Below are 56641 nucleotides of genomic sequence, written 5' to 3'. Positions count from 1 at the left end.
CGGGATATACACCGGCTGATGGCCATCAAGTTTAGCCTGCGCCTGCCCGGCATGGCGCGTAGGTTCAATGCCCAGCAGTTCAAAAATGGTTTCACTGATAACCCGGGTCGGGTCTTCGCTCACCCCGTGTACCACTACCGGAAAGCCAATTTTGTGCAGCAGTATCGCCAACAGCGGCGTCAGGTTGGCCTGTTTTCGCGCACCGTTATAGCTGGGGATAACAATCGGCATTGGTTTACCCACCGGCGGCTTAAGGCGCAGGGTGTGCTGCTGCATCGCCTCATAGAAGCCCAGCATCTCTGCCTCACCTTCCCCTTTAATGCGCAGCGCAATCAGGATGCCGCCCATTTCGAGATCGGGCACATCACCATTGAGCATATGGGTATAGAGACTGCGGGCGGTGTCCTGATCGAGGTCACGGGCATGGTTTTTACCCCGGCCAATCTCTTTAATCACATTGCGTAAATCCATCAGATGCTCCTTGTCCGGTATCGCGTGCCGATTAGCGTTTTTTGCGACGAGTCGTTTTAGCTTTGCTTTTTACTTTAACATCGGGCACCGGAGGTTGCTCAATAGGAAATACCGGTAGCGCATTTAACAGACGCTGGCCGTAGTTTTTGGTCAACAGGCGCTTGTCGTAAATCACCACTTCGCCCCAACAACCGTGGCTACGTATGAGACGCCCTACCTGTTGAATCAGGTTAAACGACGCGCTGGGCAGGCTTTGCACTTCAAACGGATAACGGTTCAGGCTTTTCAGCCATTCGCCTTCGGTAATCACCACCGGGCTATCGATGGGCGGGAAGGCGATTTTATGAATATGCACCTGGCTGAGCAGCTCACCTTTTAAATCGAGCCCTTCTGCAAATGATTGTAGCCCGACCAGCACGCTGCGCTCGCCATTTTCGACGCGTTTACGGTGCAGTTCCACCAGCCGATAACGCGGTTGGTCGCCCTGCACCAACAGCAAAAGACGCAAATCGGTCACATGCTCAAGAAAACGCTGCATCGCGCGGTTGCTGGCGAACAGCACCAGCATGCCTTTATGTTTTTTACTTTCCAGCGCCTCACGGAAATAGGCCGCCATTTCCGCAATGTGCAGCTCTTCGTTTTCCATCAACGGCTCGTAGCGCATTTGCGGAATCACGATTTTGCCCTGCTCAACGTGATTAAACGGCGAATCGAGCGCCACAAAGCGGTCGCCCGCTTTCTCTTTCAGCCCGCTCATCTCCTGCAAACGCGAGAAGCTATTGAGCGACCGCAGCGTCGCGGATGTCACCACAATGTGCGGCACGCTGCGCCAGAGCAGGCGTTCCAGCTGATCGCTGACGCGAATGCCCACGCAGTTAAACCACAGATGCATCTGACCATCACGCGTGTCGCGTGTCGCCCATTTAGAGACCGGCGCGCCGGATGCCTGCGCCAGCGACGCCAGACGCCAGAGCTTGCTTTGCGACTCAAACATGCCCAATGCACGGTTCATTTGCAGGATAACGCGATGCAAACGCACGATATCGTGCGAACCAGTTTTCTCGCTGAGATCGTTTAAAAACAGTTCCGCCAGCCCACGCAGCATCTCGGTAAGTTTTGCCAGCCGCTGGACAATTTCCATGATCTCCTCCGGTAGCTCGCCCATCGCAAAGCGGTGTTCCGCTTCCTGGGTCGCCGGAAGATATAAATTCAGAATGTTATTGAGTGAGGCAATCAACTCGTAAAGTTCTTCACAGTGAGCGGTCAAACGCTCCGGGATAGCCAGCGGCGGCGTGGTTTTCGGGCGAAACTGCTCCATGCAGGTCGCCACCAGCTTGACGAAAAGATCGAGTTGCAGGCGATACCAGGGCGCAGTGATTTCCGCGCTCATCTCCAGCGCATCGCGTGCGACATCCGGCAGATGATGGCCTTCATCCAGCACCAGCAGCAGGTTTTTTGGCTCCGGCAGCACCGCTTCGCTTTCCATCGCGGCCATGACCAGCGCATGGTTAGCGACCACTACTTCCGCTTCCTGGATCTCGCGCCGCGCGACGAAAAACGGGCACTCGCGATAGTAGAGGCAGTTGCGGTTCAGGCAGCTTGCTTTATCGGTGCTCAGACGTCGCCACAAATCATCGTTAATCGCGATATCCGTGTGATCGCGCAGGCCATCCCATTTATAGCTGTCGAGGTCGGCCTTCAGTTTCGCGCAACGCTTCTGCTCTTCCTGATTGTTCGGCGTAAGGTCGTCATCCAGAAACGCGAGCAGATCCTGCTGATTGGGCTCGGTACTCGCCAACCCGTTGAGGTTACGCGGGCAAACGTAGCGCCCGCGCCCAAAGGCGGCGGTAAACTTAAGATCGGGGATAATTTTGCGCAGCAGCGGGAGATCTTTACTGTAGATCTGATCCTGCAACGCGACGTTGGCAGTGCTGACCACCAGCGTTTTTTGCTCTTCCCGGGCAATCGCTATGCCGGGAATGAGATAAGAAAGGGTTTTCCCGACGCCGGTCGGCGCTTCGATAGCCAGATGCCGCCCCTCTTCCCCGGCGAGCGTTTTTGCCACATCAGCAATCATCTGCCGCTGCGGCGCGCGGGGAATAAAGTCCGGGATCTGTTCCTGAAGCGCCTTATACCAGGCGGCGATTTGCGCTTTCAGCGCAGCGGTCAATGCCATGAGAAAACCTGAAATACTGTATAAACAGCCACTATTGTGGCACTTTCTTACGCGGGCAGCAAAAAATAAAGCCTGGCTTGCGGCCAGGCTTCAGAAATTTGCTTCACGGCGGAGGTGCTTCGCTCATCCGCCCTGCAATGCGTAAACCGTTATTGTGCGGCAGACGGTTTACGCGGGCGACGGCGACGCTGCTGTTCGCCTGCCGGTTTGGCATCGCCAATGCGGCGGGATTGTTTCGGTTTGGCGTCAGTCTTCGGCGCGCCGCCTTCGCTGCGGCGTTGCTGCTGCTGCCCACGGCCCTGGCTCTGGCCCTGACCTTGCGGGCGACCGCCCTGTCCGCGACCACCGCCGTTGCCGCCACGCTGCTGACGACCATTCTGGATCGGTTCTGCTTTGATGGACGGATCTGGCTCATAACCCGGCAGAGCAATACGCGGGATCTCTTTTTTCAGCAGTTTTTCTATATCACGCAGCAGTTTGTGTTCATCAACACAAACCAGCGACAGCGCTTCACCGGTTGCCGCCGCACGGCCAGTACGGCCAATACGGTGCACGTAATCTTCCGGTACGTTTGGCAGCTCGTAGTTCACCACGTGCGGCAGTTCTTCGATATCCAGACCACGCGCGGCGATGTCGGTTGCCACCAGCACGCGGATATCGCCGGATTTAAAATCAGCCAGCGCACGCGTACGTGCACCCTGAGATTTGTTACCGTGAATAGCCGCACTGCGGATACCGTCTTTGTTCAGTTGTTCTGCCAGGTGGTTTGCGCCGTGTTTGGTACGGGTAAAGACCAGCACCTGACGCCAGTCGCCCTGGCCAATCATCTGTGACAGCAATTCCCGTTTACGTTTCTTATCAACGAAATGCACATGCTGCGTTACCTGCTCAGAGGCGGTGTTGCGGCGCGCGACTTCAATTTCCAACGGGTTATGCAGCAGTTTTTCCGCCAGCGCTTTAATGTCATCAGAGAATGTGGCGGAGAACAGCAGGTTTTGACGCTTGGCCGGCAGTTTTGCCAGTACGCGGCGAATATCGTGGATAAAGCCCATATCAAGCATACGATCCGCTTCGTCCAGCACCAGAATTTCAATACTGTCGAGTTTTACCGCATTTTGATGTTCCAGGTCTAACAGACGGCCCGGCGTCGCCACCAGCACATCAACGCCACCGCGCAGTTTCATCATCTGCGGGTTAATGCTCACACCGCCGAACACAACCAACGAACGAATGTTCAGATACTGGCTGTATTCACGCACGTTTTCGCCAATTTGCGCGGCGAGTTCACGGGTTGGCGTGAGGATCAGCGCGCGTACCGGGCGACGGCCCTTAGCATGCGGTTGAGTGGTAATCAGATGCTGCAACAGCGGCAGCGTAAAGCCTGCCGTTTTACCGGTGCCGGTTTGGGCGCTGGCCATCAGGTCACGGCCCTGTAATACCGCAGGAATTGCTTGCTGCTGAATGGGGGTGGGTTCGCGATAGCCAAGCTCAACAATGGCACGCAAAATTTCAGGGCTAAGCCCCAGTGAATCAAAAGACATAATTACTCCACACCCACCCCGACCGCAAGCGGTGTAGTTTTCGAGGGGATTACAAACCAGATAATGACAAAAACCACAATGTCATGAAGGGCCGGAGTGTAGCAGCTTTTGTGACCTGGCGCATAAAATATCTCTCCAGCCAGGCGGCCTGCGGGGCGGTGAATATTCTGTGTTTTCGCCGTTTTTTGCGTATGCAACTGGACAAGCTCAAAATTTGGACATAATGTTAATCAATCGATTGATTAATTTTCTGTGACGCGATGAATACGACTCCCATCACTACCAAAGGCGAACAGGCCAAAAGCCAGCTCATCGCCGCCGCACTCGCGCAGTTTGGCGAGTATGGGCTGCATGCCACCACCCGTGATATCGCGGCGCAGGCCGGGCAGAACATTGCGGCGATAACCTACTACTTCGGCTCAAAGGACGACTTATACCTCGCCTGCGCCCAGTGGATTGCTGATTTTATCGGTGAAAACTTCCGCCCGCACGTAGAGGCCGCCGAAGCGCTTTTCGCCCAGCCGGAGTCCGATAAAGCCGCCATTCATGAACTGATTTTGCGTGCCTGCAAGAACATGATTCTGCTGCTGACTCAGGACGATACGGTCAACCTCAGTAAGTTTATTTCACGTGAACAGTTCTCGCCCACCGCCGCCTATCAACATATCCACGAACGGGTAATTGCCCCGATGCATACGCACCTTACGCATCTGATTGCCGCGTACACCGGGCGCGATCCGCACGACACGCAAACCATACTACACACGCACGCCTTGCTCGGTGAAATCCTCGCGTTCCGCCTGGGGCGCGAGACCATTTTACTGCGTGCCGGATGGGCCCGTTTTGACGACGAGAAAGCGGAACAGATTTTCCAGGTGGTGAGCTGCCACATCGATTTCATTTTACAGGGACTAACGCAAAGGAGCCTGAAACAATGAAGAAACCGGTCATTATTGCACTGGTGCTGGTGCTGATTGTTGCCGCCATTGGCGGAACCTGGTGGTATCAGAGCCGCCAGGACAACGGACTGACGCTCTACGGCAACGTGGATATCCGCACCGTCAATATGAGTTTCCGCGTCGGTGGCCGTTTACAGTCATTAACCGTGGACGAAGGCGATGCCATTAAAGCCGGGCAAACGCTGGGCCAGCTCGATAAAGCGCCCTATGAAAATGCGCTAATGCAGGCGAAAGCGAATGTCTCAACCGCCCAGGCACAATATGACCTGATGATGGCGGGTTATCGGGCTGAAGAGATTGCCCAGGCCGCCGCCGCGGTTAAACAGGCGCAGGCCGCCTATGACTACGCGCAGAACTTTTACGGCCGTCAGCAAGGATTGTGGAAAAGCCGCACGATTTCCGCCAACGATCTGGAAAATGCGCGTTCCTCACGTGACCAGGCGCTGGCAACACTGAAATCGGCGCAGGATAAACTGAGCCAATACCGCGCCGGGAATCGGCCGCAGGAAATTGCCCAGGCGAAAGCCAATCTTGAACAGGCGCAGGCGCAGCTGGCGCAATCAACGCTCGACTTGCACGACACCACCCTGGTGGCACCGTCGGACGGCACGTTGCTTACCCGCGCGGTAGAACCCGGCAGCATGCTTAATGCAGGCAGCACCGCCCTCACCCTTTCGCTGACGCGTCCGGTATGGGTCCGCGCCTATGTGGATGAGAAAAACCTAAATCAGGCGCAGCCAGGCCGGGAAATTTTGCTCTATACCGACGGTCGCCCGGACAAGCCGTATCACGGCAAAATCGGCTTCGTATCACCCACCGCAGAATTTACGCCGAAAACCGTTGAGACGCCGGATCTGCGTACCGACCTGGTGTATCGCCTGCGTATTATCGTGACCGATGCCGACGATACCCTGCGTCAGGGGATGCCGGTGACGCTGAAGTTCAACGATGAGTCGCGCCATGAGTGAGGACATCATCCAGCTCGATGGGCTGGTGAAACGCTTCGCCGGTATGGATAAACCCGCCGTCGCGCCGCTGAACTGTACCATTCACTCTGGTTATGTGACCGGGCTGGTGGGGCCGGACGGCGCGGGGAAAACCACCCTGATGCGTATGCTGGCCGGCCTGCTGAAACCCGACGAAGGAACGGCTTCTGTTCTGGGGCTCGACCCTATCGAAAACGACAGCGAGCTGCACAGCATGCTGGGTTACATGCCGCAAAAATTTGGCCTGTATGAAGATTTAACGGTAATGGAGAACCTCAATCTTTATGCCGACCTGCGCAGCGTTACCGGCGACGCGCGAAAGAAAACCTTCGCGCGTCTGCTGGAGTTTACCGCGCTGGGGCCGTTTACCGGACGGCTGGCGGGGAAACTCTCCGGCGGGATGAAGCAAAAACTGGGGCTCGCCTGTACGCTGGTGGGCGAACCGAAAGTGTTGTTGCTCGATGAACCGGGCGTGGGCGTTGACCCCATCTCGCGCCGCGAACTGTGGCAAATGGTGCACGAACTGGCGGGCGACGGGATGCTAATTTTGTGGAGCACCTCCTACCTCGACGAAGCCGAGCAGTGCCGCGACGTGCTGCTGATGAACGAAGGTGAATTGCTTTATCAGGGCGAGCCGACGGCGCTGACGAAAACCATGGCCGGGCGCAGTTTCCTGATGAGCAGCCCGGCGGAAAACAACCGCCGTCTGTTACAGCGTGCACTGAAATTACCCCAGGTGAGCGATGGCATGATCCAGGGGCGCTCGGTGCGGGTGATCCTCAAAAAAGAGGCCACCGCCGACGATATTCGCCACGCACCGGAAATGCCAGAAATCGAGATTGACGAAACCACGCCGCGCTTTGAGGATGCCTTTATCGACCTGCTGGGCGGTGCGGGAACCTCGGAATCGCCGCTGGGCGCCATTCTACATACGGTTGAGGGTTCGCCGGAAGAGACGGTGATTGAGGCCAAACAGCTTACCAAAAAATTTGGCGACTTTGCCGCCACCGACCACGTGGATTTCGCCGTTAAACGCGGGGAAATTTTTGGCCTGCTCGGCCCTAACGGCGCGGGAAAATCGACCACCTTTAAAATGATGTGCGGCCTGCTGGTACCGACATCCGGAAAAGCATTGGTGCTGGATATGGACCTGAAAGTCAGCTCTGGCAAAGCGCGTCAGCATCTGGGGTATATGGCGCAAAAATTCTCGCTCTACGGCAACCTGACCGTGGAGCAGAACCTGCGTTTTTTCTCCGGCGTCTATGGCCTGCGAGGGCGAGCGCAGAATGACAAAATTGCCCGCATGAGCGAGGCCTTCGGCCTGAAAAGTATTGCCAGCCACGCGACCGACTCTCTGCCCCTTGGTTTTAAGCAGCGTCTGGCGCTCGCCTGCTCGCTCATGCACGAGCCGGATATTCTGTTCCTCGATGAACCCACCTCCGGCGTTGACCCCATTACCCGCCGTGAATTCTGGTTGCATATCAACAGCATGGTGGAGAAAGGTGTGACCGTGATGGTGACGACGCACTTTATGGATGAAGCCGAGTATTGCGATCGCATTGGTCTGGTGTATCGCGGCAAACTGATTGCCAGCGGCACACCGGATGACCTGAAAGCGCAGGCCGCCGACGATGAACAGATCGACCCAACCATGGAGCAGGCTTTCATCACCTTAATCCACAACTGGGATAAGGAGCACGCCGATGCGCAATAGCCCCCTTTCCTGGCGACGCGTACGCGCGCTGTGCGTTAAAGAGACGCGGCAGATTATCCGCGACCCCAGTAGCTGGCTGATTGCCGTCGTCATTCCATTGCTGCTGCTGTTTATCTTTGGCTACGGCATCAACCTCGACTCCAGCAAGCTGCGGGTGGGGATTTTGCTGGAGCAGCAGAGCGAAGAAGCGCTCGATTTTACCCACGCCATGACCGGCTCGCCCTATATTGACGCCACCATCAGCGATAACCGCCAGCAATTGGTTGAGATGATGCAGGCCGGGCGTATTCGCGGGCTGGTGGTGATCCCGGTGAATTTCGATAGCCAGATGGCGCGCGACAATGAAACCGCGCCAATTCAGGTTATTACCGATGGTAGCGAGCCGAACACCGCTAACTTTGTACAGGGCTATACGCAAGGGATTTGGCAGCTTTGGCAGGCTCAGCGTGCGGAAGACAAAGGGCAATCATTTACACCACTCATTGATGTCCAGACCCGTTACTGGTTTAACCCGGCCGCCATCAGCCAGCACTTTATCATTCCCGGCGCAGTGACCATCATCATGACGGTGATTGGTGCAATCCTAACCTCGCTGGTGGTGGCGCGCGAATGGGAGCGCGGCACGATGGAAGCCCTGCTTTCAACCGAAGTAACCCGCGTTGAGCTGCTGCTGTGTAAGCTGATCCCCTACTACTTCCTTGGCATGCTGGCGATGCTGCTCTGCATGCTGGTGTCTGTGTTTATTCTCGGTGTGCCCTATCGCGGTTCGCTGTTGGTGCTGTTTTTCATTACCAGTCTGTTTTTACTCAGCACCTTGGGGATGGGCTTGTTAATTTCGACCATCACCCGTAACCAGTTTAACGCCGCGCAGGTGGCGCTGAACGCCGCGTTTCTGCCATCAATTATGTTGTCCGGGTTTATTTTCCAGATTGACAGCATGCCTGCGGCGATTCGCATCGTGACCTATATCATCCCGGCCCGCTACTTCGTGAGCACGCTGCAAAGCCTGTTCCTGGCGGGCAATATCCCTGTGGTGCTGGTGATTAACACCCTGTTTCTGATTGCCTCGGCGGTGATGTTTATTGGCCTGACATGGCTGAAAACGAAACGTCGACTGGATTGATTTTGCCGGATGCGCTGACGCTTATCCGGCCTACATACGGCGCTTTTTGTAGGCCGGATAAGGCGAAGCCGCCATCCGGCATTGAGGAATAAACTATGTTTTATCGCTTATGGACATTAATTCGCAAAGAGCTGCAATCGCTGCTGCGCGAGCCGCAGACCCGCGCCATTTTGATTCTGCCGGTGCTGATTCAGGTGATTCTTTTCCCCTTTGCCGCGACGCTGGAAGTGACCAACGCCACCATCGCCATCTACAACGAGGATAACGGCAAACACGCGGTGGAGTTGACGCAACGTTTCGCCCGCGCCAAAGCGTTCACCCATATTCTGCTGCTGAAAAGCCCGCAGGAGATCCAACCGACCATCGACACCCAGAAAGCGCTGCTGCTGGTGCGCTTCCCGGCGGATTTCTCGCGTAATCTCGACACCTTCCAGCAGGCGCCAATGCAGTTGATTCTTGACGGGCGAAACTCTAACAGCGCGCAAATCGCGGCTAACTACCTGCAACAGATCGTCAAAGACTATCAGCAGGAGTTAACGGACGGCCAGGCAAAACCCAATAACAGCGAACTGGTGGTGCGCAACTGGTATAACCCGAATCTGGACTATAAATGGTTTGTGGTGCCGTCGCTGATCGCCATGATCACCACCATCGGCGTGATGATCGTAACGTCGCTTTCGGTAGCGCGTGAACGTGAACAAGGCACACTGGATCAGCTACTGGTCTCACCGCTGGCGACCTGGCAGATCTTTATCGGCAAAGCGGTTCCGGCGCTGATTGTGGCGACCTTCCAGGCCACTATCGTGCTGGGTATCGGCATTTGGGCGTATCAGATTCCCTTCGCCGGTTCGCTGGCGCTGTTCTACTTCACCATGATTATTTACGGGTTATCGCTGGTGGGCTTTGGGCTGCTGATCTCTTCCCTGTGCGAAACCCAACAACAGGCGTTTATCGGCGTGTTCGTCTTTATGATGCCGGCGATTCTGCTGTCGGGTTACGTCTCCCCCGTCGAGAACATGCCGGTGTGGTTACAGAATCTGACGTGGATAAACCCCATTCGTCACTTTACGGATATCACCAAGCAAATTTATCTGAAGGATGCGAGCTTAACGATTGTGTGGGGAAGTTTGTGGCCGCTACTGGTGATAGCGGCCACGACAGGCTCAGTGGCGTACGCGATGTTTCGCCGGAAGATCGCCTGAGTTGCGTTTTTTCTCTTTAACTAACAAAGAGACCAACGCTGGCCCGGCGAGGATCGCCAGCCCCGCAAGGGCCAGCAGAAAGTTATTGTGTAACACTCGCGACAGCAGCCATAAGGCGATAATTGCCGCGCCAAAATACCAGGTGGTGGTGAGTTCTTCGAGTACGTCGCCCACATCACGCCAGCGCTGTTCACGGTGGCGCTGTAATGCCAGCATCAGAATCACCGTTACGCTGTAGAGCACACACAGGCCCAGACCGACGCGGACTAATGCACCGCCCATCCAGCCCATAACCAGCACCGCCACAACCAGCAAATGCAACATAATCTGCCAGCAACTTAACCCTGTTGCGACACGAACGCGTTGTTGCCACTTCATGGCTTCTTCTCCTGAAGGATTTTATTTGCCTATTCAGAGTACGCCACTTTACGGAAAATTCCGTATCACCGCATCTTTTTGTGACGCCGACTACACTATTTAGTCAGGAGAATATAAATAACGGGAGCCAAATGTCCGCGAACAGCACGCCTTTTTCGGTAAAAATACTGACAATTAACACCCATAAGGGCTTTACGGCATTTAATCGACGTTTTATTTTGCCGGAGCTTCGTGACGCCGTTCGCACTGTCGGCGCGGACATTGTTTGCCTACAGGAAGTGCTGGGCGCACACGAGGCGCACTCAATGCGGGTCGAAAACTGGCCTGAAACCACGCACTATGAATTTCTCGCCGACACCATGTGGAGCGATTACGCTTATGGTCGCAATGCCGTCTATCCCGATGGGCATCACGGCAACGCGGTGCTCTCGCGTTACCCTATCGAACATTTTGAAAATCACGATGTTTCCGTCGGCAACAGCGAGAAACGCGGGCTACTCTATTGCCGCATCACGCCCCCGCAGCTTCGCACGCCGATTCATGTCATTTGCGTACACCTTGGCCTTGGGGAAAAACAGCGTCAGGCGCAGCTAATTATGCTCGCCGATTTCGTCAATACGCTGCCACAGGGCGATCCTGTACTGGTAGCCGGTGATTTCAACGACTGGCGGCAGAAAGCAAATCATCCATTAAAAGCAAAGGCCGGGCTGGAAGAGATTTTTACCCGCGCGAGGGGGCGGCCCGCACGCACCTTTCCGGCTAACCTGCCACTGCTGCGCCTTGACCGAATTTACGTAAAAAATGCCAATGCCAGTCAGCCCACTAAACTGGCCCTGCGCGGCTGGCGTCACCTTTCTGACCATGCGCCCCTTAGCGCGGAGATCCACCTATGAAATGCGCCTGGCGAGAAGGCAACCAGATTACGCTGCTGGAGAATGGCGATCAGTACTACCCTGCGGTCTTTAAAGCTATCGATCATGCGAAAAGTAAAGTGATCCTTGAAACCTTTATCTGGTTTGAAGACGACGTCGGTAAGCAGTTACATGCGGTACTACTGCGTGCCGCAAAACGAGGCGTGCAGATAGAAGCCCTGCTCGATGGCTACGGCTCACCCGATTTAAGCGATGAATTTGTCAATGAACTGACCGAAGCGGGGGTTATTTTTCGCTATTACGATCCCGGTCCGCGCGTTTTTGGCATGCGAACCAACCTCTTTCGCCGTATGCACCGCAAAATTGTGGTCGTGGATGCCCAGATCGCTTTTATTGGCGGCATCAACTATTCCGCTGAACATATGTCCGACTATGGCCCGGAAGCCAAACAGGATTACGCAGTGCAGGTTGAAGGTCCGGTCGTACAGGACATTGTGCAGTTTGAGCTGGAAAATCTGCCGGAAAATGCCCCGGTACGCTGCTGGTGGCGCAGGCACCATCGTGTGGAAGAAAACCGGATGCCTGGCGAGGCGCAGGCGCTGCTGGTATGGCGTGACAATGGCGAGCACCGCACTGATATCGAACGCCACTATTTGCGAATGCTGGCAACTGCCAAACGTGAAGTGATCATTGCTAACGCCTACTTCTTTCCCGGCTATCGCCTGCTGCATGCCATGCGTCGGGCTGCACGACGCGGCGTGCGAGTGAAACTGGTGGTTCAGGGCAACCCGGATATGGCCATTGTTAAAGTGGGCGCGGTGCTGCTTTATCGTTATCTGGTAAACAGCGGTGTGCATATTTATGAATACCAGCGCCGCCCGCTACACGGCAAGGTCGCGCTGATGGATGACCACTGGGCGACGGTCGGCTCCAGCAACCTCGACCCGTTGAGCTTGTCGCTGAATCTTGAAGCCAATCTCATGATTCACGACCGCCAGTTTAACCAAACGCTGCGCGACAATCTCAATACCTTGATTACCCGTGATTCACAGCGCGTGGACGAAACTATGGTGCCTAAGCGCAGCTGGTTAAACCTCGGCATTGGCGTAGTGGTCTTCCACTTCCTGCGCCATTTCCCGGCGATGGCGGGTTGGCTACCGGCGCACACGCCAAAACTGGCGGAAGTCCCTCCCCCCGCACTGCCGACGATGGAAACCCAGGATCGCGTTGAACCGGAGAATTCAGGAGCCCGACAATGAAATGGATGAGCAAGACACAGTGGAAGTGGACCAAACGCGCCCTGACCTGGCTGTTTCTGGTTGCCGTCGCGGTACTGCTGGTGCTCTATGCGCGCAAAATTGACTGGCATGAGGTGTGGAACGTCATCCGCGACTACAACCGTCTGGCGCTGTTGGGCGCAGTAGGGTTGGTGATTTTCAACTATTTGCTGTACGGCTGCTATGACCTGCTGGCCCGCGTCTGGTGCGGGCATAAGCTGGCCAAGCGCCAGGTCATGCTGGTGTCGTTTATCTGCTATGCCTTTAACCTGACGCTCAGCACCTGGGTTGGCGGCATAGGTATGCGCTATCGCCTGTATTCGCGGCTTGGGCTGAAGCCCGGCACCATCACTCGCATCTTTTCCCTGAGCATTTCGACCAACTGGCTGGGTTATTTATTATTGGCGGGCGTGATGTTTACCATTGGCGCCATTGACTTGCCGCCGCACTGGTATATCAACGACACGACTCTGCAACTGCTCGGCGCGGCGCTGTTGGCGATGGTGCTGGTGTATCTGGGATTTTGCGCTTTTGCCAAAAAGCGCCAGTATTCTGTCAAAGGACAAAAACTGGTTCTCCCCACCTGGAAGTTCGCCCTCGCCCAGATGGCGATTTCCAGCCTTAACTGGATGGCGATGGGCGCAACCATCTGGCTGCTGATGGGCCAGAGCGTTGATTATTTCTTCGTCCTCGGCGTTCTGCTGGTCAGCAGCGTAGTCGCAGTGATTGTGCATATTCCGGCAGGTATCGGCGTGCTGGAAGCGGTGTTTGTCGCACTGCTGGCCAGCGAAGAAGTCTCATCAGGAACGATAATTGCGGCGCTGCTGGTGTGGCGTGTGCTGTATTACTTTATTCCACTGCTACTGGCGCTGGTGTGTTATCTGGGGCTTGAGAGCCAGGCGAAAAGGATTCGGGAGAGGAATGAGGAGAAGGCTGGGGGGTGAGAGAACTTCAGCCGTTAGAGGAGTTGCGAAAGTACGTCCCAAATTTAAGAAACACACCTACGTCAACTTGTGAATTTTCAAAAATAATCCTTAAGGCGATTTTTGCCATAAAGCAAATATCGTCATCATCAGATTGTAATGACAAATTTAATCCATTGATTCATCTTGCATCAGGGAAGTTTACTGCCTGTTGTGTAACCCAAAATCTTACACTTTTGATTGTAGAAGGATCGGTTAAGATCTCGACAATATTCTCTATAACACTTTCATAATCACATTTATCAAATACATCCTCTATTAATTGATAAACTCCCAGGCCATCACCCGATCCGAACGACCGCATAAGCAGTGGGATTGCGTCGTTATCTGGATTCTGAATAAAATACTGACGCACATCATCATACTGATCGATAAGCTCCTGCGTGATATCCAGATCATCTGGCATCGGTTGGTATAATGACAGAAAGTTTATTACTTCTGTTTTATTCATAATGTTCATCTTAATGTCCAATAGACGTTATAAATTTAGAGCATTGGGTAATATAGCCCGTAGATTATCTGAGAATGCTCGCTTTTCCCGTTAATGATCATAAAAACTCATCATCAAGTGAACCATCAAGCGCCATTTCCATAAATGTCTTAAAAGAAGGCGCCACTTCTTTTACCTCTTCTATATCCAGATCACCAAAATTAACGCTACATACCTTTACATACTCAGGATCACGATAATCCAATAAAAAACAGATTGGGCCACCATCAGAGCCGAAAGCAATAAATTTGTTGCCTAAGTAATGTTTAATAAGATAACCATCCTCTAAAGAATTTAAAGAAGGAATATCTTCTAGCGGCCAGAGAGCGATATAAATATTTTTAAACTTCCCACAACCGCCATTGGACCATAGCCAGAATGATTTTACATCATCTGGCAATGGATGATTGAGTTCACTTTCAATCGTAGGCATCTCATCCTGCGATATCACACCATGTTTATCCCATAGATGTGATATTAACTTTTTTATTCTTTCCATTACATCACACCTTTTTATTCTTAATTACATTCTATGGTAGCGTCGAAAGCGATTCATAACTAATCCCAAAAGCAGTCAAACGTCTTTGCGTCTTCATAACTTACACCTGGCCTGATCGACCATATATCAACATATTATTACCCTATCCCCACAATCAAAAACGAGAATCTCATACGGTGGCACTTTATTATCTATTTTATTATTTAACAACGCATCAATCCATTGTAATAACTTTCCATCTTCGGGAGGTAAAGAATCAGCAAACGAAATAAAATAATAAAAATCATTTTGTATGGCTAATGTTTCAATCATAATTCGAGAAAATGCATTATCTGGTGTTAATACCATCGCGAAAGGATAATGGTTTGAATCATAAAGGCAGCGATAGCCCGCAGCGAGGAGTTTATCCCATTGATTTAACCCAATCCTTCCCGGCAGAAGCACATAGCACCATTGCTCAACGGGAAGAGTGATATCAGGGTACTTTTGCTTCACATTTCCCTGTAGCAATGCAAGCACCGACCTGATTTCATCGTTCTTCTCCCCGAAGGAAGCATTCTCTTTAAACATTTCGATAAACATTAATTAGCTCCGACATAGAGTGTAAATGCCTATACACGTCATCCTTCAAGCTGCCTCTGCGTTGGCTGCGCTCTCTCACCTGAATCACTTACTTGAGTAAGCTCATCGGGATTCGTTCACTTGCCGCCTTGATGCAACTTGAAGGATTTTGTGTATATATCCGTTGTAGCCCACACCACGGTAGGAAGAAGCCTGATTAGCAGCATGTATGAAGCAGAGTTCGCCATTTCGTTTTTTTATTGTTGCCCATACTTTTCATTAATATGCCGCACTACCTTTTTCGCTTTATAAGCCTGAAACAGTGGAGCAAAAAAATCAATAGCAATGAAACAAAATGCGAGCATTACTAAATGAAAAACAAAGAATGAAAGCGAGTTATATTCACGTAGATTATGACAATAATCAAAAGCGACTATTATAAAAACAAATACGTGTGTAAAAACCGAGCGATTGAAGCGTCGAGCTAACTCAAACACACTCTCTTCGAGTGTTGTTGAATACTTAACTGACAACCTCTGGAGGTTATAAACTTGCTTTTTCGTAAAGCCATACTGTATTAGTATGGAAATTAATTTTTCTTCGTTCATTTTCACACCCAATGTCTTAATAGTTTTATCACTTTCATTTTTCAGAGGAGATTATTAATCTCTTAATAAATTTCGCATAACTGTCTTTTGAATTCAATTCTTTCGCTGATTCATTTTCTATTTGTTTTGCATTTTCAGAATCGACAACAGAGATATAAAGAAAAACCTCACTAACAATCTCGTCTTTTATAAATTTTTGCAATACAGCCAACGAAGAAATCATGATGTTGTGGATTTCAGTTGTAAATACCGCTAAATCCTCATTGGTTTTAAACACGTTGCGCTTGTTTTCTAACAATACATTAATTTCGTTGATCTCGCTATTCTTCAACGAATTATTGCCATATCCCCAATCATCATAAATCCATTCAGTGCTCATTTTTTTATTATCATATGCATCAAACGAATTTTTAAAATCTTCTGGTGTTATTTACCGTTATCGAAAAATATTTTAAAAAATGCATTCTTCATATTTTTTTAAATGTTATATATAATTTAATCACCCTACTTATATCTCAACAAGCAAACATGCATAAAACGATGAAACCGAAAAGCATTCAATCCCATCGCCCACAATCCACGGGGAGGAAGACGATACCGTTTATTCTTCGACACACTCAGCCGCCAAACTTCAGTACTGAAATAACTAAACTCTATACAGGAATCATAAACATTCACATTTTCTAGCGAGCCATCATGATAAATAATGAAAAGTCCAATGCGCTCCTGCACGCCTTCCTGAAGATCTACCAGCAATATTTCAAGCGTTTGCTCAAAGGGATTTTCATCAGTGGCCAATATTAGATATCTGCCATCCTCAAGCAGTACGGCTAACTCTAACCAACAAACCGGAACGATGATTCCCGTGTTTACATGGTTAAGAAAAATAAACGACTCACAGGCTTCAACCCCGTCATCACTTGTGCCATGAATCATGGACAGTGAAAGGTTTTCAACTTTCAGCATTCGCATTGTCACTTTATCGATACTCTTCAGATAAGGAGATGTTGCGGTGATGACTGCTTACGAAAAGAAAGAGTACAATAAAACCCTTTATTATTAGCGCCTGCCGTAACGAAATCATATTCGACTCTATCATCGAACACTCTTTTTCGATAATGAGAGAATTGTGAATATTCCATATATTTTACAAATGAATGAAAAATGTCCTTTACTTTTATTTGAGTGAATTGCATTAGAACAATATCGACATGATATTTCCCATCATCAAATGTTATGTCAGTTGATGACACATCACTTTCCTGACTAAAAAAAATGTGGATATCCCACGATATCCCCGATTCATGAATCAGGTCAACTTCCATAATTAGTTTAAACATGGCATTTCCTTGTTATTGTATCTATTACCTTCAACTCTATACTCATAGCCACCCAAATATCACACAGCGAATTATGTTGAAAATCAACACAACCAACTGAAACAATAGCGCTGCTGCACTGAAATAGAGTGTCATGCCCCCTAAAAGGGCACAGCGGGAAACCGTTGTGTAATCAGCAGCATACAACTTTCGAGAAAACTCTTTGAACATTGCCGCTTCATTAAAACTCGTAAAAGACCAGATAAAAACCGCGAGGAAACTCGCCTTCCAGACCAGTGAATCGCTGACCATTAATCCGTTGACAATTATCGCAAGCGTCATGCCCCCTACAGCCATCATCAAAATTGCCCAACCGCCTCCGGGATTAATATTGCAGTAATGACAAACCAGGGCGCTAAGGAAAAACATGGCACCGGTAATGCCAAAAACAATGGCAATCGACGTCACCTCACATAATGCCGACAGGGCATAGGCGGCAAAAAACACGATCAGGCCGTAAGCAATGATAAGCTTAACGGTATTCGTATGCTCTTGTCGGAAATAGACCCAACCGCTGACGGTAGAAATCACAACGCCCCCCAGGATAATAGGGAAAATATCGGGTTCTTTGCCCGTTGACGTAACTAACGTGATAATCCACGCCATAAATGCAGTCAACCACATTCCTGCCGCGGTAAAAAACCAGATGCGTTTCATCACCACTGCTGGCGCAAGGCATACTTTTTTTAGCCTTAAGGTACCAAATATTTTCAAAACGCCTCTCCCTGTTTATTCATTCATCAAATCCTTTCACCACCACCATATCCCTATATCAGATCGATATATATACCTGACCAATAACATTAGTATCTGAGCAAGAAGATCAAAGGTGCTGAAATAAAGCATTATTGCGCCAAGTACCATGCAACGTGAAGGCGTCGAAAACTCTCCGTTATAGAGCTTACGCGGTAGTGCTTCTAGCGTATCGAGTTTATAAAACGTTGCCGCAGGCCAGGCCAGTACCACCAGAATGCTCGTCAACCATAGGGATAGCGGATTTTCCAGTAAACTATTCACGATTACTGCAATCATTAGCCCACTCGCCGCCATCAGTAATAGCAACCATCGGCAACCAGGGTTCCACCCCAAAAACAGGCTTAGTAGTGCACTTAACGCATACATTGCGCCCGTCACGCCAAATAGCGTGGCAATGGCGGTGAGAGAACAGAAGGCGGACAAGCATAAGCCAAAGAGTATAACCAGCATGACCCCGGTCAGACTCGCCATAAATGTACTTAATCTGTGGTGGTGAAGAATAAACCCGCCACCAAAGAGAATAATAAGCACAGCGAGTAAAATCGTCATTCCCCAATGCGTTTCACTGCCCGCATTGCCGAAGGTGGCGGCAAGCGATGCCGCAATGGGTGTGAGCCACATTCCCAAGGCTGTCAAAAACCAGATGCGAATCATCATATTTGATGGCGCAGCGCGAACCTGATTGAGTCGTATGGAAGAGAAAGCATTCACACCCAATTCTCCATAAAGATGATTTTCTTGTGAACGTAATCAGCGACAAAAGTGGCGATAGCGCGTTTGCCGGGCGTTGTTTTTCAGTACAAAACTGTAATCATCCATTTCTGGGACATCCCATTCATTCAACATTTCATTGTTTTCAACCTGGTTGGCAATCCGCTGCCGATAACAGGGTATGTCAAAGAACATATTCCAGCGCCCTTTGTAAATTTCGAGGTAAACATCTGCTCGTCCAAATTCAACATTCGAGTCCGCATTTTGATTGTCGTAATAAACGCTCACTGCATATTCACCAAACCACTGAAACCACGTACGCTGAATAAGTTTAGTGTGAGCAAATATTCCAAAGCAGACAATCAACACACAGATCAAAAAGAGGATCATCTGAACAGGCAACCCTTTACTTGTCGGGCTGTTCTTTCCAGTAATGCCAGGTAACATGGTTCTCTCCCTGCCCAATTTCCATATCGCCATTCTCAGTGCAGGCCAGGTGCCCCCACAATCTCCGCGCGGTTGCGCGATCGGGTGCTGTCGCCAGAACTGGCGTGTCGTCAGGGCGATATCTGCCCATTAATACTTTGGCATACAACACTCTCCCCACGATCTCGACCTGCCCCGAGGATGAATCTCGCAGAAAAAGATAAAAGCCATAATGAGGAAAATTATATTGTTGGCCAATTTTTGACGGCGGTTTTTTACACCACTTTACCGCGAGTAATTCTTTGGCTATCTCTAAATGTGAATATGTGGTAGCTATAAATATGCATGTATACATCACCAAAAAGAATACAAATAAATTAACCAAGAAGTTTAGATATCCCTTTTTGTTCATTATTTCATCTATGACGCATCACAAAAAAGAAAAATACTACTCTGCATTAATAAAAATAAATATGTTACGTCAATCGTGCGTTTGATAAGCAGATAGAATCCAAAAAAAATCCCGGAACCAGTCCGGGATTTTTGAATGATTAGCCGTTAACGGCGATTGCCAAATATCCGCAGCAGCATCAGGAACAGGTTGATGAAATCGAGATACAGCGTTAGCGCGCCGAGGATGGCGGTTTTGCGCAGGCTGGATGTATCACGCACGTCGATTTGTTCGCCGATATTTTTTAATTTCTGCGTGTCGTAGGCGGTCAGGCCAACGAATACCACGACGCCGATATAGGTCACTGCCCACATCAGCGCGGTGCTTTTCAGCCAGAAGTTAACCAGCGACGCCAGAATGATACCAATCAGCGCCATAAACAGCATATTTCCCAGGCCGCTGAGGTCGCGTTTGGTGGTGTAGCCGTACAGGCTCATGATGCCGAACATCCCGCCGCTCACCACAAAGGTACTGGCGATGGAGGAGTAGGTGTAGACGATGAAAATACTGGAAAGCGTCAACCCGGTAAGCGCCGAATAGAGCATAAACAGCGTGGTGGCGACACCTGCGCTCAGGCGTTGCACCATTCCTGAAAGTACAAACACCAGTGCCAGTTGCGCAATAATCAGGCCGAAGAAAGTGATTTTGCTGGAGAAGACAAACATCATCACCGCAGGGGTATTCGCCGCATACCATGCGATAAACGCCGTCAGCAGCAATCCGCAGGTCATCCAGCCATACACTTGCGCCATATACGTTTGCAGCCCGGAACGGGACTGTACGATTGAATCAGAACGAGGGAATCGATCCATGAGAATCTCCTGATGATATAAGGAATACCTCAAGGATATCGCAAATATTGTGGGTGTGCATCGACGGAGAGTAAACGTATGTGTTGTGTCATCCGGCAGTGTGCGGGTGAAACCGCCGGGTGGCGGCTGCGCCTTACCCGGCCTACGAGCCTGGTGTTGTAGGCCTGATAAGCGCAGCGCCATCAGGCGCTATGCCAGCGCCCTGCCGCCTGCTTGTCGCTGTCGCGGGCTTCCACCCAGCGGTCGCCTTCCGGTGTGGCTTCACGTTTCCAGAACGGGGCGCGGGTTTTCAGGTAGTCCATGATGAACTCGGTGGCTTCAAAACCGCTGCTACGGTGCGCGCTGGTGACACCGACGAAGACTATTTCGTCGCCCGGCCACAGTTCACCGATGCGGTGAATAACCGTCACGCGGCCCAGCGGCCAGCGGCCTCGCGCTTCTTCGACGATCTCCGCCAATGCTTTTTCGGTCATGCCCGGGTAATGTTCCAGCGTCAGCGCTTTTACGCTATCGCCAAGGTTGTGGTTACGCACCTTGCCGGTAAACGTCACCACCGCGCCATCTTCATCGCGCTCGGCAAGCCAGACATATTCGTCGCCCACGTTAAACGTCTCGTGGCCGACGCGAATGCGCGCTTCGCTCATCATCAACCTCCTGTCACCGGTGGGAAAAACGCCACCTCATCGCCATCGGTAACAGGCGTATCGAAACTGACCAGCGTCTGGTTGACCGCCGCCAGCAGTTTGCCCTCTTCCAGCGCCAGCGCCCAGCGCCCTTCCTGTGAAGCCAGATGCTGACGAATGGCGTCTACCGTGGCGAATTCTGCCGGAAGTTGTAACGCGTCCGTGCCCACCAGTTCGCGAACCTGCGCAAAAAACAGAACCTTAATCATCGCTATCCACCCTGAAATCGCCCGATTTGCCACCGCTTTTCGCCAGCAGGCGCACCGGGCCAATGACCATATCTTTTTGCACCGCTTTGCACATATCGTAAATCGTCAGCGCCGCCACCGAGGCCGCCGTTAACGCTTCCATCTCTACGCCGGTTTTCCCGGTCAGACGACACAGCGTTTCGATACGCACGCGGTTATGCTCAGGCTCGGCCTGAAGATTCACTTCCACTTTGCTGAGCATAAGAGGATGACAGAGCGGGATCAGGTCCCAGGTGCGTTTGGCGGCCTGAATGCCTGCAATACGGGCGGTGGCGAACACGTCGCCTTTATGATGGCTACCGTCGATAATCATCGATAAAGTTTCCGGCAGCATGGTGACGAACGCTTCCGCGCGGGCTTCGCGCACAGTTTCAGCCTTGGCGGAGACATCCACCATATGGGCTTCGCCCGCCGCGTTGATATGGGTCAGTTGCGACATCGTTTATTTCTTCAGATGAGGGTAGAAGTTACAAGGACGGGTGCGGGAATCGAGCTGCGCCGCAATAATATTTTCCCACGCGGTACGACACGCTTTGGTCGAGCCCGGCATAGCGAAAATCAGCGTTCGGTTAGCCATCCCGGCAATGGCGCGGGATTGCAGCGTGGCGGTGCCAATCTCTTCAAAAGAGAGCATGCGGAACACTTCGCCGAAGCCTTCAATTTCACGGTCGAAAAGCGGGAGCAGCGCTTCCGGCGCCTGGTCGCCATCGGTCAGGCCAGTGCCGCCGGTGATTAATACCACCTGCACGTCATCGCGCGCGATCCACTCGGATACCTTTGCGCGAATGGCGTAGCGATTCTCTTTCACAATCGCTTTATCGACAACCGTGTGGCCCGCCTCCTGCGAGGAATCTCGCAGATAATGGCCAGAGGTGTCATCCTCTTCGCCGCGACGGCTGGAAATGGTAAGAATAGCAATACGTGTCGGGAAAAATTCAGTGCTCGCCTGACTCATTTAACACTCCTTGAAAACGAATTATCCACCAATCCAGGACAGGTTCTGGGTGATCCCGGTGTTGCCCTGGTGCAGGAAGTGGGTCTGCTTCTTATGGGTTAACGCTTCTGCGATGCGTGCTTCGAGTTCCTGCTGCTGGGCATCTGCCGCTAACAGATCGCGAAGGTCTACACCGCCGTCACCGAAAAGGCACAAATGCAGTTTTCCCACGGAAGAGACGCGCAGACGATTACAGGTGGCGCAAAAATCTTTTTCATACGGCATGATTAAGCCGATTTCCCCTTCATAGTCGGGGTGACAAAAGACCTGCGCCGGGCCATCGCTGCGCTGTCGGATCTGATGTATCCAGCCGCGTTTGAGCAGTTGATCGCGCAGCACCATCCCGGAGATATGGTGTTTGCGGAACAAATCGCTGCCGTCGCCGGTTTCCATCAGTTCGATAAATCGGAGTTGAATGCGGCGCGGTTTGATCCACGCCAGAAAGGTGTCGAGCTGGTGATGATTTACATCGCGCATCAGCACGGTGTTGACCTTCACCTTTTCAAAGCCCGCGCTGAAGGCGGCGTCGATGCCGTCCATCACCTGGCGGAATTTGTCCTGACCGGTAATCGCATGAAACTGGCGCGCATCAAGGCTGTCGACGCTAACGTTCAGCGCTGTAAGGCCCGCTTCACGCCAGGCGGCAACATCACGCGCCATGCGGTAACCGTTGGTGGTCACGGCAATCTGTTTGATGGCCGCGTTTTCTCTTACTGCTGCAATGATGTCAACAAAGTCGCGACGCAGGCTTGGCTCGCCGCCGGTGAGACGCACTTTTTCCGTACCCAGCGCAGAAAAAGCACGGGTAACCCGTCGCACTTCATCCAGCGACAAAAAGCCATTGTTGGTGACTTCGCCCGGCTTGTAACCATTGGGCAGGCAGTAAGTACAACGGAAGTTGCACACATCGGTTATCGACAGACGCAGATAATAGAATCTGCGCGCGAACGCATCAGTAAGTTGTGAAGCCATAGACACCTTTCCAAATACGGGAGACGAGGTCATTTCTTCCTTCGCCCTGGTGATGCCAGGTAAAACCTTAAGCATCACGGCCAAAGCACCTTATCTTTCGACTTAGGCACAGAGGCTAGAGTGTTTTTCAGCAATGTTGCTGAAAGTGGTTATGCCGATAATAGCGCGAGAAGACAGAATTCGCCATGTTCGCCATCGCTATATAAACTTATACATAGCGACATGATCGTGCACTTTCCTGACAGAATACGCATAAATCACGCTTTTGCATTGATATACGTCATTTTGCCCGGGATGCGGCATCGTCTTTTGGGAGTAGTTACGCTAATGTAAGCAGATGTACCAATATAAGGAAGTTGTATGCGCAATCGCACTCTGGCCGATCTCGATCGCGTCGTCGCCCTTGGAGGGGGACATGGATTGGGGCGAGTGATGTCCTCACTCTCTTCCCTCGGCTCTCGTTTAACCGGCATTGTTACCACCACGGATAACGGTGGCTCGACCGGTCGTATCCGCCGCTCTGAAGGCGGCATCGCATGGGGCGATATGCGAAACTGCATCAACCAGTTGATTACCGAACCCAGCGTAGCATCGGCAATGTTTGAGTACCGTTTTGGCGGTAATGGCGAACTTTCCGGTCATAACCTCGGAAATTTGATGTTAAAGGCGCTGGACCACCTCAGTGTGCGGCCTTTAGAGGCAATCAATTTAATAAGAAATCTACTGAAAGTAGAGGCATCACTTATCCCTATGTCGGAACAACCGGTCGATTTAATGGCTATCGACCAGGAAGGCCATGAAGTCTACGGGGAAGTGAATATCGATCAATTGCCCTTACCGCCCCAGGAGCTGATGCTTTCGCCTTCGGTTAGCGCGACGCGTGAAGCGGTGCAGGCAATTGGCGAGGCGGATCTCATTTTAATTGGTCCCGGCAGTTTTTATACCAGCCTGCTACCCGCATTATTGTTGAGCGATGTGGCTCAGGCGCTGCGTCGTACGCCTGCGCCTATGGTCTATATCGGCAACTTAGGCCGTGAACTCAGCCCGGCGGCGGCCAGCCTGACGCTGGCGAAAAAAATTGATATTCTGGAACATTACGTCGGGAAACCGGTGATAGATGCAGTGGTCGTTGGGCCGAAAGTCGATACCACGGATATTGGCGATCGTGTCGTCATTCAGGAACCGCTGGAAGCCAGCGATATTCGCTATCGTCACGATCGTCAACTATTGCGCGACGCACTGGAAAAAGCCATTCAGGCATTAGGTTAGCTTTCCTTAAAATCTTAAGGTTGTCTTAAAAAACCCGCGGCAACATAGCGAGCATCATTTATCCCGGAAGATCGCTATGTTGCGCTATTTACGCTATCGCCCCACCGTTAGCCGTTTAACTTATATTCTGCTTTTCGCGTTCTATATTGCGCTGGCGCTAAATATTGCCTTTTATCGCCAGGCCTGGACCCTTTTACCTGTAAATACCGCTCATAACGCGCTGGTTTTCTTCACCATGCCGCTGGTCGCCTTTTCGGTGATGGTGATTTGCCTGGCTCTGGCCTCCTTCCTGCGTCTGGAAAAAGTGCTGACAACGCTGTTTATTTTACTCAGCGCATCGGCGCAATATTTCATATTGACGTTCGGCGTGATTATCGACCGGTCGATGATTACTAATATTCTCGATACCACGCCGGCGGAAAGTTATGCCCTGATGTCGGGCAAGATGATCCTCACACTGCTGTTAACCGCAGTGCTGTTCGTCGCGCTGGCGTGGTGGATAAAAATAAAACCGTCAACACGGAAATGGCGCGAGGCCGGCCTGCGAGCCGCTTCGGTGCTGGCTTCTGTTTTACTTATTGTGGTTGTTGCAGTCTTCTTTTATAAAGACTACGCCTCCCTGTTTCGCAACAATAAAGAGCTGGTGAAGTCGTTAAATCCGTCCAATAGCATTACCGCCATCAACTCCTGGTACGTCCATAATAAAATGGACAACTTACCGCTGGTGCACATTGGCGAAGATGCAAAGCAGAAAGACGCGATGAAAAACGGGCCGCGTAAAAACCTGACCATTCTTATTGTGGGTGAAACCTCGCGCGCAGACGATTTCTCGCTCGGTGGTTATTCGCGTGAAACCAATCCACGTCTGGCGCAGGACAATGTGATTTATTTCCCGAAAACCACTTCCTGTGGTACCGCCACTGCCGTTTCTGTTCCCTGCATGTTTTCAAATATGCCGCGTGCCCATTATAACGAACAACTGGCGCATCATCAGGAAGGCCTGCTGGATATCGTTCAGCGCGCAGGCATTCAGGTACTGTGGAATGAAAATGACGGCGGATGCAAAGGCGCATGCGACCGCGTGCCGCATCAGAATATGAACGCGCTCAACCTGCCAGGTCAGTGCATTGACGGGGAATGTTATGATGAAGTGCTATTTCATGACCTGGATAACTATATTGATCAATTAAACGGCGATGGGCTGATTGTGTTGCACACTATTGGTAGCCATGGTCCAACCTATTACAACCGTTATCCAAAGGCATTTCGTAATTTCACGCCGACCTGCGACACCAATGAAATTCAGTCCTGCACTCAGGAACAACTGGTAAACACGTACGATAACACCGTGCTGTACGTTGATTATATTGTCGATAAAGCCATTAAATTACTGCAGTCAAAACAGGATAAATTTACCACCAGTCTGGTTTATCTCTCAGACCACGGTGAATCATTGGGTGAAAATGGCATTTACCTGCACGGGCTGCCCTATTCCATCGCGCCCGATACCCAAAAACATGTTCCGATGCTGCTGTGGCTATCAGACGATTATCAGAAACGTTATGGCGTGAATTATGACTGTCTGAAAAAAGCATCGGCACAAAATGAATATTCTCAGGATAATCTCTTCTCAACGATGTTAGGTATACTGGGCGTAGAGACCACTGAATATCGTGCGGCTGATGACATATTGAAGACGTGCAGAGGATAAGCTGATGAAAATTTTAGTCGTGGAAGATGACGCATTGTTATTACAGGGCTTAATTCTGGCGATGCAAAGTGAAGGTTATGCCTGTGATGGTGTGACTACCGCGCATCAGGCTGAGCTGAGCCTGCAATCCGGGCTCTATAGTCTGATGGTGCTGGATTTAGGCCTGCCAGACGAAGACGGGCTGCATTTCCTCTCACGTATTCGCCAGGAAAAATGCAGTCTGCCAGTACTGATTTTGACCGCCCGAGACACCCTGGACGATCGTGTCAGCGGCCTGGACACGGGTGCAGACGATTACCTGGTTAAACCGTTTGCCCTGGAAGAGCTCAGCGCCCGTATCCGTGCGCTATTGCGTCGTCATTATAATCAGGGCGAAAACGAAATCACGGTGGCGAACTTACGACTTAACACAACGCGTCGTCAGGTCTGGCTGGACGAACAACCGCTGGAACTGACACCGAAAGAGTTTGCCCTGCTCTCGCGCCTGATGCAAAAAGCCGGTAGCCCGGTACATCGCGAAATTCTCTACAACGATATTTACAACTGGGATAACGAGCCGTCGACCAATACGCTGGAAGTGCATATTCACAACCTGCGCGATAAAGTGGGCAAAGCACGGATTCGCACCTTCAGAGGCTTTGGTTATCAACTGGAAAACGGCGAGGTAACAAATTAACTTATGCCTCTTTCCGCAATCCGAAAATGGCCGATGCGCCATCAGCTGTTATTAACTGTCGGCCTCATTTTGGTGGTGTTTCAGGTTATCAGCGTTTTCTGGCTCTGGCATGAAAGCAAGGAGCAAATTGACCTGGAGGTCGCCAGCATCCTGAAGGGCCACAACAACGCCAAACACATTCAACACGAGGTTCGCGAAGCGGTAGCCAGCTTGCTGGTTCCCAGCCTGGTGATTATTGGCCTGGCGCTGTTTGTCTGTATGAAAGCGGTGAAACGCATCACCCGCCCGCTGTCTGACCTGCAAAAAGAACTCGATGCACGTACTCCCGATAACCTGCAACCGATTCATCTGGAAAAAACCGTTCTGGAAGTGGATGCTGTAACGTCGGCCATCAACCAACTGGTGGCGCGTTTGACGCAAACACTCGATCGCGAACGTTTATTCACCGCCGATGTGGCTCATGAACTCCGCACTCCGCTGGCGGGTTTACGTTTGCATCTGGAACTCATTGAAAAAACACAGGCTATTAACGTTGGGCCGCTGATTCAGCGTCTGGATCAAATGACTAACAGCGTAGCCCAGCTACTGCAACTCGCGCGTGTGGGCCAGTCATTTTCCGCCGGCAGCTACCAGCGCGTTGAGTTAATGGCGGATGTGATTTTGCCGCTGAGGGATGAACTGGAATCAATGCTAAAAGGACGCGAACAGACGCTGGTGATAAGGGAAAACGTCCAGGACATCGCAGTTGCCGGCGATGCCACGTTGATAAAGGTGATGGTGCGTAACCTGGTCGAAAACGCGTACCGTTACAGCCCAACTCATTCAACTATTACACTCTCCGCTGCCGCATCCCCCACGCCGATGTTGATAGTCGAGGATGAAGGTCCAGGCATTGATGAATCAAAAGTGGGCGAACTGAGCCAGGCGTTTGTACGTATGGACAGCCGCTATGGCGGAATTGGATTGGGGTTAAGTATTGTCACGCGAATTGCGCAGCTGCACGAAGCGGCGTTTTACTTGCAAAATCGTGAAGAGAGAAGCGGCACGCGGGCATGGATTGCATTCACACCCGCGAACCTGAAATCGACGTTAAAAAGTCAGAACCCAGTGGCTGAGAAAACCGACGACAATCAGGCCGGAAAATAACAGAGTTAGAGATTGCTGAACGTTTAGATTAGACATGGCGCTATCCTCTTGTTGATGAGGATATTATCCGTGTTGGATATTAAGCGAACATTAAGGCTGGCATTGCCATGTGTGATGCCAGCCTCAATTTTTAGAGATTATGACGCCGCGATAAACAATTCACGTAGCTGATGAAGTTTATCGCGGATCTCGGCGGCTTCTTCAAACTCCAGATTCTGCGCATGCTGCAACATTTGCGCCTCCAGAGATTGAATTTGCTGCTGCAATGCTTTTGGCGTCAAGACCTGATCCGCTTCAACAATTTGCGCAGCACCGCGAGACTTACCGCGACCTTTACCTTTGGTTTTCGCAAGCCCCTCACCCAGCGCCAGAATATCGACCACTTTCTTGTTCAGGCCCTGCGGAACAATGCCGTGTTCTTCGTTATAGCGCTGCTGTTTCTCGCGACGACGTTCAGTTTCACCAATAGCCTTCGCCATTGATGGCGTAATTTTATCGCCGTACAGAATCGCCTTACCGTTGATGTTACGCGCGGCGCGACCGATGGTCTGAATAAGCGAACGCTCGGAACGCAGAAAGCCCTCTTTATCGGCATCCAGAATCGCGACCAGCGACACTTCAGGCATATCGAGACCTTCTCGCAACAGGTTAATGCCCACCAGCACATCGAACTCGCCAAGGCGCAGATCGCGAATGATTTCCATACGTTCAACGGTGTCGATATCCGAGTGCAGATAGCGAACGCGCTCACCGTGCTCTTCAAGATACTCGGTGAGATCTTCCGCCATCCGCTTGGTCAGCGTGGTGACCAGCACGCGCTCGTTAATGGCAGTGCGCACGCGTATTTCTGATAGCAGATCATCCACCTGCGTTGCTACCGGGCGCACTTCAATAATCGGATCAAGCAGACCAGTCGGACGCACTACCTGATCGATAACTTCATCGCCGGATTTCTCAAGCTCGTAATTCCCCGGCGTCGCAGACACGTAAATCGTTTGCGGCGCGAGCGCCTCAAATTCTTCAAACTTCAGCGGACGGTTATCAAGGGCCGAGGGCAGACGGAAACCGTACTCCACCAATGTCTCTTTACGTGCCCGGTCTCCGCGATACATGCCGCCAATTTGCGGGATGGTCACGTGGGATTCATCAATGACCAGCAGGCCGTCCGCCGGAAGGTAGTCAAACAGCGTCGGCGGCGGCTCGCCCGGCCCGCGACCAGAAAGATAGCGTGAATAGTTTTCAATGCCCGAGCAGTAGCCCAGTTCATTCATCATTTCGAGGTCAAACTGCGTGCGTTGACTCAACCGCTGCTCTTCAAGCAGTTTGTTGTTTTCCAGCAGCACTTTACGACGGTCAACCAGCTCGTCTTTGATCTCTTCCATCGCCTGCACGATGCGCTCGCGTGGGGTGACGTAGTGCGTTTTCGGGTACACCGTAAAACGCTGAATGGTTCCCTCAACGTGGCCCGTCAAGGGGTCAAACAGCGACAGGCGCTCGACTTCTTCATCAAACAGTTCAACGCGCAGTGCCAGGTCTTCTGATTCCGCCGGGAAGATGTCGATGACTTCGCCGCGCACGCGGAAAGTACCACGCTGAAATGCCTGATCGTTGCGCGCGTATTGCAGCTCAGCCAGACGACGCAGGATGGCGCGCTGGTCGATAATCATGCCGACCGTCAGATGCAGCATCATTTTCAGGTAGAGATCCGGGTCGCCCAACCCGTAAATTGCCGACACGGAAGCCACCACGATGACATCACGACGCTCAAGCAAGGCTTTGGTCGCCGACAGACGCATCTGCTCAATGTGTTCGTTCACCGAGGCATCTTTCTCGATGAAGGTATCTGAGCTTGGGACGTAGGCTTCCGGCTGATAGTAATCGTAGTAGGAGACGAAAAATTCAACGGCGTTTTCGGGGAAAAACTCTTTCATCTCGCCATAAAGCTGCGCTGCCAGCGTTTTGTTTGGCGCAAGTACCATTGTCGGGCGCTGGAGATCGGCAATGACATTGGCCACAGTGAAGGTTTTCCCCGAGCCGGTTACCCCCAATAGCGTTTGATGCGCGAGACCATCTTCCAGCCCTTCTTTCAGGCGCGCGATAGCGTCAGGCTGGTCGCCAGAGGGTTGGAAAGCCGAATGTAATTTGAACGGTTTACTCATGAACAAAGCTACCTGGTGGCGGGTTGATCGGGCAGGTGATTAATTCTACTCCCCAGCGCTAAATTTGCCAACAAAAAACACTGGATATAAAAACAGTGGCGCATTATGGTATTGCTGTTACGTCGTTCTGAATCGATGCGTAGTGGCTGAAATTTGCGCTCTGGCAGGATAAAAAAACTCCCGGAAGAGGTTATCCCCAGAACTTTTTCTGTTTTAACATTTGTCAATATGTGTCATTAAACTTTTATGTCAGTGAGTCGCGCGCCAACCCCAGCCATTGCTTTTATTCATCTTACTGATAATAAAAGAAAAGATTGAAAAGCCGCGTTTCGCATCAATTTACTGGCAAGCCGCGTATTCTCTCGCCTTCCGCAGGTTTTCTAACTCTAATGCACAAGGTTATCCACAGGAATAGTGGATAAGTGTCTGGAGCCCCTATCCCCTGTCACTCGGGCGCTTACGTCGATCGACTTAAAAGCGACGGGTAAAATTTTTTTATCGTTAATTTTTGATTTTTATCAGCGAAAATCATCATGAGGATTCTGCGTGACAGCCCTCACAGTTTCGTATAAATTTCGCCCAATCGTCGCTGATTATTGCGCCAGTGCCGTGCATTCCACGCTCTCCGACTCATCCCTATTCCTTAGGTTAATTCTTAAAAATCAGCCGTCATGCTGAGGAAAATCCGTTCTGGCAAGGTAATTGCAACCTTCTTTCGTGACCCTGTCCCTGGGCTTGAGGAGAACACGATGTTAAGTTTGCATGCAGTCAATCATTTCTACGGAAACCAGCACACGCTCTGGAACATCGACCTCGAACTGACTTCCGGCAAGTGCACCTGTTTAATCGGTCTTCCCGGAACGGGGAAGACCACGCTGGTGAACTGTATTACCGGCCATCAACCCATTGAAAGCGGGAGCATGATTTGGCAACAAACCGGCTCGCCGCCCTGCGATTTAATGCCCCTTTCACCCGTGCGGCGCACCACGCTTGGGATCGGTTATGTCCCTCAGGATAAACGCATTTTTTCGCAGCTTAGCGTGGAAGAGAATTTGCTGATTGCTCTCAAGGCGGCAGGTGAAAGCAGCGGCACGGTGGGCCCGGAAATTTACGCGCTCTTCCCATCTCTATATGCGCTCAGGCAACTTAAGGGCTCCGCTCTCACGGAGGACGACCGTTATCAACTGGCGGTCGCCTGTGCAATGGTCACGCAGCCACAGTTGCTGATTCTGGATGAGCCCACACGCGGCGTGGGCCACGCGTTTATGCACCGGCTGGGGGATATGCTTCTGCGCCTGAATCGGGAGATTGGGTTGACGATATTGCTGGCGGAACAACAGCTACCGTTTATTCAGCGGGTGGCGGACCGTTTCTGCCTGCTGCATCGCGGCAGAAACGTGGCCCAGGGCGATGTGGCGCAACTGGATGAACAGATGATTAAAGCGTGGATGACACCTGAGACAGGGCTGTGAGGTCAAGATACTGTCCAGAGTCGTGCTCTGCCGGCGTCGCTCCCAGCCAGGGGATTTCGCCCAGCATCGGCGCGTCAATCATCCGTTGCAGCGTCGCCAGATAAGGCTGGTGACGCTTTCCAGGCTGCTCGATATCGTTGGCTATCCATCCCGCCAGTCGCAGACCAGCCTGCTTAACGGCCTGCACGGTCAGGAGTGCATGGTTGATGCAGCCCAGTTTCATTCCGACCACCAGAATCACCGGCAACTGCTCGCGTTGCACCCAATCCGCGAACGTCAGATGGGGCGACAGCGGCGTATACCAACCGCCCGCACCTTCCACTAACACCCAATCCGCCTGCGCTTCCAGCGTGCGAAGACCCGCCGACATCACATCAGCCTCAATCGGGCGCTGTTCCACCTCGCTGATAATGTGTGGCGACGTGGGCTCAGCGAAGGTGTACGGGTTCACCCGCTCGTACGCCAGCGGCAGCACGCTATTGAGCTGCAATGCCAGCGCATCGCTGTTGCGCAGCCCATCAGGCGTTTCGTCACTGCCAGAGGCGACGGGTTTGTAGCCTGCCGTCCGGTATCCGAGTGCCCGAGCGGCCTGTAGCAGCGCCGTGCTGGCCACCGTTTTCCCCACTTCCGTGTCGGTGCCGGTAACAAAATAACGTTCAATCACGAGTAATGACTCCAGAAAAAAGATGGTAGGTCAGCGGGCATTGCCCCTGAATTTTTGGCCATGCCAGTTGCAACTGCTGTAGTTTGCTGCGGGTTAACGGCTCGCGCGCCCGACCTTCATGCAGATGCGTCGCGCCGATCCCCTTCAGAGAGCGCATCGCGCTCAGGGCATCGGGAAACAGCAGAGTCATCGAGCGTGCGCTACTGTGCTGGGGCCAGCTCGCCTGCGCCTGTCGTAGCGTCTCTTCCGGCAGAAAACGGTTCGCATGGGGATGCGCATCCACGGCCTGCCAGGCCTGATTCAGCTCGGGTAACGATCCGGCGGTCAGCGTGGTGAAGGCCAGTACGCCACCGGGGCGCAACTGGCGATAAAGCTCGGCCAGCGCAATGCGGATATCGCTGCACCACTGCACAGCAAGATTGCTCCACACCAGGTCAAACCCGGCATCAGGCAAGGGAATGGCTTCGATATCCGCCAGCAAGTAGTGCTGTGCCGCCTGCTGCTGGCGCGCCTGCGCAAGCATATCAGCGGAGAGATCCAGCGCGGTCACTTCGCTCCCCCGATCACGCCAGTAGCGGCTATAGCTACCGGGGCCGCAGCCTGCGTCCAGCACACGGGCAAACGCCCGCGCCGGGAGTTGTTCGAGCAGATGCGCCGCGCTCTGGCGCTGAAGTTCGTTAAACTGGTGATACTGCGCCGCCGCCCGGCCGAAAGCCGCCGCCACAGCCTGTTTATTCACGGACGCCATGTAGCACCTCCAGCAGTGTGTCAATATCTTCTCGCCTGTGCGCCGCCGTCAGCGTTAAGCGTAAACGCGCGGTTCCGGCGGGTACGGTAGGTGGGCGGATTGCCGTCACCCAACAGCCTTTTTCACGCAGCGTTGTCGCCAGGGAGAGCGTACGCGCGTTCTCGCCGACAATCAGCGGCTGAATAGCGCTGTCAGATGGCGTGAGTTGATAGTCCAGCCCTTGCGCCCCCGCGCGAAAATGCGCGATATGTTGCGCCAGGACTTCCCGCCGCTCATCGCCTTCATCGCTGCGAATCACGTCAAGAGATGCCCGCAGCGCCACGGCCTGCGCCGGAGGCATCGAGGTGCTGTAAATCAGATGACGGGCAAACTGCAGCAGATAATCGGCCAGCGATTCGCTACACAGCACTGCCGCCCCGCTCAGGCCAAAGGCTTTACCAAAGGTCACTACCAGCAATTCAGGACGCACGCCCTGTTGCCAACAACTTCCCCGCCCCTGCGCGCCCTTCACACCGATACCATGCGCGTCATCCACCATCAACCACGCGCCTGCCTGCGTTGTCGCCTCTGCGACGTTTGCCAACGGCGCACTATCGCCGTCCATGCTGAAGACACCTTCGGTGACGACCAGTTGTTGCCCTTCATTGGGGCTGCTCAGCAACCGCGTCAGATGCTGGCTGTCGTTGTGCTGAAAACGGCGCAACGCCGCCGGGCTTAACGCGGCGGCTTCCAGTAGCGAGGCATGGCTTAAACGATCGGCAACGATCCTGTCTTTATCACTCATCATCGCGGCGATCACCGCCTGATTGGCGGCAAATCCGGAGATAAACAGCAGCGCACGCGGGTAGCCCAACCACTGGGCGAGTTCGGTTTCCAGGTCGCGATGGGCGTGACTGAATCCGGTGACGTGGCCCGAGCCGCCGCTGCCTGTACCGTACTGTTCCGCGCCCTGTTGCCAGGCGCGGATCACTTGCGGATGCTGGCTCATCCCCAGATAGTCGTTACTCGAGAAATTGCGATAGCGCTGACCTTCGTACTCCAGCCAGCGTCCGGCGCCCTGCGCCAGCGGTACACGACGACGCAAGGCATCTGCCTCACGCCGTTGTGCTAACGCGCTATCGATGCGTTGCTGCCAGCTCATACCGCCGCCGCGTTGTAATACGTTTCGGTATCCGGGGTCATCAGCGCCTGCTCCAGACGCTGCTGCTGTTCGTTATCGCCCGCGGTAACGGTGGTTTGTTCCGGGTTGAGGCCCAGCTTGCGGAACAACTGCAGGTCTTTATCTTCTTCCGGGTTCGGCGTCGTCAGCAGTTTGCAGCCGTAGAAAATCGAGTTGGCCCCGGCCATAAAGCACATCGCCTGAGTTTGTTCGTTCATCTGCTCGCGACCGGCGGACAGTCGCACGTGCGAGGTCGGCATCATGATGCGCGCCACGGCGATAGTGCGAATGAAATCAAAGGCATCAACGTCCTCGTTATCCGCAAGCGGCGTGCCCTTCACCTTCACCAGCATGTTGATGGGTACACTTTCCGGCGGCGTCGGCAGGTTCGCCAGTTGCAGCAGCAGCCCCGCGCGATCGGTGACCGTTTCGCCAAGGCCAACAATCCCGCCGGAACAGACTTTGATGCCGGCATCACGCACTTTATCCAGCGTATCGAGGCGTTCCTGATAGCTGCGGGTGGTGATGATATTGCCGTAGAATTCTGGCGAGGTGTCCAGGTTGTGGTTGTAGTAATCGAGCCCCGCCGAAGCCAGGCGCTGCGCCTGCGTGTCGGACAAAGTACCGAGCGTCATACAGGCTTCCAGGCCCATCTCCTTCACGCCCTGCACCATTTGTTCAAGGTAAGGCATATCGCGCTCGTGCGGGTTTTTCCACGCCGCGCCCATGCAGAAACGGGTAGAACCGGCAAGCTTCGCCTTGCGGGCCGAATCCAGCACCTGCTCCACTTCCATCAGGCGCTCGCTCTCCAGCCCGGTTTTATAGCGCGAGCTTTGCGGGCAGTATTTGCAATCTTCCGGGCATGCGCCGGTTTTAATCGACAACAGGGTGCTGACCTGCACCTGGCGTGGGTCGAAATGCTGGCGATGGATCTGCTGCGCTTCAAACAGCAAATCAAGCAAAGGTTTCTCAAAAAGTTCGGTGACCTGCGACATTGTCCAGCGTAAAGGGTTAGCCATTGGCTTCTCCAGGGGTTTTGTTAATTTTCGGATCGGTTTATACTCGTAAACCTAAAACTTTTCAAAATGGTTTACAAGTCAATTATGACAACGGACGATCTCGCCTTCGATCAGCAGCATATCTGGCACCCCTACACTTCCATGAGCGCCCCGCTTCCCGTATATCCGGTGGTTTCCGCACACGGCTGCGAGTTACAACTGGCGAGCGGCGAACAGCTGGTTGACGGCATGTCGTCGTGGTGGGCCGCCATCCACGGCTACAATCACCCGCGTCTGAATGCGGCGATGAAAGCGCAGATTGACCAGATGTCGCACGTGATGTTCGGCGGCATTACCCATCCCAGCGCAGTGGCGCTATGCCGCAAGCTGGTGGCGATGACCCCAGCATCACTGGAATGCGTTTTCCTCGCCGACTCCGGCTCCGTCGCGGTGGAAGTCGCCATGAAAATGGCATTGCAGTACTGGCAGGCCAAAGGCGAGCCGCGCCAGCGTTTCCTGACTTTCCGCAACGGTTATCACGGCGATACCTTCGGCGCGATGTCGGTCTGCGACCCGGACAACTCCATGCACAGCCTGTGGAAAGGCTACCTGCCGGAAAACCTGTTCGCGCCAGCACCAAACAGCCGCTTTGACGGGGAATGGGATGAGCGTGACATAGTGGCATTTGCCCGCCTGATGGCCGCGCATCGTCATGAAATTGCGGCGGTGATCCTTGAACCGATTGTTCAGGGCGCGGGCGGGATGCGCATGTATCATCCTGAGTGGCTGAAACGCATTCGTAAGATGTGTGACCGGGAAGGCATTCTGTTGATTGCCGATGAAATCGCGACCGGGTTTGGCCGCACGGGCAAACTCTTTGCTTGCGAACATGCGGGTATTACGCCTGATATTCTCTGCCTTGGGAAAGCGATCACTGGCGGTACCATGACCCTTTCCGCCGCGCTCACCACCCGGCTGGTGGCTGAAACCATCAGCAACGGCGAAGCGGGCTGCTTTATGCATGGCCCAACCTTTATGGGTAATCCGCTGGCCTGCGCGGTGGCGACAGAGAGCCTGGCGATTCTGGAGAGCGGGGAATGGCAGCAGCAGGTTGCGGCTATCGAACAACAGCTATGTCGTGAACTTGCTCCAGCGAAAAACATGGCGCAAGTGGCGGATGTTCGCGTATTGGGCGCGATTGGCGTCGTGGAAACTCGCAAGCCGGTGAATATGGCCGCGCTGCAACGTTTCTTTGTCGAACAAGGCGTGTGGATTCGCCCCTTTGGCAAGCTCATCTACCTGATGCCGCCGTATATCATTTCCGCAGAACAACTCAGCCGCCTGACGCGCGCAGTCTGTGAAGCGCTTGAAACGGACACATTTTTTATCGATTAAGACACGGTAAGCTTGCCTCTTGCCCGCTATACTGCTTATTAATCAGTAAATTAAAGGAAGGAGGCAACGATGATTTTAGTCAGTCATGATCTGCATGATGGCGAAAAACTGCCGCAGCGTCAGGTGTTTAATGGCATGGGCTATGAAGGTGACAATCTCTCTCCGCATCTGGCCTGGGATGAGGTTCCGGCGGGTACTAAAAGCTTTGTTGTGACCTGTTTTGACCCCGATGCGCCGACCGGTTCCGGCTGGTGGCACTGGGTGGTAGCGAATTTGCCTGCCGATACGCGGGTACTGCCGCAGGGCGCAGGCTCAGGTATTGCCGCTCTGCCGGAAGGCGCAGTCCAGACCCGCACCGATTTCGGCAAAGCGGGCTACGGCGGTGCCGCGCCGCCGAAAGGGGAAACTCACCGCTATATCTTTACCGTCCATGCGCTGGATGTGGAACGTATCGACGTCGACGAAGACGCCAGCGGCGCGATGGTTGGCTTTAATGTCCATTTTCATACGCTCGGCAGCGCCTCAATAACAGCCCTGTTCAGCTAGTGGGCTTGCCGGAATGTATCGCTGCATTCCGGCCCTAATCCTGTCTAAAAAACCTTTTACATCAGTCACTGCGCTTTTTTATGCAGCGCATCTTCCCGTTTCGCTCAACTTAGTATAAAAAGGCTGGTTTAAATGGAACCCTTTTACTTAACTAGCCTGGAGCAACATGAACACTTTATCGGTTTCCCGTCTGGCGCTGGCATTGGCTTTCGGCGTGACACTGACTGCTTGCAGCTCAACCCCTGCGGATCAACGCCCGTCTGAACAGGCCGCACCGGGGACGTCATCCCGTCCGGTTTTATCCGCAGATGAAGCGCAAAACTTCGTTGCCGCGCGTTACTTCACTGCCCTGGATCCTAATGGCGCGACCTGGTCGCCGTCTTCGATTAGCACCCCGGCACAACCTGACTTTGTGGTTGGCGCAGCAGGCCAGCAGGGCGTAACGCACACCTCCATCCAGGCTGCCGTCGATGCCGCCATTGCGCGTCACAGCAGCAAGCGTCAGTACATTGCGATTCTGCCGGGCGAGTATCAGGGCACCGTTTATGTTCCTGCCGCTCCGGGCAGCGTGACGCTGTACGGTACGGGTGAAAAACCGCTCGACGTGAAAATTGGCCTGGCGATCGACTCCGAAATGGCCCCTGCCGCCTGGCGTCATCTGGTCAATCCGGCCGGAAAATATATGCCGGGCAAACCGTCCTGGTATATGTATGACAACTGCCAGAGCAAACGTAGCGCAACCATTGGCGTGATGTGTTCAGCGGTATTCTGGTCGCAAAACAACGGTCTGCAACTGCAGAACCTGACCATTGAAAATAACCTTGGCGACAGCGTTGATGCCGGTACGCATCAGGCAGTCGCTCTGCGCACCGATGGCGATCAGGTGCAAATCAATAAGGTGAACATTCTGGGTCGCCAGAACACCTTCTTTGTGACCAACAGCAGCGTCAACAACCGCCTGCAAAACGATCGTCAGACCCGCACGTTGGTGAGCAACAGCTACCTCGAAGGGGATGTGGACATCGTTTCTGGCCGTGGCGCCGTGGTGTTCGATAACACCGACTTCCGCGTGGTGAACTCTCGTACTCAGCAGGAAGGCTACGTCTTCGCGCCGGCAACCCAGGCAAACATCTACTACGGTTTCCTGGCTATCAACAGTCGCTTTACTGCGTCCGGCGATAACGTTGCACAACTGGGCCGCTCTCTGGACGTCGATGGCAACACCAACGGCCAGGTCGTTATTCGCGACAGCGTCATTAACGAAGGCTTCAACATGGCGAAACCGTGGGCCGACGCGGCAATCTCTAAACGTCCATTCGCAGGTAATACCGGCGCGAAAGACGATAAAGGGAATGTACAGCGTGACCTGAACGACCGTAGCTTCAACCGCATGTGGGAATACAACAACCGCGGCGTGGGAAGTACGGTTCTGGCAGAGCCGAAGCAGTAAGTGTAAATTGCCTGATGCGCTACGCTTATCAGGCCTACAACGAAAAAACCTCGCCGCGGCGAGGTTTTTTGTTTTCAGCATCAACTCAATGCTTAGTAGGCGTTAACCACCACCCACATTGGCCCCTGCCCGACCGCATAACGGCCCTTCTCTTCCAGTAGCCCCTGCTCGCCTTTAATTTCATACACCGCGATATGGTGCGATTTCTGCCCGGCGGCAATGACATATTTACCACTATGGTCAATATTAAAACCGCGCGGCTGGGTTTCCGTCGGCTGGAAACCTTCTACTGCCAGCACGCTGCCATCTTCAGAGACGCTGAAAACAGTAATCAGACTGGACGTGCGGTCGCAGGCGTAGAGATGACGACCGTCCGGCGTAATGTGGATATCTGCCGCCCAGCGGGTATCGGAGAAATCAGGCGGCATCATATCCAGCGTCTGCACGCACTCAATTTTGCCATACGGATCTTTCAGCTCCCACACATCAACCGAGCTGTTAAGTTCGTTCACGCAGTAGGCGTACTGTTGATTCGGATGGAACACCAGATGGCGCGGGCCCGCTCCTTCCACCGTGGTCACTTCCGCAGGATCCTGCGCAACCAGATGCCCGTCGTCACTCAGCGTAAACAGGCAGATGCGATCCTGCTTCAGCGCCGGAACCCACAGCGTACGATTATCCGGGGAGATATTCGCCGAGTGGCAGCCTTCCAGCCCTTCAACAACGTCTACCGTTTCACGCGGAATACCGTGTTCCAGACGCGTCACGCTGACACAACCTGCGTTATAGGAGCCACTGAAGACAAACTGCCCCTGACGATCGGTGGAAATATGCGTCGGGCTGCCCGGCAGAGGCGCTTCAGCGGTATAGGTCAATGCACCATCGTCCGGCGCAATGCGATAGGCCAGTACACGAAATTCCGGGCGTACGCCCACATAGAGATAACGTTTATCAGGACTTACCACCATCGGCTGTACCTGACCCGGTACATCCACCACCTGAACCAGCGTCAGGTTGCCATCATGGCCCAGCGACCAGACGTGGATCTGCTGGCTTTCGGGGCTGGCGGTATAAACGGTTTGTTTCATGACTACACCTCAGAAAATGGAAATCCACTCTACCTCAATAGGTTAACAAATATCGAAGCACAAATTTCACGCGACAATGAGCACTACAACTCAACATAACGCTACAAGCAAATCAATAATTTAGCACATCATTTCTTCAGCTTTGAGTAAGTTTAAAAGTATAGGCCCTTCGTTCTTATTAACGCGAGCTCCCCTCTCTTACGGGTGTTGAAGTGTTGCAAGGAACTTTTTTAACACCGCTGAGCGAACGACCCGGTGGCAGACCAGGCACAGCTCGGTATCTGCCAGCCTATCAATAATGTCAATGTAAACCACGTTATCAAGATGCACTGCGGTGGCTGAAGCGGGTAAGAGAGCAATACCAAATCCGGCAGAGACTAAACTGATGACCGTGGAAACTTCAGTTGCGTACTGCGCTACTTTCGGCAGAAACCCTGCATGACAGCAGGCATCATAAAAATATTGCTCCAGACCAATCCCTTCAGGATCGCGCAACGTTATCCACTTATCCTCGACAAGAGAGGCGAGCGTAAGCGCTGCTGAACCGGAGAGCGGATGTTGGCGAGGTAGCGCAAGCACCGTTTTCTCTGACGTAAAGGGCTGACATTGCAGCGTCTCGGGCAGCAGAGGTATCGGTGCGCGAATGATGGCTACATCAAGCTGATTACTTTGCAGTGCGGTGTAAAGCGTTTGTACATTTCCCGTGGTCAGCGAAAGGGAGATATTCGGCCATTGCGTGTGTATTTTGCGTAAAACCGCGGGCAGCTTTCCGTCAAGAATCGCGCTAGATACGCAGCCAAGATTTAGAATACCTTGCTCCCCACGGGCCGTTTGACGGGCATCGAGAATGGCCTGATCCACCATCTGTAAGGCAACTTTTGATTTCTCCAGGAATGCCGCCCCTGCTGGCGTTAGCGTTAAGCGTCGATTCGCACGATGAAAAAGTGTGACGCCCAGACGTTCTTCCAGCGTTTTGATTTGCTGACTCAGGGCAGGCTGCGCCATGTTTAAACGTTCGGCGGCGCGGTGCATGTGTAGCTCTTCCGCAACGGTTATAAAGTGGCGCATGAGTCGAAACTGCATCAGTGGGTACCTGATAAATTGATATGAATTTTATTATCAATTTAGCATCAATGATGCAATTGATGATATCTCTCTTTGGCATAACAATGGCGTTATTCATTTGAAGGAGGATGTATGAAACCGCAGATTAACGACTTGAGAAGTGCCATTGCTCTCTTAAAACAGCATGAAGGACAGTACAGGGAAACAGATCATCCCGTGGATCCTAAGGCGGAACTGGCCGGCGTTTATCGCTATATTGGCGCAGGCGGTACGGTAAAACGCCCTACCCGCACTGGCCCGGCAATGATGTTTAATAACATTAAAGGATACCCTGATTCACGTATTCTGGTCGGTATGCACGCTAGCCGTGAACGCGCTGCGCTGCTGCTTGGCGCTAAGCCTTCTGAACTGGCGCAGCATGTGGGTCAGGCGGTTAAAACGCCCATCGCACCGGTGGTCGTTCCGGCGGATAAGGCGCCGTGCCAGGAACAGATCTGGTACGCTGATGATCCGGATTTTGATCTGCGCAAACTCCTTCCCGCTCCCACCAATACGCCAATTGATGCGGGTCCCTTTTTCTGTATGGGTCTGGTTTTAGCCAGCGATCCGGAAGATGCTTCCGTAACGGACGTCACCATCCATCGTCTTTGCGTCCAGGAGCGCGATGAGCTTTCCATGTTCCTTGCCGCTGGGCGGCATATTGAAGTCTTCAGAAAAAAAGCAGAAAAGGCCGGTAAGCCTTTACCGGTGACGATAAATATGGGGCTTGATCCGGCGATTTATATCGGTGCCTGTTTTGAAGCACCCACCACGCCGTTTGGCTATAACGAACTGGGTGTGGCAGGGTCACTTCGTCAGACACCGGTCGAGTTAGTGCAGGGCGTGGCGGTAAATGAAAAAGCTATCGCCCGCGCGGAAATTATTATTGAAGGGGAATTGCTGCCGGGCGTGCGCGTTCGCGAGGATCAACATACGGATTCCGGGCATGCTATGCCTGAATTTCCGGGCTATTGCGGCGAAGCGAATCCGTCCCTTCCCGTTATCAAAGTGAAAGCAATTACCATGCGTCGCGAGGCAATACTGCAAACACTGGTTGGGCCGGGTGAAGAACATACGACGCTTGCCGGTTTACCTACGGAAGCGAGCATTCGAAATGCCATCGAAGAGGCTATTCCAGGCTTCCTGCAGAATGTCTACGCCCATACGGCTGGAGGCGGTAAATTTCTTGGGATTTTGCAGGTCAAAAAACGCCAGGCCACTGATGAAGGACGTCAGGGGCAAGCTGCACTCATTGCACTGGCCACCTATTCTGAGCTCAAAAATATTATTCTTGTTGACGAAGATGTCGATATTTTTGATAGCGACGATATCCTCTGGGCGATGACCACGCGTATGCAGGGCGATGTCAGCATTACCAATTTGCCGGGACTAAGAGGACATCAGCTGGACCCCTCCCAGTCTCCTGAATACAGTCACTCTATTCGTGGTAACGGCATTACCTGCAAAACCGTCTTCGATTGCACCGTACCATGGGCGCTGAAATCGAAATTTGAGCGAGCCCCCTTTATGGACCTGGATCCTACCCCGTGGGCGCCGGACTTATTTAAATAATAATTGGCGTGCCGTCACGTTAGCGGGCAATGCGGTATTTGCCCGCGTAATTTTGCTGCACAGGCGAGTCGGTGTACCATCCTGCACAATGAATTTTAAACTGACTTGAGACACAACTATGACTGCACGTGTGATTGCCCTGGATCTGGACGGTACCCTACTCACTCCCAAAAAAACGCTGCTGCCTTCCTCGCTGGAAGCGCTGAAGCGCGCGAAAGAGGCGGGATACCAATTGCTTATCGTCACCGGTCGCCATCACGTTGCTATTCATCCTTTTTATCAGGCACTGGCGTTAGAAACACCTGCAATTTGCTGCAATGGCACTTACTTGTATGATTATCATGCAAAAAAGGTGTTAGAAGCCGATCCTATGCCGGTTGATAAAGCGCAGCAACTTATCGCTATGCTGGATGAATATCAGATTCACGGCCTGATGTATGTGGATGACACCATGATGTACCAGTACCCTACCGGGCACGTTGTCCGCACCCGTAACTGGGCACAGTCTTTACCGGAAGCGCAACGCCCGTCATTCACCCAGGTGGATTCGCTGGCGCAGGCGGCTCATGAAGTGAAAAATGTCTGGAAATTTGCCCTGACCGATGAAGACCTGCCTAAACTGCGGAAATTTGGTGAGCAGGTTGAAGAGACGTTACAGCTTGAGTGTGAATGGTCGTGGCACGATCAGGTGGACATCGCGCGCCAGGGCAACAGCAAAGGCAAGCGTTTGACCCAGTGGGTTGAATCGCAGGGATTATCGATGAAAGACGTTATCGCGTTTGGCGATAACTTTAACGATATCAGCATGCTGGAAGCTGCCGGAATGGGTGTGGCGATGGGAAATGCCGACGACGCAGTGAAAGCGCGCGCCAACGTGGTGATTGGTGATAACACCACCGACACCATCGCCGAGTTTATCTATACTCGCCTGCTGTGATCAGGCTGTAATCGACACGCTCTTGATTTGCGTATAGAGCCATTGGCCTGGCTTCACCGCCAGGTCATCCCTCGCCCACGGGCTGATCCGCGCCCATAACGTTCTGCCGCTGACGTCTAACTGCACTTCCACTTGCCCGTTACTGTCGTAGCATTGCACCACTTTCGCGTGCAGCACGTTGCGGATACTGGTGTGCGCGGAGGGTTGCAGTACCAGCGAAACATCCGTCGCCTGAATGCGTACGCGCACAGCGGTCTGAAGGGGGCGCTCGAGTTTATTGACCCACAAATGTTGATCGCCGAGCGCCAGTGCGGTCATCGCGTAATGCGGATGATGCTCCAGCACCGTGACGCGTAAAATCGAACTTTGTTGATCCTGCGGCAGCCAGGGATGCATCACGCTGCTGCCCCAGACCTCCTCCAGGTTGCCGAAGGCTTTGACCTGACCCGCTTCCAGCACCAGCACTTTATCCGCCAGATGAAGAATTTCATCCAGCGAATGACTAACATAAAGCATCGGAATATTAATCTCGCGCGCCAGGCGTTGCAGATACGGCAGTAGCTCGCGTTTACGCGGGATATCCAGTGAGGCCAGTGGTTCATCCAGCAGCAAAAGCTCTGGCGCAGTGAGTAGCGCCCGACCAATCGCCACACGCTGCTTCTCGCCACCCGACAGGCTTCCCGGCAGACGATCGAGCAGTGCTTCAATCCCCAGCAGCGCGACCAGCTTATCAAACTGGCTCTCCATGCTTTTAGCCATGCCGTAACGCAAATTGCCGCGCACTTTATAGTGTGGGAAAAGACGCGCATCCTGGAATACATACCCCACCCGCCGCTTTTCCGGGGCCAGGCAGATGCCTTTTTCGACATCATTCAGCACGCGACCATTAAGCACAATGCGGCCTTTCTCGGGGCGAGTCAGACCGCTGATGGCATTAATCAGCGAGGTTTTCCCCGCGCCGGAAACGCCAAATATGGCGGTGATCCCGCTGGCGGGCAGCGATTCATGAATACGCAGGCAGTGCGTGCCCAGCGTTTGGCTAAAGTTCAGTTCGAGCATGCTTTACGCCCCAATCCGTTGACGGCTTACGCGTGCCAGCCATTCTGAAATCATCAGGGAAATCAGAGCCAGCACAATCGAGATAAGACACAGCCTTGCCGCCGCGCTCTCGCCGCCGGGCGTTTGAATCAGGGTGTACATCGCGGAAGGAATGGTGCGGGTTTCACCGGGAATATTGGAGACGAAGGTAATGGTCGCCCCGAACTCGCCCAGCGAGCGGGCAAACGCCAGCACGGTGCCGACAATAATACCGGGTAGCATCAGCGGCAGCGTAATGGTGCAGAACACGCGCCAGCGCCCCGCGCCCAGCGTTCTTGCTGCCTGTTCAAGTTTGATGTCTACGCCTTCCAGCGCCAGGCGAATAGCGCGCACCATCAGCGGGAAGGACATTACTGCCGCGGCCAATACCGCGCCACGCCAGCTAAAGGCAAACGTCAGGCCAAACCAGTCATAGAGCCAGGCGCCAATAAAACCGCGCCGTCCCATCGCCACCAGTAATAAATAGCCGACCACGACCGGCGGCAGCACCAGCGGCAAATGAAGTAATCCATCGAGTAATGCTTTGCCGGGGAAGTTACGCCTCACCAGCAGCCAGGCAAAGAAAATCCCAAAGGGTAAGCTGAATAACACCGCCAGAGATGACACTTTCAGGCTCAGCAACACCGCCTGCCATTCGGGATCCGTCAATATCATTGTTGTGTGGTAAATCCGTAACGTTTAAAGATGGCTGAAGCCTGCGGCCCTTGCAGATAGTCGTAGAACGCGGTCACGGTAGCATTTTTGTGACCATCGGTAATCGCCAGCGGGTATTCCACTTTCTGGTGAGAATCTTCCGGGAACGTACCGATCACTTTCACGCCTTTACTGGCAACAGCGTCTGAACCGTAAACAATACCCAGCGGCGCTTCGCTGCGTTCTACCAGCGCCAGTGCGCCACGCACATCTTCAGCCGGGGCCAGTTTCGGTGACAGGGTATCCCAGGCGCCCAGTTTTTGCAGCGCTTCTTTCGCATAAATGCCCGCAGGAACGTGATCCGGATCGCCTACCGCCAGGCGTCCACCGTTCAGCAGACGGGTCCAGTCGGTTTTGGCATTAATGGCAACATCGCCCTGCTCGCTGGCTTTAGGCGTCACCACCACCAGGCTATTGCCAAGCAGCGTTTTACGGGTCGCCGTGTCGATAGACTTTTTATCTACCGCGTAATCCATCCATTTCTGGTCGGCGGAGATAAAGAGATCCGCTGGTGCACCCGCTTCAATCTGACGCGCGAGCGTAGAGGACGAGGCAAAAGAAGAGACGACATCCACGTTCTTCTCTTTTTTATACTCTTTCGCAATATCCTGCATTGCGTTCGTCAGCGATGCCGCGGCGAAAACGGTGATTTTCCCGTCATCTGCCAGCGCATGCCCTGCCACCGAGAGCGCAAGCGTCGTCCCTGCAACCAAACGTACCCATGAATCTGTCATCTGAAACTCCTGTGAACATCGTTGTATAGTGACAAATATAGCGATAAGCCAGATCGTTTCCCAGCGTTAATTCATGACTTTTAAGAGGTATATCGGCAAAAAGGCGGGAAGCTTGAAGCAAAACGCCCGGTTAAGACCGGGCGTTGGGGGAAATTAATGGTTCTGCGGGCGCTTATCTTTGTGGCCGACGCCAGAAAAGATATTAAACACTTCACCGAGTCCGTAAATCGCCCCCATAATGATAGCCATTACGATAGGCACCATGATTACGGCAAAAACCAGACTTTTCAGCAGTTCTAACATGGTTTACTCCAGACATTATGTTTACCTTATTGTAACCATCTTCCGGAGAAAAACACTCCCTTTTGTGCGATGCGCTTTGCCCATGCCATCATTTCAGTCACAATACCCCTTTTATCAGGACGTCCTTTATGCAGGCAGAAATTCTCCTCACCCTTAAGCTTCAGCAACGTCTGTTTGCCGACCCGCGTCGCATCTCGCTATTGAAACAAATCGCACAAACCGGCTCGATCAGCCAGGGCGCGAAAAACGCCGGTATCAGCTATAAAAGCGCCTGGGATGCCATCAATGAGATGAATACTCTGAGCGAGCATTCTTTGGTCGATCGCGCTACCGGCGGGAAAGGCGGCGGCGGTGCGGTGCTGACACGTTATGGTCAGCGGCTCATTCAGCTCTACGATCTGCTGGCGCAAATTCAGCAAAAAGCGTTCGATGTGCTGAGTGATGATGACGCCCTGCCCCTCGATAGCTTGCTGGCCGCTATTTCCCGTTTTTCGCTGCAAACCAGCGCCCGTAACCAGTGGTTTGGTACGGTCACCCGTCGCGACCACCAGCAGGTGCAGCAGCATGTGGATATTTTATTGGCAGACGGCGAAACCCGTCTGAAAGTGGCCATCACCGCGCAAAGCGGTGAACGCCTTGGGCTGGATGAAGGCAAAGAAGTGCTGGTCCTGCTGAAAGCCCCCTGGGTCAGCGTCACGCGCGACCCGTCGCAGGCCCGCGATGCGGACAATCAGCTTGCCTGCCGTATCAGCCACATCCAGCGCGGCACCGAACAGTGCGAAGTCCTGATGGCACTACCGGATGGGCAAACCCTGTGCGCCACGTTGCCGCTGGACAAAGCCACAGAACTGGAAGAAGGCGCCGAGGTAACAGCATATTTTAATGCTGACCGCATCATTCTCGCCACGTTGTGCTGATGCCATTGACATCATGATGTGAAAGACGTATCCCTGATAAAAATCGCTGCAAAAAATGGGATACACAATGTCATCATTGCAAATTTCGCAAGGCACGTTTCGTCTTAGCGATACAAAAACGCTGAAAATTGAGCAACTGACCCTGCGCGCCGGTGAAAGCTGGGCGTTTGTCGGCAGCAACGGCAGCGGCAAATCGGCGCTCGCTCGTGCACTGGCGGGAGAACTTCCGCTGCTTTCCGGCTCGCGTGAATGTCAGTTCACCCGTATCACCCGCCTCTCCTTCGAACAATTGCAGAAACTGGTGAGCGATGAATGGCAGCGCAACAATACGGATTTGCTCAGCCCCGGCGAGGAAGACACGGGCCGCACCACCGCAGAAATTATTCAGGATGAGGTCAAAAATGCCACGCGCTGCGCAACGCTTGCCGCACGTTTTGGCATCAGTCATTTACTGGAAAGGCGCTTTAAATATCTGTCCACCGGTGAAACGCGTAAGACTCTGCTGTGTCAGGCGCTGATGGCGGAGCCCGATTTATTGATCCTCGATGAACCGTTTGACGGGCTCGACGTTGCCTCTCGCCAACAGCTGGCGCAGCATCTCGCCAGACTCAGTGAGGCCGGTTATACCCTGGTGCTGGTCCTCAACCGCTTCGATGATATTCCCGATTTTGTGCCGTTTGTCGGAGTGCTGGCCGATTGTACACTTACCGAAACCGGCGAGAAAAACGCGCTGCTGGCGCAAACGCTGGTCGCGCAGTTGGCGCACAGCGAAAAACTGGCTGGCATGACCTTACCGGAGCCTGATGCCCCTTCTGCGCGTTTGTTGCTTGCGGAAGATGATCCGCGCATTGTGCTGCGCGATGGCGTCGTCTCCTATAACGATCGGCCCATTATCAACCACCTGAGCTGGACCGTTGCGCCCAACGAGCACTGGCAGATTGTGGGCCCTAATGGCGCGGGGAAATCCACGCTGTTAAGCCTGATAACCGGTGACCACCCCCAGGGTTACAGCAATGACCTGACGCTGTTTGGTCGACGTCGAGGTAGTGGCGAAACCATCTGGGATATCAAGAAGCACATTGGCTACGTCAGCAGCAGCCTGCATCTGGATTATCGCGTCAGCACCACAGTGCGCAACGTTATTCTCTCCGGCTATTTTGACTCCATCGGCATTTACCAGGCGGTATCCGATAAGCAACGAAAGCTGGTCGCGAGGTGGCTTGATATTCTCGGTATGGATACGCGTACCGCCGATGCGCCATTCCACAGTCTGTCATGGGGGCAGCAGCGGCTGGCCCTTATTGTGCGCGCACTGGTCAAACATCCTACACTGCTGATCCTCGACGAACCATTGCAGGGGCTTGACCCGCTCAACCGTCAGGTTGTGCGCCGCTTTATCGACGTGTTAATCAGCGAGGGGAAAACGCAGTTGCTGTTTGTCTCACACCATGCGGAAGATGCCCCAGACTGTATTACCCATCGGCTGGAATTTATTGCCGAGGGCGAGGGATACCGCTATCAGTTAGGCAAAATATAAATATCAGGGCTCCCATTGAGGGGCCCTGATTATATATAAAGAGAACCTTAATCCTGCATTAACAAAAACTAAAAAGTGAAAAAGCAACGTCAGGAATAAAATCCCTGCGCTCGTTTATTTTTTAGCGCTGACAATGAAGTCGGCTGTGTTATTTACAGGAAAATATATGAATCTTTCGTTTAGATTTCCCCGTACACGATGTGTATTTCTCAGTTTTCTTTTTGCATTATCTTTTCAGGTTTTTGCAGCTAATCAATCGGAACAGCAGCAGGCCGAAGACCCCGCAGAAATTGCCTTTGCCGCGATGCAGCGCGTGGCCGTTCCCGGTCCGGCGACTGTTCCTCTGGGCAAAAAAGCCACGATTCAATTACCCAAAGATTATGTCTATTTTCCAGCAAAAGAGTCGTCTGTATTTATGACCGAATTGGGAAATTACGTCGATGATGCGAATTTTTATGGTTTAATTTTCCATAAAAATATCGATGGTTTTATTTCTATTGATTATGATGATTCCGGTTACATTAAGGACGATGATGCGAAAGACTGGGACGCCGATGAATTACTCAGCAGCCTGCGCGAAGGGACAAAAGAAGGGAATAAAGATCGTGTGAAAAAAGGCATTCCGGCCATTGAGGTGATTGGCTGGGTGGAAAAACCCAGTTACGATGCCGCCACGCATCGCCTGATTTGGTCTGCCGCCTTAAAAGACATTGGCAGCAATGTGCCTGTGGAAGAGCAAGGTGTGAACTACAATACCTATCTGCTGGGCCGTGAAGGTTACTTCGAATTGAACCTGATTACCGATCGCGGCAGCGTTGAGGTGGCTAAACCCTTGACCAAAACACTGCTCAATGCGGTTAACTTTAACGAAGGCCAGCGTTACAGCGACTATAACGCCAAAACCGATAAACTGGCTGAATATGGTCTGGCGGCGTTGATTGGTGGGATTGCAGCGAAGAAAATTGGTCTGTTAGCCATGATTGGTATCACTCTGCTCAAATTCTGGAAGCTTGCCGCCATCGCGGTGGTTGCTTTCGGCGCCGGGCTGAAACATCTGGTGTTCCGTAAAAAATCTGACGACTAACCCGCCTCTCCCCTGCTGCGCCGGTGTGGCTTTACTGCGCTGGCGCAACATCACGCCATTACATAAAAATTCACCGCATATTTTTAAGATTTATACGATTACCCATAACCGTATGAAAATAAAGAATTTAAAATCAAAGCTACGTTTATGCATTTAGTGTAAACGATTCCACTAATTTATCCCATGTCACACTTTTACCTTCTCTGGTATGCTATCTTCATTACATACCATATGCCTAATGGAGCGAAAAATGAGAGTACTGGTTACGGGTGGTAGCGGTTACATCGGGAGTCATACCTGCGTGCAGTTGCTGCAACAGGGCCACGAGGTCATCATTCTCGACAACCTGTGTAACAGCAAACGCAGCGTCTTACCGGTAATCGAACGTCTGGGCGGGAAAAAAGCCACGTTCGTGGAAGGCGATATTCGCGATGAAGCATTGATGACCACAATCCTGACCGATCACGCCATCGAGGCGGTGATTCACTTCGCGGGACTGAAGGCAGTTGGCGAGTCGGTGCAAAAACCGCTGGAGTATTATGACAATAACGTCAACGGAACACTACGACTGGTTTCCGCCATGCGTGCCGCGAATGTCAAAAACTTCATTTTCAGCTCCTCCGCTACCGTGTATGGCGACCAGCCAAAAATCCCTTACGTTGAAAGCTTCCCAACCGGTACCCCGCAAAGCCCGTACGGCAAAAGCAAACTGATGGTCGAACAAATCCTGACCGACCTGCAAAAAGCACAGCCGGAATGGAGCATTTCGCTGCTGCGTTACTTCAACCCGGTGGGCGCCCATGCCTCTGGCGACATGGGTGAAGATCCGCAAGGCATTCCAAACAATCTGATGCCGTATATCGCCCAGGTTGCGGTTGGCCGCCGCGAATCGCTGGCGATTTTCGGCAACGATTACCCTACGCCTGACGGCACCGGCGTGCGCGACTACATCCACGTGATGGACCTCGCCGACGGTCACGTTGCGGCAATGGAAAAACTGGCGAACAAAGCCGGTGTGCATATCTATAACCTCGGTGCTGGCGTAGGCAGCAGCGTGCTTGACGTGGTGAACGCCTTTAGCAAAGCCTGCGGCAAACCGATTAACTACCATTTCGCTCCCCGTCGTGATGGCGACCTTCCGGCCTACTGGGCCGATGCCTCCAAAGCTGACAAGGATCTGAACTGGCGCGTAACCCGTAATCTCGATGAAATGGCGCAGGACACCTGGCACTGGCAGTCCCGTCATCCTCAGGGATATCCAGACTAAGGATTTCTGATGACGCAATTTAACCCCGTCGATCATCCCCACCGCCGTTATAACCCTTTAACGGGGCAGTGGATTTTAGTTTCACCGCATCGCGCAAAACGCCCCTGGCAAGGGGCGCAAGAGACACCGTCAAAACAGACGCTGCCCGCGCACGATCCGGACTGCTTTTTATGCCCGGGCAACACCCGGGTGACGGGTGACAAAAATCCCGACTACACCAGCACTTACGTTTTTACTAATGACTTCGCCGCGCTGATGACCGACACCCCAGATGCGCCGGAAAGCGACGATCCATTAATGCGTTGCATGAGTGCGCGCGGTACCAGCCGCGTGATCTGCTTCTCGCCGGATCACAGCAAAACGCTGCCAGAATTAACGCTCCCCGCGTTGCAGGAGGTAGTAAAAACCTGGCAGGAACAGACCGCCGAACTGGGTCAACGCTATCCATGGGTACAGGTCTTTGAAAACAAAGGCGCGGCGATGGGCTGCTCCAACCCACATCCGCATGGTCAGGTGTGGGCCAACAGCTTCCTGCCAAATGAAATCGAACGCGAAGATCGTCTGCAACGCGCCTATTTTGCCGAGCAGGGTTCTCCGATGCTGGTCGATTACGTCCAGCGCGAGCTGGCCGACGGCAGCCGTACCGTCGTGGAAACCGAACATTGGCTGGCAGTTGTCCCTTATTGGGCGGCATGGCCGTTCGAAACGCTGCTGCTGCCCAAAACGCATGTCCTGCGCATCACCGACTTATCGGATGCTCAGCGTGACGATTTGGCGCTGGCGCTGAAAAAACTGACCAGCCGCTACGATAATCTGTTCCAGTGCTCCTTCCCCTATTCAATGGGCTGGCACGGCGCGCCGTTTAATGGTGAAGAAAACGCACACTGGCAGTTGCACGCGCACTTCTACCCGCCGCTGCTGCGTTCCGCTACCGTGCGTAAATTTATGGTTGGCTATGAAATGCTGGCAGAAACCCAGCGCGACCTGACGGCAGAACAAGCCGCCGAGCGCCTGCGCGCGGTCAGTGATATTCATTTTCGCGAGTCCGGAGAATAACAATGAGTCTGAAAGAAAGAACACAATCCCTGTTTGCTGAAAAATTTGGCTACCCGGCTACCCACATTATTCAGGCACCAGGCCGCGTTAACCTGATCGGCGAACATACCGACTATAACGACGGTTTTGTGCTGCCCTGCGCCATTGATTACCAGACGGTGATCAGCTGCGCGCCGCGTCAGGATCGTACCGTTCGCGTGATTGCCGCCGATTACGATAACCAGACCGATGAATTCTCCCTCGATGCGCCTATCGTGACACATGACACGCAGCAGTGGTCTAACTATGTACGCGGCGTGGTGAAACATCTGCAAAAACGCAACGCAGACTTCGGCGGCGCGGATCTGGTAATCAGCGGTAATGTGCCGCAGGGCGCGGGCCTCAGCTCTTCCGCCTCGCTGGAAGTCGCCGTCGGCACCGTGTTCCAGCAGCTGTATCATCTGCCGCTGGATGGCGCGCAGATTGCGCTGAACGGTCAGGAAGCCGAGAACCAGTTCGTGGGGTGTAACTGCGGCATCATGGATCAGCTGATTTCCGCGCTGGGTAAAAAAGATCATGCGCTGCTGATCGACTGCCGCACGCTGGGCACCAAAGCGGTCTCTATGCCGAAGGGCGTAGCGGTGGTGATCATTAACAGTAACTTCAAACGCACGCTGGTCGGCAGCGAGTACAACACGCGTCGCGAGCAGTGCGAAACCGGCGCGCGCTTCTTCCAACAACCTGCCCTGCGTGATGTCACGCTGGATCAATTCAACGCGGTTGCCAGCCAGCTTGACCCCATCGTGGCTAAACGCGTACGTCACGTGCTGACCGAAAACGCCCGTACCGTAGAAGCCGCTGAGGCGCTGGAAAAAGGTGACTTGCAACGCATGGGTAAACTGATGGCGGAATCTCACGCCTCTATGCGTGACGACTTTGAAATCACTGTACCGCAAATCGACACGCTGGTTGAGATCGTGAAAGCCACCATTGGCGACAAGGGTGGCGTACGTATGACCGGCGGCGGCTTCGGCGGTTGCATCGTGGCGCTGGTACCGGAAGAACTGGTAGATGCCGTACAGCAGGCCGTGGCTGACCAGTATGAAACCAAAACCGGCATCAAAGAGACATTCTACGTCTGCAAACCTTCACAAGGAGCTGGACAGTGCTAACCGAAACGCCAACCCTGGCCCCCGATGGCCTTCCGTATCGCCTGGTCACTCTGCGTAATGCGCAGGGCGTGGTGGTGACACTCATGGACTGGGGCGCGACGCTGCTCTCCGCACGTATTCCACTGGCGGATGGTTCTATTCGCGAAGCGCTGCTGGGCTGCGCCTCACCGGAACAGTACAGCCAGCAGGCCGCCTACTTTGGCGCATCCATTGGCCGTTACGCCAATCGTATCGCCAAAAGCCGCTTTACGCTGGATGGCAAAACCTATGCGTTGACCCCAAGCCAGGGCGAAAATCAGCTGCACGGCGGCAGCGAAGGGTTTGATAAACGTCGCTGGGCCATCAGCAACCAGAACGACACCCAGGTGTTGTTCACCCTGACGTCCGACGATGGCGACCAGGGTTTTCCGGGCACGCTCAACGCCTCAGCGCGTTATCACCTGACGGACGATAACCGCATCTCTATCGAATATCGCGCAACCGTCGATAAAGCCTGTCCGGTGAATATGACCAACCACGTCTACTTCAACCTCAATGGCGAGCAGAGTGACGTGCGTAGCCACAAACTGCAACTTCTGGCAGATGCCTACCTGCCGGTGGATGAAATGGGGATTCCCCATGACGGCCTGAAAGACGTGACTGGCACCAGCTTCGATTTCCGCCAGCCGAAGGCGATTTCCACCGATTTTCTGGCCGACGGCGATCAGCAGAAAGTAAAAGGTTACGATCACGCTTTTCTGTTACAGGCGAAAGGCGATGCTTCTCAGGTTGTCGCCCGCGTGTGGTCGCAGGATGAGAAATTGCAGATGAAGGTCTTTACCTCAGCCCCTGCCCTGCAATTTTACTCGGGCAACTTCCTCGACGGTACACCGTCTCGCGGCAGCGAACCTTATACCGCATGGCAAGGTCTGGCGCTGGAAAGCGAGTTCCTGCCCGATAGCCCGAACCACCCGGAATGGCCGCAACCTGACTGTGTGCTACGGCCAGGCGAAGAGTATGTCAGTTTGACGGAATATCAGTTTATTGCCGAGTAACGCCCATCGACCGGATGTCCTTCTGACATCCGGTCATTTTTTTTGCGCACTTTGCTGAATTTAGCGTCAATTATCGACAAATTCACAACCCTGCATTCACAACCACCTTACACTCAGCCGCTATTTTCGCTATGGTTATGCATAAGCGTTGCCGTCGAGCCGATCGCGGCAATATAATGAGAATTGTTATCATTCAAATAAAGCTTGAGGAGTGAGAGTATGGCTGTAACTAAGCTGGTACTGGTTCGTCACGGTGAAAGTCAGTGGAACAACGAAAACCGCTTTACGGGTTGGTATGACGTGGACCTGTCAGAGAAAGGCGTTGGCGAAGCGAAAGCGGCCGGTAAACTGCTGAAGGCTGAAGGCTACACCTTCGATTTTGCTTATACCTCCGTGCTGAAACGTGCCATCCATACGCTGTGGAACGTGCTGGACGAGCTGGATCAAGCGTGGCTGCCGGTTGAGAAATCCTGGAAACTGAACGAACGTCATTACGGTGCGCTTCAGGGTCTGAACAAAGCGGAAACCGCAGCAAAATACGGTGACGACCAGGTGAAACAGTGGCGTCGTGGTTTTGCCATCACCCCGCCAGAGCTGACCAAAGATGACGAGCGCTACCCGGGCCACGACCCGCGTTATGCCAAACTGACCGATAAAGAGCTGCCGGTTACCGAAAGCCTGGCGCTGACCATCGATCGCGTCGTGCCGTACTGGAACGAAACCATTCTGCCGCGCATTAAAAGCGGTGAACGCGTGATCATCGCCGCTCACGGTAACTCACTGCGTGCGCTGGTGAAATACCTGGATAACATGGGCGAAGAAGAGATTATCGACCTGAACATCCCAACCGGCGTACCGCTGGTATATGAGTTCGACGAAAACTTCAAGCCTATCAAACATTACTATCTGGGCAATGCTGACGAAATCGCTGCGAAAGCGGCGGCCGTGGCAAACCAGGGTAAAGCGAAGTAATTCGCCACAATCAGGCAGCTACGGCTGCCTGATTACTTTTCTATCACCCCATCCAGAATCACCTGCGCTTTTCCCTGCGAACAACGCTCAATTCGCCCGCGTACGCCGTATACTTCGGCCAGACTTGCTGTGGTGATGACCGTTTCCGGTGCACCGCTGGCAATCAGTTTGCCCTGTTTCAGCATCAGCACCTGCGCCGCATGGCGGAGCGCAATGTTAATATCGTGAACGACAACCAGTGTGACCATCTTACGCATTTGCGTCTGGCGTTGGATCACGTCCATCACGTGAAACTGATAGTTGAGATCGAGGGCACTGAGCGGCTCATCCAGCAGTAAAAGCGAAGGGCGACGGATCAGCGACTGCGCTAGTCCGACCAACTGCTTTTGCCCTCCGGAGAGTTGATCGAGATAGTTCATCGCCAGATGCGAAATCCCTAACGCTTGCAGTAGGCCGATAGCCTGCGTTTGGTCCGGTTCACCACCCGATGCACGTTGGGCGACAATCACTGACTCCAGCACCTGTAAATGCACGCCCTGAGGTAAAGATTGCGGCATAAACACCACGTTATCCGCCCGGCGGGCAAAGGGCAGAGTCAGCAAATTCACGCCATCTAACAGTGCCTCACCGCTGGCGCGGTTGAGCCCGGCCAACGCACGCAGGAGCGTCGATTTTCCACAGCCATTCGGGCCCAGCAAAATCGTCACCTCCCCACGCCTTAGGGTTGCAACATTCAGATTCTCAATGATTTGTCGTTTTGCGTAGCCTGCATTCAGCTCGTGTATCGTTAGCCCGCTCATGACATATTTCCTCTTTGGCGCATCACGATACTTAAAAAGAAAGGCACACCTACCAGCGAAGTAACGATACCGACGGGCAGGATCACACCGGGAATAATATTCTTCGACGCTATTGATGCCAACGACAGCACCAGCCCACCCACCAGCACACTGCCCGGTAAATAAAAACGGTGATCTTCTCCCAGTAACAGACGCGCAATATGCGGCGCAACCAACCCGATAAAGCCAATCGGCCCGACAAACGCTACCGCAAGTGCCGCCAGCAGACTGATGCGCAGTAACGAGCCCAGCCGCAACCGGCGAACGTCTATTCCAAAACTCATCGCTCTCTCTTCACCCAGCCGTAACGCCGTGAGTTGCCATGCGCGACACATCGACCACGGCAAGACAATCGCCACCGCCGTCCCCAATACCGCCAGTTTTTCCCAGGAGGCGCGGGCAAGGCTACCCATTGTCCAGAATACCAGCCCCTGTAACGTATCTTCATCGGCAACGAACTGCATGATGGAAACCAGCGCATTGAAGGTGAAAACCAGTGCAATGCCAAACAGAACCACACCGGAGGTCGGCACGCGTGTCCAGCGGGTCAGGCCGTCAAGTAACAGAGCAGAAAGCAATGCAAAGAGAAA

59 protein-coding genes and 1 riboswitch (2 of these 60 running past the window's edge) are annotated in these 56641 nt (G+C 53.0%); of the genes, 26 read left to right on the top strand and 33 right to left on the bottom strand.

The features are described 5' to 3' along the window. The 3 genes from ybiB to rhlE form a co-directional block, all read right to left on the bottom strand. Nucleotides 1-471, bottom strand: the beginning of a protein-coding gene (gene ybiB, locus F0Q32_RS20195; RefSeq protein ID WP_149464497.1) for a DNA-binding protein YbiB. The gene continues 492 nt to the left of window position 1, outside the view; only the first 471 of its 963 coding nucleotides appear in the window; it begins with the start codon at nucleotides 469-471; the stop codon falls past the left edge of the window. A gap of 31 nt (nucleotides 472-502) precedes the next feature. Then, nucleotides 503-2647: an ATP-dependent DNA helicase DinG gene (gene dinG, locus F0Q32_RS20190; protein ID WP_149464496.1), complete on the bottom strand. Its 2145-nt coding sequence runs from the start codon at nucleotides 2645-2647 to the stop codon at nucleotides 503-505. A 149-nt stretch (nucleotides 2648-2796) separates the two neighbouring features. Beyond that, a complete protein-coding gene (gene rhlE / locus F0Q32_RS20185) occupies nucleotides 2797-4188 on the bottom strand; it encodes an ATP-dependent RNA helicase RhlE (protein WP_149464495.1) in 1392 nt (463 codons plus the stop codon). 260 nt (nucleotides 4189-4448) lie between these two features. On the opposite strand from rhlE, the gene cecR reads away from it, so the two are divergent. From cecR to F0Q32_RS20160, 5 genes are all read left to right on the top strand, one after another. Continuing rightward, on the top strand, nucleotides 4449-5126 hold the full coding sequence (gene cecR, locus F0Q32_RS20180) for a transcriptional regulator CecR (RefSeq protein WP_149464494.1): 678 nt from the start codon (nucleotides 4449-4451) through the stop codon (nucleotides 5124-5126). After that, entirely contained in the window at nucleotides 5123-6115 is a 993-nt protein-coding gene (gene hlyD / locus F0Q32_RS20175; RefSeq protein WP_149464493.1) for a secretion protein HlyD, read from the top strand. The genes cecR and hlyD overlap by 4 nt, the downstream gene beginning before the upstream one ends. Beyond that, nucleotides 6108-7847, top strand: coding sequence for an ATP-binding cassette domain-containing protein (locus F0Q32_RS20170; protein WP_149464492.1), 1740 nt, complete (start codon nucleotides 6108-6110; stop codon nucleotides 7845-7847). The genes hlyD and F0Q32_RS20170 overlap by 8 nt, the downstream gene beginning before the upstream one ends. Beyond that, nucleotides 7837-8970, top strand: coding sequence for an ABC transporter permease (locus tag F0Q32_RS20165; protein WP_149464491.1), 1134 nt, complete (start codon nucleotides 7837-7839; stop codon nucleotides 8968-8970). Before F0Q32_RS20170 ends, F0Q32_RS20165 begins: the two co-directional genes overlap by 11 nt. Nucleotides 8971-9065: 95 nt before the next feature. Then, nucleotides 9066-10172 (top strand): ABC transporter permease, encoded by a 1107-nt coding sequence (locus F0Q32_RS20160; protein ID WP_149464490.1) that lies wholly within the window; start codon nucleotides 9066-9068, stop codon nucleotides 10170-10172. Here F0Q32_RS20160 and F0Q32_RS20155 read toward each other — a convergent pair. After that, on the bottom strand, nucleotides 10134-10550 hold the full coding sequence (locus F0Q32_RS20155; protein WP_015965245.1) for a YbhQ family protein: 417 nt from the start codon (nucleotides 10548-10550) through the stop codon (nucleotides 10134-10136). The two genes, F0Q32_RS20160 and F0Q32_RS20155, sit on opposite strands and share 39 nt — an antisense overlap. A 131-nt stretch (nucleotides 10551-10681) precedes the next feature. On the opposite strand from F0Q32_RS20155, the gene F0Q32_RS20150 reads away from it, so the two are divergent. The 3 genes from F0Q32_RS20150 to F0Q32_RS20140 are packed head-to-tail and all read left to right on the top strand — an operon-like array spanning nucleotide 10682 to nucleotide 13643. Beyond that, complete coding sequence (locus F0Q32_RS20150; protein WP_149464489.1) at nucleotides 10682-11443, top strand: endonuclease/exonuclease/phosphatase family protein; 762 nt, start codon at nucleotides 10682-10684, stop codon at nucleotides 11441-11443. Then, on the top strand, nucleotides 11440-12681 hold the full coding sequence (gene clsB / locus F0Q32_RS20145; protein WP_149464488.1) for a cardiolipin synthase ClsB: 1242 nt from the start codon (nucleotides 11440-11442) through the stop codon (nucleotides 12679-12681). Before F0Q32_RS20150 ends, clsB begins: the two co-directional genes overlap by 4 nt. Nucleotides 12682-12686: 5 nt before the next feature. After that, nucleotides 12687-13643 (top strand): YbhN family protein, encoded by a 957-nt coding sequence (locus F0Q32_RS20140; protein WP_149464561.1) that lies wholly within the window; start codon nucleotides 12687-12689, stop codon nucleotides 13641-13643. Between the two features lie 160 nt (nucleotides 13644-13803). Here F0Q32_RS20140 and F0Q32_RS20135 read toward each other — a convergent pair whose 3' ends face one another. From F0Q32_RS20135 to moaA, 16 genes are all read right to left on the bottom strand, one after another. Then, a complete protein-coding gene (locus F0Q32_RS20135) occupies nucleotides 13804-14133 on the bottom strand; it encodes a hypothetical protein (protein WP_255475677.1) in 330 nt (109 codons plus the stop codon). 97 nt (nucleotides 14134-14230) lie between these two features. After that, nucleotides 14231-14671 (bottom strand): SMI1/KNR4 family protein, encoded by a 441-nt coding sequence (locus F0Q32_RS20130; protein ID WP_149464487.1) that lies wholly within the window; start codon nucleotides 14669-14671, stop codon nucleotides 14231-14233. A 126-nt stretch (nucleotides 14672-14797) separates the two neighbouring features. Next, complete coding sequence (locus F0Q32_RS20125; protein ID WP_149464486.1) at nucleotides 14798-15253, bottom strand: hypothetical protein; 456 nt, start codon at nucleotides 15251-15253, stop codon at nucleotides 14798-14800. 236 nt (nucleotides 15254-15489) lie between these two features. Then, nucleotides 15490-15840, bottom strand: a complete 351-nt coding sequence (locus F0Q32_RS20120) for a hypothetical protein (RefSeq protein WP_149464485.1) — start codon at nucleotides 15838-15840, stop codon at nucleotides 15490-15492. Between the two features lie 34 nt (nucleotides 15841-15874). Then, nucleotides 15875-16270 carry a DUF4303 domain-containing protein gene (locus F0Q32_RS20115; RefSeq protein ID WP_255475679.1) on the bottom strand — a complete coding sequence of 132 codons (396 nt, stop codon included), beginning with the start codon at nucleotides 16268-16270 and terminating at the stop codon, nucleotides 15875-15877. Nucleotides 16271-16344: 74 nt separating this feature from the next. After that, nucleotides 16345-16806 carry a hypothetical protein gene (locus tag F0Q32_RS20110; RefSeq protein ID WP_149464483.1) on the bottom strand — a complete coding sequence of 154 codons (462 nt, stop codon included), beginning with the start codon at nucleotides 16804-16806 and terminating at the stop codon, nucleotides 16345-16347. A gap of 26 nt (nucleotides 16807-16832) precedes the next feature. Further along, nucleotides 16833-17180, bottom strand: a complete 348-nt coding sequence (locus tag F0Q32_RS20105) for a hypothetical protein (protein WP_149464482.1) — start codon at nucleotides 17178-17180, stop codon at nucleotides 16833-16835. Between the two features lie 42 nt (nucleotides 17181-17222). Further along, nucleotides 17223-17933, bottom strand: a complete 711-nt coding sequence (locus F0Q32_RS20100; protein WP_149464481.1) for a Bax inhibitor-1 family protein — start codon at nucleotides 17931-17933, stop codon at nucleotides 17223-17225. A gap of 36 nt (nucleotides 17934-17969) precedes the next feature. Continuing rightward, entirely contained in the window at nucleotides 17970-18686 is a 717-nt protein-coding gene (locus tag F0Q32_RS20095) for a Bax inhibitor-1 family protein (RefSeq protein WP_149464480.1), read from the bottom strand. 39 nt (nucleotides 18687-18725) lie between these two features. Beyond that, complete coding sequence (locus F0Q32_RS20090) at nucleotides 18726-19133, bottom strand: hypothetical protein (protein WP_149464479.1); 408 nt, start codon at nucleotides 19131-19133, stop codon at nucleotides 18726-18728. A 537-nt stretch (nucleotides 19134-19670) separates the two neighbouring features. Next, nucleotides 19671-20375: a Bax inhibitor-1/YccA family protein gene (locus tag F0Q32_RS20085; RefSeq protein WP_108473825.1), complete on the bottom strand. Its 705-nt coding sequence runs from the start codon at nucleotides 20373-20375 to the stop codon at nucleotides 19671-19673. Nucleotides 20376-20557: 182 nt separating this feature from the next. Further along, nucleotides 20558-21019, bottom strand: a complete 462-nt coding sequence (moaE, locus tag F0Q32_RS20080; RefSeq protein ID WP_149464560.1) for a molybdopterin synthase catalytic subunit MoaE — start codon at nucleotides 21017-21019, stop codon at nucleotides 20558-20560. A gap of 2 nt (nucleotides 21020-21021) precedes the next feature. Next, the gene (moaD, locus tag F0Q32_RS20075) at nucleotides 21022-21267 is read right to left on the bottom strand and encodes a molybdopterin synthase sulfur carrier subunit (RefSeq protein ID WP_149464478.1); all 246 of its coding nucleotides are present in this window, start codon (nucleotides 21265-21267) and stop codon (nucleotides 21022-21024) included. Next, on the bottom strand, nucleotides 21260-21745 hold the full coding sequence (moaC, locus tag F0Q32_RS20070) for a cyclic pyranopterin monophosphate synthase MoaC (protein WP_015965255.1): 486 nt from the start codon (nucleotides 21743-21745) through the stop codon (nucleotides 21260-21262). The genes moaD and moaC overlap by 8 nt, the downstream gene beginning before the upstream one ends. Nucleotides 21746-21748: 3 nt before the next feature. Then, nucleotides 21749-22261, bottom strand: coding sequence for a molybdenum cofactor biosynthesis protein B (moaB, locus tag F0Q32_RS20065; RefSeq protein ID WP_149464477.1), 513 nt, complete (start codon nucleotides 22259-22261; stop codon nucleotides 21749-21751). A gap of 21 nt (nucleotides 22262-22282) precedes the next feature. Next, complete coding sequence (gene moaA, locus F0Q32_RS20060) at nucleotides 22283-23272, bottom strand: GTP 3',8-cyclase MoaA (protein ID WP_149464476.1); 990 nt, start codon at nucleotides 23270-23272, stop codon at nucleotides 22283-22285. Beyond that, nucleotides 23260-23407: riboswitch (molybdenum cofactor riboswitch) on the bottom strand. Its footprint overlaps the gene before it by 13 nt. A 225-nt stretch (nucleotides 23408-23632) precedes the next feature. On the opposite strand from moaA, the gene yvcK reads away from it, so the two are divergent. The 4 genes from yvcK (at nucleotide 23633) to pmrB (ending at nucleotide 28074) form a co-directional block, all read left to right on the top strand. Beyond that, complete coding sequence (gene yvcK / locus F0Q32_RS20050; protein ID WP_149464475.1) at nucleotides 23633-24541, top strand: uridine diphosphate-N-acetylglucosamine-binding protein YvcK; 909 nt, start codon at nucleotides 23633-23635, stop codon at nucleotides 24539-24541. A gap of 76 nt (nucleotides 24542-24617) precedes the next feature. After that, nucleotides 24618-26252, top strand: coding sequence for a phosphoethanolamine transferase EptA (eptA, locus tag F0Q32_RS20045; RefSeq protein ID WP_149464474.1), 1635 nt, complete (start codon nucleotides 24618-24620; stop codon nucleotides 26250-26252). 4 nt (nucleotides 26253-26256) lie between these two features. Beyond that, complete coding sequence (gene pmrA / locus F0Q32_RS20040; RefSeq protein ID WP_149464473.1) at nucleotides 26257-26928, top strand: two-component system response regulator PmrA; 672 nt, start codon at nucleotides 26257-26259, stop codon at nucleotides 26926-26928. Nucleotides 26929-26931: 3 nt separating this feature from the next. Next, complete coding sequence (pmrB, locus tag F0Q32_RS20035; protein ID WP_149464472.1) at nucleotides 26932-28074, top strand: two-component system sensor histidine kinase PmrB; 1143 nt, start codon at nucleotides 26932-26934, stop codon at nucleotides 28072-28074. 137 nt (nucleotides 28075-28211) lie between these two features. Here the strand turns inward: pmrB and uvrB are convergent, their stop codons facing one another. After that, a complete protein-coding gene (gene uvrB / locus F0Q32_RS20030) occupies nucleotides 28212-30233 on the bottom strand; it encodes an excinuclease ABC subunit UvrB (protein WP_149464471.1) in 2022 nt (673 codons plus the stop codon). Between the two features lie 749 nt (nucleotides 30234-30982). Between uvrB and F0Q32_RS20025 the strand changes: the two genes are divergently transcribed. Next, on the top strand, nucleotides 30983-31705 hold the full coding sequence (locus F0Q32_RS20025) for an ABC transporter ATP-binding protein (protein WP_149464470.1): 723 nt from the start codon (nucleotides 30983-30985) through the stop codon (nucleotides 31703-31705). Here the strand turns inward: F0Q32_RS20025 and bioD are convergent. The 4 genes from bioD to bioB are packed head-to-tail and all read right to left on the bottom strand — an operon-like array spanning nucleotide 31671 to nucleotide 35295. Then, nucleotides 31671-32369, bottom strand: a complete 699-nt coding sequence (bioD, locus tag F0Q32_RS20020) for a dethiobiotin synthase (protein ID WP_149464469.1) — start codon at nucleotides 32367-32369, stop codon at nucleotides 31671-31673. The two genes, F0Q32_RS20025 and bioD, sit on opposite strands and share 35 nt — an antisense overlap. Beyond that, nucleotides 32362-33117, bottom strand: a complete 756-nt coding sequence (bioC, locus tag F0Q32_RS20015) for a malonyl-ACP O-methyltransferase BioC (protein WP_149464468.1) — start codon at nucleotides 33115-33117, stop codon at nucleotides 32362-32364. The genes bioD and bioC overlap by 8 nt, the downstream gene beginning before the upstream one ends. Further along, nucleotides 33101-34258, bottom strand: a complete 1158-nt coding sequence (gene bioF / locus F0Q32_RS20010; protein WP_149464467.1) for an 8-amino-7-oxononanoate synthase — start codon at nucleotides 34256-34258, stop codon at nucleotides 33101-33103. The genes bioC and bioF overlap by 17 nt, the downstream gene beginning before the upstream one ends. After that, nucleotides 34255-35295 (bottom strand): biotin synthase BioB, encoded by a 1041-nt coding sequence (gene bioB, locus F0Q32_RS20005; RefSeq protein WP_015965267.1) that lies wholly within the window; start codon nucleotides 35293-35295, stop codon nucleotides 34255-34257. Before bioB ends, bioF begins: the two co-directional genes overlap by 4 nt. Nucleotides 35296-35379: 84 nt before the next feature. Between bioB and bioA the strand changes: the two genes are divergently transcribed. The 3 genes from bioA to F0Q32_RS19990 all read left to right on the top strand — a co-directional run bounded on the left by bioA (nucleotide 35380) and on the right by F0Q32_RS19990 (nucleotide 38665). Then, complete coding sequence (bioA, locus tag F0Q32_RS20000) at nucleotides 35380-36669, top strand: adenosylmethionine--8-amino-7-oxononanoate transaminase (RefSeq protein WP_149464466.1); 1290 nt, start codon at nucleotides 35380-35382, stop codon at nucleotides 36667-36669. A 69-nt stretch (nucleotides 36670-36738) separates the two neighbouring features. Further along, entirely contained in the window at nucleotides 36739-37215 is a 477-nt protein-coding gene (locus F0Q32_RS19995; RefSeq protein WP_149464465.1) for a kinase inhibitor, read from the top strand. A 166-nt stretch (nucleotides 37216-37381) separates the two neighbouring features. After that, nucleotides 37382-38665: a putative acyl-CoA thioester hydrolase gene (locus F0Q32_RS19990; RefSeq protein ID WP_149464464.1), complete on the top strand. Its 1284-nt coding sequence runs from the start codon at nucleotides 37382-37384 to the stop codon at nucleotides 38663-38665. A gap of 92 nt (nucleotides 38666-38757) precedes the next feature. On the opposite strand, the gene pgl is transcribed toward F0Q32_RS19990, so the two are convergent. Further along, a complete protein-coding gene (gene pgl, locus F0Q32_RS19985; RefSeq protein ID WP_149464463.1) occupies nucleotides 38758-39753 on the bottom strand; it encodes a 6-phosphogluconolactonase in 996 nt (331 codons plus the stop codon). A 198-nt stretch (nucleotides 39754-39951) separates the two neighbouring features. Beyond that, nucleotides 39952-40836 (bottom strand): LysR substrate-binding domain-containing protein, encoded by an 885-nt coding sequence (locus tag F0Q32_RS19980; protein WP_149464462.1) that lies wholly within the window; start codon nucleotides 40834-40836, stop codon nucleotides 39952-39954. A gap of 114 nt (nucleotides 40837-40950) precedes the next feature. Here F0Q32_RS19980 and F0Q32_RS19975 point away from each other — a divergent pair, with 114 nt between their 5' ends. Further along, nucleotides 40951-42429 (top strand): UbiD family decarboxylase, encoded by a 1479-nt coding sequence (locus F0Q32_RS19975; protein ID WP_149464461.1) that lies wholly within the window; start codon nucleotides 40951-40953, stop codon nucleotides 42427-42429. A gap of 118 nt (nucleotides 42430-42547) precedes the next feature. Further along, nucleotides 42548-43366 carry a pyridoxal phosphatase gene (locus F0Q32_RS19970; RefSeq protein ID WP_149464460.1) on the top strand — a complete coding sequence of 273 codons (819 nt, stop codon included), beginning with the start codon at nucleotides 42548-42550 and terminating at the stop codon, nucleotides 43364-43366. On the opposite strand, the gene modC is transcribed toward F0Q32_RS19970, so the two are convergent. From modC to F0Q32_RS19950, 4 genes are all read right to left on the bottom strand, one after another. Further along, entirely contained in the window at nucleotides 43367-44425 is a 1059-nt protein-coding gene (modC, locus tag F0Q32_RS19965; protein ID WP_149464459.1) for a molybdenum ABC transporter ATP-binding protein ModC, read from the bottom strand. It lies immediately after the preceding gene. Nucleotides 44426-44428: 3 nt separating this feature from the next. Then, nucleotides 44429-45118, bottom strand: coding sequence for a molybdate ABC transporter permease subunit (modB, locus tag F0Q32_RS19960; protein ID WP_149464458.1), 690 nt, complete (start codon nucleotides 45116-45118; stop codon nucleotides 44429-44431). Beyond that, nucleotides 45115-45891 (bottom strand): molybdate ABC transporter substrate-binding protein, encoded by a 777-nt coding sequence (gene modA, locus F0Q32_RS19955; protein WP_149464457.1) that lies wholly within the window; start codon nucleotides 45889-45891, stop codon nucleotides 45115-45117. Before modA ends, modB begins: the two co-directional genes overlap by 4 nt. A 153-nt stretch (nucleotides 45892-46044) precedes the next feature. Further along, nucleotides 46045-46194 carry an AcrZ family multidrug efflux pump-associated protein gene (locus F0Q32_RS19950; protein ID WP_149464456.1) on the bottom strand — a complete coding sequence of 50 codons (150 nt, stop codon included), beginning with the start codon at nucleotides 46192-46194 and terminating at the stop codon, nucleotides 46045-46047. Between the two features lie 128 nt (nucleotides 46195-46322). On the opposite strand from F0Q32_RS19950, the gene modE reads away from it, so the two are divergent. The 8 genes from modE to gpmA all read left to right on the top strand — a co-directional run bounded on the left by modE (nucleotide 46323) and on the right by gpmA (nucleotide 55212). Then, nucleotides 46323-47111, top strand: coding sequence for a molybdenum-dependent transcriptional regulator (modE, locus tag F0Q32_RS19945; protein WP_149464455.1), 789 nt, complete (start codon nucleotides 46323-46325; stop codon nucleotides 47109-47111). A gap of 67 nt (nucleotides 47112-47178) precedes the next feature. Then, nucleotides 47179-48648, top strand: a complete 1470-nt coding sequence (modF, locus tag F0Q32_RS19940) for a molybdate ABC transporter ATP-binding protein ModF (protein WP_149464454.1) — start codon at nucleotides 47179-47181, stop codon at nucleotides 48646-48648. A 166-nt stretch (nucleotides 48649-48814) separates the two neighbouring features. Further along, nucleotides 48815-49732: a DUF2167 domain-containing protein gene (locus tag F0Q32_RS19935; RefSeq protein WP_149464453.1), complete on the top strand. Its 918-nt coding sequence runs from the start codon at nucleotides 48815-48817 to the stop codon at nucleotides 49730-49732. Nucleotides 49733-49982: 250 nt separating this feature from the next. Continuing rightward, complete coding sequence (gene galE, locus F0Q32_RS19930) at nucleotides 49983-50999, top strand: UDP-glucose 4-epimerase GalE (protein WP_149464452.1); 1017 nt, start codon at nucleotides 49983-49985, stop codon at nucleotides 50997-50999. 9 nt (nucleotides 51000-51008) lie between these two features. Beyond that, a complete protein-coding gene (gene galT, locus F0Q32_RS19925) occupies nucleotides 51009-52055 on the top strand; it encodes a galactose-1-phosphate uridylyltransferase (protein WP_149464451.1) in 1047 nt (348 codons plus the stop codon). Between the two features lie 2 nt (nucleotides 52056-52057). Beyond that, a complete protein-coding gene (gene galK / locus F0Q32_RS19920) occupies nucleotides 52058-53206 on the top strand; it encodes a galactokinase (RefSeq protein WP_149464450.1) in 1149 nt (382 codons plus the stop codon). After that, nucleotides 53200-54240, top strand: coding sequence for a galactose-1-epimerase (gene galM / locus F0Q32_RS19915; RefSeq protein WP_149464449.1), 1041 nt, complete (start codon nucleotides 53200-53202; stop codon nucleotides 54238-54240). The genes galK and galM overlap by 7 nt, the downstream gene beginning before the upstream one ends. Before the next feature lie 219 nt (nucleotides 54241-54459). After that, the gene (gene gpmA, locus F0Q32_RS19910; RefSeq protein ID WP_015965286.1) at nucleotides 54460-55212 is read left to right on the top strand and encodes a 2,3-diphosphoglycerate-dependent phosphoglycerate mutase; all 753 of its coding nucleotides are present in this window, start codon (nucleotides 54460-54462) and stop codon (nucleotides 55210-55212) included. 32 nt (nucleotides 55213-55244) lie between these two features. Here the strand turns inward: gpmA and F0Q32_RS19905 are convergent, their stop codons facing one another. Beyond that, a complete protein-coding gene (locus F0Q32_RS19905) occupies nucleotides 55245-56012 on the bottom strand; it encodes an ABC transporter ATP-binding protein (protein ID WP_149464448.1) in 768 nt (255 codons plus the stop codon). Beyond that, on the bottom strand, nucleotides 56009-56641 hold the 3' portion of the coding sequence (locus F0Q32_RS19900) for an iron ABC transporter permease (protein ID WP_149464559.1). 426 nt of this gene lie beyond the right edge of the window; 633 of the gene's 1059 nt are visible here — the last part of the coding sequence; its start codon lies beyond the right edge, outside the window; its stop codon occupies nucleotides 56009-56011. Before F0Q32_RS19900 ends, F0Q32_RS19905 begins: the two co-directional genes overlap by 4 nt.

Origin of the sequence: Pseudocitrobacter sp. 73 (assembly GCF_008369545.1) — a bacterium.
Taxonomy (GTDB): Bacteria; Pseudomonadota; Gammaproteobacteria; order Enterobacterales; family Enterobacteriaceae; genus Pseudocitrobacter; species Pseudocitrobacter vendiensis.
Note: the sequence above shows the minus strand (reverse complement) of the source record. Positions and strands in the feature narration are given on the sequence as shown.

Excerpts from the sequence above, each read along its gene's own strand:
- bioC (WP_149464468.1), bottom strand. The coding sequence starts at position 33,117 with ATGGCGTCCGTGAATAAACAGGCTGTGGCGGCGGCTTTCGGCCGGGCG.
- moaA (WP_149464476.1), bottom strand. The coding sequence starts at position 23,272 with ATGGCTTCACAACTTACTGATGCGTTCGCGCGCAGATTCTATTATCTG.
- modE (WP_149464455.1), top strand. The coding sequence starts at position 46,323 with ATGCAGGCAGAAATTCTCCTCACCCTTAAGCTTCAGCAACGTCTGTTT.
- uvrB (WP_149464471.1), bottom strand. The coding sequence starts at position 30,233 with ATGAGTAAACCGTTCAAATTACATTCGGCTTTCCAACCCTCTGGCGAC.
- F0Q32_RS20130 (WP_149464487.1), bottom strand. The coding sequence starts at position 14,671 with ATGGAAAGAATAAAAAAGTTAATATCACATCTATGGGATAAACATGGT.
- pgl (WP_149464463.1), bottom strand. The coding sequence starts at position 39,753 with ATGAAACAAACCGTTTATACCGCCAGCCCCGAAAGCCAGCAGATCCAC.
- F0Q32_RS19950 (WP_149464456.1), bottom strand. The coding sequence starts at position 46,194 with ATGTTAGAACTGCTGAAAAGTCTGGTTTTTGCCGTAATCATGGTGCCT.
- F0Q32_RS20165 (WP_149464491.1), top strand. The coding sequence starts at position 7,837 with ATGCGCAATAGCCCCCTTTCCTGGCGACGCGTACGCGCGCTGTGCGTT.
- F0Q32_RS19970 (WP_149464460.1), top strand. The coding sequence starts at position 42,548 with ATGACTGCACGTGTGATTGCCCTGGATCTGGACGGTACCCTACTCACT.
- F0Q32_RS19935 (WP_149464453.1), top strand. The coding sequence starts at position 48,815 with ATGAATCTTTCGTTTAGATTTCCCCGTACACGATGTGTATTTCTCAGT.
- F0Q32_RS20170 (WP_149464492.1), top strand. The coding sequence starts at position 6,108 with ATGAGTGAGGACATCATCCAGCTCGATGGGCTGGTGAAACGCTTCGCC.
- galT (WP_149464451.1), top strand. The coding sequence starts at position 51,009 with ATGACGCAATTTAACCCCGTCGATCATCCCCACCGCCGTTATAACCCT.
- moaD (WP_149464478.1), bottom strand. The coding sequence starts at position 21,267 with ATGATTAAGGTTCTGTTTTTTGCGCAGGTTCGCGAACTGGTGGGCACG.
- galK (WP_149464450.1), top strand. The coding sequence starts at position 52,058 with ATGAGTCTGAAAGAAAGAACACAATCCCTGTTTGCTGAAAAATTTGGC.
- eptA (WP_149464474.1), top strand. The coding sequence starts at position 24,618 with ATGTTGCGCTATTTACGCTATCGCCCCACCGTTAGCCGTTTAACTTAT.
- bioB (WP_015965267.1), bottom strand. The coding sequence starts at position 35,295 with ATGGCTAACCCTTTACGCTGGACAATGTCGCAGGTCACCGAACTTTTT.
- bioA (WP_149464466.1), top strand. The coding sequence starts at position 35,380 with ATGACAACGGACGATCTCGCCTTCGATCAGCAGCATATCTGGCACCCC.
- F0Q32_RS20085 (WP_108473825.1), bottom strand. The coding sequence starts at position 20,375 with ATGGATCGATTCCCTCGTTCTGATTCAATCGTACAGTCCCGTTCCGGG.
- F0Q32_RS20025 (WP_149464470.1), top strand. The coding sequence starts at position 30,983 with ATGTTAAGTTTGCATGCAGTCAATCATTTCTACGGAAACCAGCACACG.
- bioF (WP_149464467.1), bottom strand. The coding sequence starts at position 34,258 with ATGAGCTGGCAGCAACGCATCGATAGCGCGTTAGCACAACGGCGTGAG.
- F0Q32_RS20125 (WP_149464486.1), bottom strand. The coding sequence starts at position 15,253 with ATGTTTATCGAAATGTTTAAAGAGAATGCTTCCTTCGGGGAGAAGAAC.
- modB (WP_149464458.1), bottom strand. The coding sequence starts at position 45,118 with ATGATATTGACGGATCCCGAATGGCAGGCGGTGTTGCTGAGCCTGAAA.
- modF (WP_149464454.1), top strand. The coding sequence starts at position 47,179 with ATGTCATCATTGCAAATTTCGCAAGGCACGTTTCGTCTTAGCGATACA.
- F0Q32_RS19975 (WP_149464461.1), top strand. The coding sequence starts at position 40,951 with ATGAAACCGCAGATTAACGACTTGAGAAGTGCCATTGCTCTCTTAAAA.
- moaC (WP_015965255.1), bottom strand. The coding sequence starts at position 21,745 with ATGTCGCAACTGACCCATATCAACGCGGCGGGCGAAGCCCATATGGTG.
- modC (WP_149464459.1), bottom strand. The coding sequence starts at position 44,425 with ATGCTCGAACTGAACTTTAGCCAAACGCTGGGCACGCACTGCCTGCGT.
- F0Q32_RS19980 (WP_149464462.1), bottom strand. The coding sequence starts at position 40,836 with ATGCAGTTTCGACTCATGCGCCACTTTATAACCGTTGCGGAAGAGCTA.
- moaE (WP_149464560.1), bottom strand. The coding sequence starts at position 21,019 with ATGAGCGAAGCGCGCATTCGCGTCGGCCACGAGACGTTTAACGTGGGC.
- modA (WP_149464457.1), bottom strand. The coding sequence starts at position 45,891 with ATGACAGATTCATGGGTACGTTTGGTTGCAGGGACGACGCTTGCGCTC.
- F0Q32_RS20140 (WP_149464561.1), top strand. The coding sequence starts at position 12,687 with ATGAGCAAGACACAGTGGAAGTGGACCAAACGCGCCCTGACCTGGCTG.
- F0Q32_RS20135 (WP_255475677.1), bottom strand. The coding sequence starts at position 14,133 with ATGAATAAAACAGAAGTAATAAACTTTCTGTCATTATACCAACCGATG.
- F0Q32_RS19905 (WP_149464448.1), bottom strand. The coding sequence starts at position 56,012 with ATGAGCGGGCTAACGATACACGAGCTGAATGCAGGCTACGCAAAACGA.
- rhlE (WP_149464495.1), bottom strand. The coding sequence starts at position 4,188 with ATGTCTTTTGATTCACTGGGGCTTAGCCCTGAAATTTTGCGTGCCATT.
- F0Q32_RS20155 (WP_015965245.1), bottom strand. The coding sequence starts at position 10,550 with ATGAAGTGGCAACAACGCGTTCGTGTCGCAACAGGGTTAAGTTGCTGG.
- F0Q32_RS19990 (WP_149464464.1), top strand. The coding sequence starts at position 37,382 with ATGAACACTTTATCGGTTTCCCGTCTGGCGCTGGCATTGGCTTTCGGC.
- F0Q32_RS20105 (WP_149464482.1), bottom strand. The coding sequence starts at position 17,180 with ATGTTTAAACTAATTATGGAAGTTGACCTGATTCATGAATCGGGGATA.
- F0Q32_RS20110 (WP_149464483.1), bottom strand. The coding sequence starts at position 16,806 with ATGCTGAAAGTTGAAAACCTTTCACTGTCCATGATTCATGGCACAAGT.
- F0Q32_RS19995 (WP_149464465.1), top strand. The coding sequence starts at position 36,739 with ATGATTTTAGTCAGTCATGATCTGCATGATGGCGAAAAACTGCCGCAG.
- galE (WP_149464452.1), top strand. The coding sequence starts at position 49,983 with ATGAGAGTACTGGTTACGGGTGGTAGCGGTTACATCGGGAGTCATACC.
- moaB (WP_149464477.1), bottom strand. The coding sequence starts at position 22,261 with ATGAGTCAGGCGAGCACTGAATTTTTCCCGACACGTATTGCTATTCTT.
- cecR (WP_149464494.1), top strand. The coding sequence starts at position 4,449 with ATGAATACGACTCCCATCACTACCAAAGGCGAACAGGCCAAAAGCCAG.
- yvcK (WP_149464475.1), top strand. The coding sequence starts at position 23,633 with ATGCGCAATCGCACTCTGGCCGATCTCGATCGCGTCGTCGCCCTTGGA.
- hlyD (WP_149464493.1), top strand. The coding sequence starts at position 5,123 with ATGAAGAAACCGGTCATTATTGCACTGGTGCTGGTGCTGATTGTTGCC.
- F0Q32_RS20090 (WP_149464479.1), bottom strand. The coding sequence starts at position 19,133 with ATGTTACCTGGCATTACTGGAAAGAACAGCCCGACAAGTAAAGGGTTG.
- F0Q32_RS20160 (WP_149464490.1), top strand. The coding sequence starts at position 9,066 with ATGTTTTATCGCTTATGGACATTAATTCGCAAAGAGCTGCAATCGCTG.
- dinG (WP_149464496.1), bottom strand. The coding sequence starts at position 2,647 with ATGGCATTGACCGCTGCGCTGAAAGCGCAAATCGCCGCCTGGTATAAG.
- pmrA (WP_149464473.1), top strand. The coding sequence starts at position 26,257 with ATGAAAATTTTAGTCGTGGAAGATGACGCATTGTTATTACAGGGCTTA.
- F0Q32_RS20120 (WP_149464485.1), bottom strand. The coding sequence starts at position 15,840 with ATGAACGAAGAAAAATTAATTTCCATACTAATACAGTATGGCTTTACG.
- clsB (WP_149464488.1), top strand. The coding sequence starts at position 11,440 with ATGAAATGCGCCTGGCGAGAAGGCAACCAGATTACGCTGCTGGAGAAT.
- pmrB (WP_149464472.1), top strand. The coding sequence starts at position 26,932 with ATGCCTCTTTCCGCAATCCGAAAATGGCCGATGCGCCATCAGCTGTTA.
- gpmA (WP_015965286.1), top strand. The coding sequence starts at position 54,460 with ATGGCTGTAACTAAGCTGGTACTGGTTCGTCACGGTGAAAGTCAGTGG.
- F0Q32_RS20150 (WP_149464489.1), top strand. The coding sequence starts at position 10,682 with ATGTCCGCGAACAGCACGCCTTTTTCGGTAAAAATACTGACAATTAAC.